This window comes from Pseudomonas sp. SJZ079 (genome assembly GCF_007993865.1).
GTDB lineage: Bacteria > Pseudomonadota > Gammaproteobacteria > Pseudomonadales > Pseudomonadaceae > Aquipseudomonas.
In genome coordinates this window covers 1-55,134 of the sequence record NZ_VIUH01000018.1, presented here as the reverse complement: position 1 = coordinate 55,134, position 55,134 = coordinate 1, and the positions used below count along the sequence as shown (strand labels likewise).

Annotated in this window: 58 protein-coding genes and 1 other RNA gene (1 of these 59 only partly in view); 18 read left to right on the top strand and 41 right to left on the bottom strand. The window is 60.9% G+C overall.

From position 1 onward, the window contains the following. The 17 genes from ftsZ to rsmI form a co-directional block, all read right to left on the bottom strand. On the bottom strand, positions 1-1,029 hold the 5' portion of the coding sequence (gene ftsZ, locus FBY03_RS16145; protein ID WP_147173385.1) for a cell division protein FtsZ. 165 nt of this gene lie to the left of the window's left edge; only the first 1,029 of its 1,194 coding nucleotides appear in the window; it begins with the start codon at positions 1,027-1,029; its stop codon lies off the left edge, out of view. A 53-nt stretch (positions 1,030-1,082) separates the two neighbouring features. Further along, positions 1,083-2,330: a cell division protein FtsA gene (gene ftsA / locus FBY03_RS16140; RefSeq protein ID WP_147173384.1), complete on the bottom strand. Its 1,248-nt coding sequence runs from the start codon at positions 2,328-2,330 to the stop codon at positions 1,083-1,085. Between the two features lie 20 nt (positions 2,331-2,350). Then, positions 2,351-3,208, bottom strand: coding sequence for a cell division protein FtsQ/DivIB (locus FBY03_RS16135; protein WP_147173383.1), 858 nt, complete (start codon positions 3,206-3,208; stop codon positions 2,351-2,353). A gap of 3 nt (positions 3,209-3,211) precedes the next feature. Then, positions 3,212-4,162, bottom strand: a complete 951-nt coding sequence (locus FBY03_RS16130) for a D-alanine--D-alanine ligase (RefSeq protein ID WP_147173382.1) — start codon at positions 4,160-4,162, stop codon at positions 3,212-3,214. Next, positions 4,159-5,568, bottom strand: coding sequence for a UDP-N-acetylmuramate--L-alanine ligase (gene murC / locus FBY03_RS16125; protein WP_178090677.1), 1,410 nt, complete (start codon positions 5,566-5,568; stop codon positions 4,159-4,161). Before murC ends, FBY03_RS16130 begins: the two co-directional genes overlap by 4 nt. A gap of 28 nt (positions 5,569-5,596) precedes the next feature. Next, positions 5,597-6,667, bottom strand: coding sequence for an undecaprenyldiphospho-muramoylpentapeptide beta-N-acetylglucosaminyltransferase (murG, locus tag FBY03_RS16120; RefSeq protein ID WP_147173380.1), 1,071 nt, complete (start codon positions 6,665-6,667; stop codon positions 5,597-5,599). Beyond that, on the bottom strand, positions 6,657-7,883 hold the full coding sequence (gene ftsW, locus FBY03_RS16115) for a putative lipid II flippase FtsW (RefSeq protein ID WP_147173379.1): 1,227 nt from the start codon (positions 7,881-7,883) through the stop codon (positions 6,657-6,659). The genes murG and ftsW overlap by 11 nt, the downstream gene beginning before the upstream one ends. Then, a complete protein-coding gene (gene murD / locus FBY03_RS16110; RefSeq protein ID WP_147173378.1) occupies positions 7,883-9,229 on the bottom strand; it encodes a UDP-N-acetylmuramoyl-L-alanine--D-glutamate ligase in 1,347 nt (448 codons plus the stop codon). Before murD ends, ftsW begins: the two co-directional genes overlap by 1 nt. 7 nt (positions 9,230-9,236) lie before the next feature. Next, on the bottom strand, positions 9,237-10,319 hold the full coding sequence (gene mraY, locus FBY03_RS16105; protein ID WP_147173377.1) for a phospho-N-acetylmuramoyl-pentapeptide-transferase: 1,083 nt from the start codon (positions 10,317-10,319) through the stop codon (positions 9,237-9,239). Continuing rightward, the gene (gene murF, locus FBY03_RS16100) at positions 10,320-11,699 is read right to left on the bottom strand and encodes a UDP-N-acetylmuramoyl-tripeptide--D-alanyl-D-alanine ligase (RefSeq protein WP_147173376.1); all 1,380 of its coding nucleotides are present in this window, start codon (positions 11,697-11,699) and stop codon (positions 10,320-10,322) included. Further along, on the bottom strand, positions 11,692-13,155 hold the full coding sequence (locus FBY03_RS16095) for a UDP-N-acetylmuramoyl-L-alanyl-D-glutamate--2,6-diaminopimelate ligase (protein ID WP_147173375.1): 1,464 nt from the start codon (positions 13,153-13,155) through the stop codon (positions 11,692-11,694). The genes murF and FBY03_RS16095 overlap by 8 nt, the downstream gene beginning before the upstream one ends. Then, positions 13,155-14,885: a penicillin-binding protein 2 gene (locus FBY03_RS16090; protein WP_178090675.1), complete on the bottom strand. Its 1,731-nt coding sequence runs from the start codon at positions 14,883-14,885 to the stop codon at positions 13,155-13,157. Before FBY03_RS16090 ends, FBY03_RS16095 begins: the two co-directional genes overlap by 1 nt. After that, entirely contained in the window at positions 14,885-15,178 is a 294-nt protein-coding gene (gene ftsL / locus FBY03_RS16085) for a cell division protein FtsL (RefSeq protein WP_147173373.1), read from the bottom strand. The genes FBY03_RS16090 and ftsL overlap by 1 nt, the downstream gene beginning before the upstream one ends. After that, complete coding sequence (gene rsmH, locus FBY03_RS16080) at positions 15,175-16,116, bottom strand: 16S rRNA (cytosine(1402)-N(4))-methyltransferase RsmH (protein WP_178090672.1); 942 nt, start codon at positions 16,114-16,116, stop codon at positions 15,175-15,177. The genes ftsL and rsmH overlap by 4 nt, the downstream gene beginning before the upstream one ends. Positions 16,117-16,118: 2 nt before the next feature. After that, the gene (gene mraZ / locus FBY03_RS16075; RefSeq protein ID WP_025166845.1) at positions 16,119-16,574 is read right to left on the bottom strand and encodes a division/cell wall cluster transcriptional repressor MraZ; all 456 of its coding nucleotides are present in this window, start codon (positions 16,572-16,574) and stop codon (positions 16,119-16,121) included. Positions 16,575-16,883: 309 nt separating this feature from the next. Beyond that, positions 16,884-17,242, bottom strand: an RNA gene (gene rnpB / locus FBY03_RS16070) — RNase P RNA component class A. A gap of 40 nt (positions 17,243-17,282) precedes the next feature. Beyond that, positions 17,283-18,188: a 16S rRNA (cytidine(1402)-2'-O)-methyltransferase gene (gene rsmI, locus FBY03_RS16065; RefSeq protein WP_147173371.1), complete on the bottom strand. Its 906-nt coding sequence runs from the start codon at positions 18,186-18,188 to the stop codon at positions 17,283-17,285. Positions 18,189-18,278: 90 nt separating this feature from the next. On the opposite strand from rsmI, the gene FBY03_RS16060 reads away from it, so the two are divergent. From FBY03_RS16060 to FBY03_RS16045, 4 genes are read left to right on the top strand one after another with little or no spacing between them, the layout of a single operon-like run. Beyond that, a complete protein-coding gene (locus FBY03_RS16060; protein ID WP_147173370.1) occupies positions 18,279-20,090 on the top strand; it encodes a penicillin-binding protein activator in 1,812 nt (603 codons plus the stop codon). Beyond that, complete coding sequence (locus FBY03_RS16055; protein WP_371920786.1) at positions 20,090-20,461, top strand: YraN family protein; 372 nt, start codon at positions 20,090-20,092, stop codon at positions 20,459-20,461. Before FBY03_RS16060 ends, FBY03_RS16055 begins: the two co-directional genes overlap by 1 nt. Positions 20,462-20,491: 30 nt before the next feature. After that, complete coding sequence (locus FBY03_RS16050) at positions 20,492-21,085, top strand: phosphoheptose isomerase (protein WP_147173368.1); 594 nt, start codon at positions 20,492-20,494, stop codon at positions 21,083-21,085. Then, positions 21,082-21,615 carry a BON domain-containing protein gene (locus tag FBY03_RS16045; protein ID WP_147173367.1) on the top strand — a complete coding sequence of 178 codons (534 nt, stop codon included), beginning with the start codon at positions 21,082-21,084 and terminating at the stop codon, positions 21,613-21,615. The genes FBY03_RS16050 and FBY03_RS16045 overlap by 4 nt, the downstream gene beginning before the upstream one ends. Before the next feature lie 51 nt (positions 21,616-21,666). Here FBY03_RS16045 and FBY03_RS16040 read toward each other — a convergent pair whose 3' ends face one another. The 7 genes from FBY03_RS16040 to rplM all read right to left on the bottom strand — a co-directional run bounded on the left by FBY03_RS16040 (position 21,667) and on the right by rplM (position 26,479). Further along, entirely contained in the window at positions 21,667-22,080 is a 414-nt protein-coding gene (locus FBY03_RS16040; protein WP_147173366.1) for a ClpXP protease specificity-enhancing factor, read from the bottom strand. A 17-nt stretch (positions 22,081-22,097) separates the two neighbouring features. Next, entirely contained in the window at positions 22,098-22,715 is a 618-nt protein-coding gene (locus FBY03_RS16035; RefSeq protein WP_147173365.1) for a glutathione S-transferase N-terminal domain-containing protein, read from the bottom strand. Between the two features lie 90 nt (positions 22,716-22,805). Beyond that, on the bottom strand, positions 22,806-23,585 hold the full coding sequence (locus FBY03_RS16030; RefSeq protein ID WP_147173364.1) for a cytochrome c1: 780 nt from the start codon (positions 23,583-23,585) through the stop codon (positions 22,806-22,808). Then, positions 23,585-24,796: a cytochrome bc complex cytochrome b subunit gene (locus FBY03_RS16025; protein WP_147173363.1), complete on the bottom strand. Its 1,212-nt coding sequence runs from the start codon at positions 24,794-24,796 to the stop codon at positions 23,585-23,587. The genes FBY03_RS16030 and FBY03_RS16025 overlap by 1 nt, the downstream gene beginning before the upstream one ends. Further along, positions 24,796-25,389 (bottom strand): ubiquinol-cytochrome c reductase iron-sulfur subunit, encoded by a 594-nt coding sequence (petA, locus tag FBY03_RS16020; RefSeq protein ID WP_147173362.1) that lies wholly within the window; start codon positions 25,387-25,389, stop codon positions 24,796-24,798. Before petA ends, FBY03_RS16025 begins: the two co-directional genes overlap by 1 nt. 254 nt (positions 25,390-25,643) lie before the next feature. Further along, on the bottom strand, positions 25,644-26,036 hold the full coding sequence (gene rpsI / locus FBY03_RS16015) for a 30S ribosomal protein S9 (RefSeq protein WP_090502866.1): 393 nt from the start codon (positions 26,034-26,036) through the stop codon (positions 25,644-25,646). Positions 26,037-26,050: 14 nt separating this feature from the next. Beyond that, entirely contained in the window at positions 26,051-26,479 is a 429-nt protein-coding gene (rplM, locus tag FBY03_RS16010; RefSeq protein ID WP_025166857.1) for a 50S ribosomal protein L13, read from the bottom strand. Between the two features lie 247 nt (positions 26,480-26,726). On the opposite strand from rplM, the gene FBY03_RS16005 reads away from it, so the two are divergent. Next, the gene (locus FBY03_RS16005; RefSeq protein ID WP_147173361.1) at positions 26,727-27,764 is read left to right on the top strand and encodes an NADP(H)-dependent aldo-keto reductase; all 1,038 of its coding nucleotides are present in this window, start codon (positions 26,727-26,729) and stop codon (positions 27,762-27,764) included. 94 nt (positions 27,765-27,858) lie between these two features. On the opposite strand, the gene FBY03_RS16000 is transcribed toward FBY03_RS16005, so the two are convergent. Further along, positions 27,859-28,995: an acyl-CoA dehydrogenase family protein gene (locus FBY03_RS16000; protein ID WP_147173360.1), complete on the bottom strand. Its 1,137-nt coding sequence runs from the start codon at positions 28,993-28,995 to the stop codon at positions 27,859-27,861. A gap of 295 nt (positions 28,996-29,290) precedes the next feature. On the opposite strand from FBY03_RS16000, the gene FBY03_RS15995 reads away from it, so the two are divergent. Next, a complete protein-coding gene (locus FBY03_RS15995) occupies positions 29,291-30,196 on the top strand; it encodes a GlxA family transcriptional regulator (RefSeq protein ID WP_178090674.1) in 906 nt (301 codons plus the stop codon). A 52-nt stretch (positions 30,197-30,248) separates the two neighbouring features. On the opposite strand, the gene zapE is transcribed toward FBY03_RS15995, so the two are convergent. From zapE to FBY03_RS15980, 3 genes are all read right to left on the bottom strand, one after another. Continuing rightward, positions 30,249-31,343 (bottom strand): cell division protein ZapE, encoded by a 1,095-nt coding sequence (zapE, locus tag FBY03_RS15990; RefSeq protein WP_147173358.1) that lies wholly within the window; start codon positions 31,341-31,343, stop codon positions 30,249-30,251. A 134-nt stretch (positions 31,344-31,477) separates the two neighbouring features. Next, positions 31,478-32,839: a tryptophan--tRNA ligase gene (locus FBY03_RS15985; protein ID WP_147173357.1), complete on the bottom strand. Its 1,362-nt coding sequence runs from the start codon at positions 32,837-32,839 to the stop codon at positions 31,478-31,480. A gap of 46 nt (positions 32,840-32,885) precedes the next feature. Continuing rightward, positions 32,886-33,515: an alpha/beta hydrolase gene (locus tag FBY03_RS15980; RefSeq protein WP_147173356.1), complete on the bottom strand. Its 630-nt coding sequence runs from the start codon at positions 33,513-33,515 to the stop codon at positions 32,886-32,888. 140 nt (positions 33,516-33,655) lie between these two features. Between FBY03_RS15980 and FBY03_RS15975 the strand changes: the two genes are divergently transcribed. Beyond that, on the top strand, positions 33,656-34,096 hold the full coding sequence (locus FBY03_RS15975) for a YhcB family protein (RefSeq protein WP_025166864.1): 441 nt from the start codon (positions 33,656-33,658) through the stop codon (positions 34,094-34,096). Positions 34,097-34,338: 242 nt separating this feature from the next. Here FBY03_RS15975 and cysN read toward each other — a convergent pair whose 3' ends face one another. From cysN to FBY03_RS15960, 3 genes are all read right to left on the bottom strand, one after another. After that, the gene (gene cysN / locus FBY03_RS15970; protein WP_147173355.1) at positions 34,339-36,240 is read right to left on the bottom strand and encodes a sulfate adenylyltransferase subunit CysN; all 1,902 of its coding nucleotides are present in this window, start codon (positions 36,238-36,240) and stop codon (positions 34,339-34,341) included. A 1-nt stretch (position 36,241) separates the two neighbouring features. Then, entirely contained in the window at positions 36,242-37,159 is a 918-nt protein-coding gene (gene cysD, locus FBY03_RS15965) for a sulfate adenylyltransferase subunit CysD (RefSeq protein WP_147173354.1), read from the bottom strand. A gap of 195 nt (positions 37,160-37,354) precedes the next feature. Continuing rightward, positions 37,355-38,113 (bottom strand): Nif3-like dinuclear metal center hexameric protein, encoded by a 759-nt coding sequence (locus FBY03_RS15960; RefSeq protein ID WP_147173353.1) that lies wholly within the window; start codon positions 38,111-38,113, stop codon positions 37,355-37,357. Positions 38,114-38,222: 109 nt separating this feature from the next. Between FBY03_RS15960 and algW the strand changes: the two genes are divergently transcribed. Beyond that, positions 38,223-39,365 (top strand): Do family serine endopeptidase AlgW, encoded by a 1,143-nt coding sequence (gene algW, locus FBY03_RS15955; RefSeq protein WP_147173352.1) that lies wholly within the window; start codon positions 38,223-38,225, stop codon positions 39,363-39,365. A gap of 18 nt (positions 39,366-39,383) precedes the next feature. On the opposite strand, the gene hisC is transcribed toward algW, so the two are convergent. From hisC to FBY03_RS15905, 10 genes are all read right to left on the bottom strand, one after another. After that, positions 39,384-40,436 (bottom strand): histidinol-phosphate transaminase, encoded by a 1,053-nt coding sequence (hisC, locus tag FBY03_RS15950; RefSeq protein ID WP_147173351.1) that lies wholly within the window; start codon positions 40,434-40,436, stop codon positions 39,384-39,386. Between the two features lie 95 nt (positions 40,437-40,531). Next, the gene (gene hisD / locus FBY03_RS15945; RefSeq protein ID WP_147173350.1) at positions 40,532-41,842 is read right to left on the bottom strand and encodes a histidinol dehydrogenase; all 1,311 of its coding nucleotides are present in this window, start codon (positions 41,840-41,842) and stop codon (positions 40,532-40,534) included. 123 nt (positions 41,843-41,965) lie between these two features. Continuing rightward, entirely contained in the window at positions 41,966-42,601 is a 636-nt protein-coding gene (hisG, locus tag FBY03_RS15940; RefSeq protein ID WP_147173349.1) for an ATP phosphoribosyltransferase, read from the bottom strand. Positions 42,602-42,701: 100 nt separating this feature from the next. Then, on the bottom strand, positions 42,702-43,967 hold the full coding sequence (gene murA / locus FBY03_RS15935) for a UDP-N-acetylglucosamine 1-carboxyvinyltransferase (RefSeq protein WP_147173348.1): 1,266 nt from the start codon (positions 43,965-43,967) through the stop codon (positions 42,702-42,704). Positions 43,968-43,989: 22 nt separating this feature from the next. Further along, positions 43,990-44,229, bottom strand: coding sequence for a BolA family protein (locus FBY03_RS15930; RefSeq protein WP_025166875.1), 240 nt, complete (start codon positions 44,227-44,229; stop codon positions 43,990-43,992). A 135-nt stretch (positions 44,230-44,364) separates the two neighbouring features. Continuing rightward, a complete protein-coding gene (locus FBY03_RS15925; RefSeq protein WP_147173347.1) occupies positions 44,365-44,673 on the bottom strand; it encodes a lipid asymmetry maintenance protein MlaB in 309 nt (102 codons plus the stop codon). Next, positions 44,670-45,302 carry a phospholipid-binding protein MlaC gene (locus FBY03_RS15920; RefSeq protein ID WP_147173346.1) on the bottom strand — a complete coding sequence of 211 codons (633 nt, stop codon included), beginning with the start codon at positions 45,300-45,302 and terminating at the stop codon, positions 44,670-44,672. Before FBY03_RS15920 ends, FBY03_RS15925 begins: the two co-directional genes overlap by 4 nt. A gap of 14 nt (positions 45,303-45,316) precedes the next feature. Then, positions 45,317-45,787: an outer membrane lipid asymmetry maintenance protein MlaD gene (gene mlaD / locus FBY03_RS15915; RefSeq protein ID WP_147173345.1), complete on the bottom strand. Its 471-nt coding sequence runs from the start codon at positions 45,785-45,787 to the stop codon at positions 45,317-45,319. Continuing rightward, positions 45,787-46,584, bottom strand: a complete 798-nt coding sequence (gene mlaE / locus FBY03_RS15910) for a lipid asymmetry maintenance ABC transporter permease subunit MlaE (protein WP_147173344.1) — start codon at positions 46,582-46,584, stop codon at positions 45,787-45,789. The genes mlaD and mlaE overlap by 1 nt, the downstream gene beginning before the upstream one ends. Continuing rightward, positions 46,584-47,393 carry an ATP-binding cassette domain-containing protein gene (locus FBY03_RS15905; RefSeq protein WP_147173343.1) on the bottom strand — a complete coding sequence of 270 codons (810 nt, stop codon included), beginning with the start codon at positions 47,391-47,393 and terminating at the stop codon, positions 46,584-46,586. The genes mlaE and FBY03_RS15905 overlap by 1 nt, the downstream gene beginning before the upstream one ends. A 249-nt stretch (positions 47,394-47,642) precedes the next feature. Here FBY03_RS15905 and FBY03_RS15900 point away from each other — a divergent pair, with 249 nt between their 5' ends. From FBY03_RS15900 to FBY03_RS15855, 10 genes are all read left to right on the top strand, one after another. Then, complete coding sequence (locus tag FBY03_RS15900) at positions 47,643-48,617, top strand: KpsF/GutQ family sugar-phosphate isomerase (protein WP_147173342.1); 975 nt, start codon at positions 47,643-47,645, stop codon at positions 48,615-48,617. Further along, entirely contained in the window at positions 48,617-49,141 is a 525-nt protein-coding gene (locus FBY03_RS15895) for an HAD family hydrolase (RefSeq protein ID WP_147173341.1), read from the top strand. Before FBY03_RS15900 ends, FBY03_RS15895 begins: the two co-directional genes overlap by 1 nt. 8 nt (positions 49,142-49,149) lie before the next feature. After that, positions 49,150-49,719 (top strand): LPS export ABC transporter periplasmic protein LptC, encoded by a 570-nt coding sequence (gene lptC / locus FBY03_RS15890; RefSeq protein ID WP_147173340.1) that lies wholly within the window; start codon positions 49,150-49,152, stop codon positions 49,717-49,719. After that, a complete protein-coding gene (gene lptA, locus FBY03_RS15885) occupies positions 49,706-50,248 on the top strand; it encodes a lipopolysaccharide transport periplasmic protein LptA (protein ID WP_147173339.1) in 543 nt (180 codons plus the stop codon). The genes lptC and lptA overlap by 14 nt, the downstream gene beginning before the upstream one ends. Before the next feature lie 2 nt (positions 50,249-50,250). Beyond that, positions 50,251-50,976, top strand: a complete 726-nt coding sequence (gene lptB, locus FBY03_RS15880; RefSeq protein WP_147173338.1) for an LPS export ABC transporter ATP-binding protein — start codon at positions 50,251-50,253, stop codon at positions 50,974-50,976. A 134-nt stretch (positions 50,977-51,110) separates the two neighbouring features. Next, positions 51,111-52,619 (top strand): RNA polymerase factor sigma-54, encoded by a 1,509-nt coding sequence (locus tag FBY03_RS15875; RefSeq protein ID WP_147173337.1) that lies wholly within the window; start codon positions 51,111-51,113, stop codon positions 52,617-52,619. A gap of 195 nt (positions 52,620-52,814) precedes the next feature. After that, positions 52,815-53,123, top strand: coding sequence for a ribosome hibernation-promoting factor, HPF/YfiA family (gene hpf / locus FBY03_RS15870; RefSeq protein WP_147173336.1), 309 nt, complete (start codon positions 52,815-52,817; stop codon positions 53,121-53,123). Positions 53,124-53,138: 15 nt separating this feature from the next. Then, a complete protein-coding gene (ptsN, locus tag FBY03_RS15865) occupies positions 53,139-53,603 on the top strand; it encodes a PTS IIA-like nitrogen regulatory protein PtsN (protein WP_147173335.1) in 465 nt (154 codons plus the stop codon). Positions 53,604-53,840: 237 nt separating this feature from the next. After that, positions 53,841-54,698, top strand: coding sequence for an RNase adapter RapZ (rapZ, locus tag FBY03_RS15860; RefSeq protein ID WP_147173334.1), 858 nt, complete (start codon positions 53,841-53,843; stop codon positions 54,696-54,698). A 12-nt stretch (positions 54,699-54,710) separates the two neighbouring features. Then, a complete protein-coding gene (locus FBY03_RS15855) occupies positions 54,711-54,983 on the top strand; it encodes an HPr family phosphocarrier protein (RefSeq protein ID WP_025166890.1) in 273 nt (90 codons plus the stop codon). Positions 54,984-55,134: the final 151 nt, after the last annotated feature.

Sequence of the window (55,134 nt, the reverse complement as noted above, 5' to 3'; positions counted from 1 at the left end):
TGGAGCAGCCGAGGCCGACGAAGCAGCCGTGACCTGCATGGTGTTATCGACCACTTTGACCGGCTTTTCAATGCGCGCGCCCAGACCAGTGGCAACCACGGTCACGTGCAACTCTTCACGCATATCCGGATCGATCACGGTTCCCACTTTGACCGTGGCGTGCTCGGAGGCGAACTGCTCGATGATGCTACCCACGTCGGAGTATTCACCCAGGGACAGGTCAGGACCGGCGGTGATGTTCACCAGGATGCCGCGCGCGCCTTGCAGGTTGACGTCTTCCAGCAACGGGTTGCGAATTGCCGCTTCGGTGGCTTCACGGGCGCGATTCGGACCGCTGGCGCAGCCGGTACCCATCATCGCCATACCCATTTCGCTCATCACGGTTTTCACGTCGGCGAAGTCGACGTTGATCATCCCTGGACGCTTGATGATGTCGGAGATACCGCGGACGGCACCGGCCAGCACATCGTCGGCCTTGGCGAAAGCCGACAGCAAGCTGGCGTCTTTACCGAGGATGGTCAGCAGTTTTTCGTTAGGGATAGTGATCAACGAATCGACGCTTTCCGACAGCGCACGAATGCCCTCGTCGGCGATTTGCATGCGCTTACGACCTTCGAACGGGAACGGACGGGTCACCACCGCAACGGTGAGAATACCCATTTCCTTGGCCACCTGGGCGATCACCGGCGCGGCACCGGTACCGGTCCCCCCACCCATGCCCGTGGTGATGAAGACCATATCGCAGCCCTGCAATACTTCGGCGATACGCTCGCGGTCCTCCATGGCGGCCTGACGACCGACTTCCGGGTTGGCACCGGCACCCAGCCCCTTGGTCACACCAGGGCCGAGTTGCAGCACGGTGCGCGCACCGATGTTTTTCAGTGCCTGCGCATCGGTGTTGGCGCAGATGAACTCGACGCCTTCGATGTTGCTGGAAGCCATGTGATTGACGGCGTTACCGCCGCCACCACCGACACCTATGACCTTGATAACCGCACTAAGCGGAGCGCTGTCTACGAGTTCGAACATTTTCCCTCTCCTTCCTTTCTAGTTGTAACGCCTACTGCACACGCCGTTTAACATCAGAAATTGCCCTGTACCCAGCGTTTCAGGCGCTCGAATACCGGTGTAATGGGTTCATCGTTGTAACTGCCGATGCCAGACATGGAGACGCCGTCGGCCTGCTTTTGCAGCCCGTACAGCAACAGGCCCACGCCTGTGGAATAGATAGGGTTGCGCACCACATCGGCCAGCCCCTTGACGCTGTGGGGGAAACCGAGACGCACTGGCATGTGAAAGATTTCCTCTGCCAGTTCGACAGCGCCTTCCATCTTCGCGGTACCGCCGGTGAGCACGATCCCGGCCGGGATCAGGTCCTCATAGCCGCTGCGCCGCAGCTCAGCCTGAATCAGGGTGAACAGCTCGTCGTAGCGCGGCTCGACCACTTCGGCTAGCGATTGCCGGGACAGGTCACGCGGCGGACGGTCGCCGACGCTGGGCACCTTGATGGTCTCGCCGGCACCGGCCAGCTTGGCCAGGGCGCAGGCGTAGCGAATCTTGATCTCTTCGGCATACTGGGTCGGCGTTCGCAGCGCCATGGCAATGTCGTTGGTGACCTGATCGCCCGCAATCGGAATCACCGCGGTGTGGCGAATCGCCCCCTCGGTAAAGATGCAGATGTCGGTGGTGCCGCCGCCGATGTCGACCAGGCACACGCCCAGTTCTTTCTCATCTTCGGTGAGCACCGCGTAGGCCGACGCCAGCTGCTCGAGGATGATGTCGTCGATCTCCAGACCACAGCGACGCACGCACTTCTCGACGTTCTGCGCCGCGTTCACCGCGCAGGTCACCACATGCACTTTGGCTTCCAGACGCACGCCGGACATGCCCAGCGGCTCGCGCACGCCTTCCTGGTTATCAATCACGTAGTCCTGCGGCAGGGTGTGCAAGACCCGCTGATCCGCCGGAATAGCCACCGCCTGAGCGGCATCCAGTACGCGCTCCAGGTCGGCCGGACTGACTTCGCGGTCACGAATGGCGACGATACCGTGCGAGTTCAGGCTGCGGATGTGGTTGCCCGCCAAGCCGACAAAGGCCGAATGGATGCGGCAACCGGCCATCAACTGCGCCTCTTCCACGGCGCGCTGAATCGACTGCACGGTGGATTCGATATTCACCACCACGCCCTTCTTCAGGCCGCGTGACGGATGGGTGCCGATGCCGACGATTTCCAACTGACCATCGGCCGTCACCTCGCCCACCAGCGCCACCACCTTGGAGGTGCCAATGTCGAGACCGACGATCATCTTGCCGCTCTGCACGTTTGCCATGTCTCTCGCCTTCTCCTGATTCACTGCACGACGACGCTATCGGCCGCCGTAGGCGCAACCGGCTCGCGCCACGCCACGGCCAGGCCGTTGGCGTAGCGCAGATCGATCCGCGCGATATTCGTTTGTTGCGCTTTCAGCACCTTGTCGTAGATGGCGATGAAGCGGCGCATCTTCTCCACCAGATGATCGCGCCCCAACAACAGCTCGATGCCCTGACCGGTAGAGAGAAACCAGCTGCCGCGCTCACGCAGTTCCAGGCGTGCCACGGAGAACCCTAACGGCCGGAGCATCTGGCTCAGCACCTGGTATTGCTGCATCACCTGCTGTTGTGCGCGTTTTGGGCCATACAACTGCGGCAAGTGTTCGTAATGCGCCAGCTCTCTCGGCGCGAACGCCTGGCCCTGGTTGTTCAGTAATGCCTCATCGCCCCAGCGGGCGATCGGCAGTTGCTCCTCCAGGTGCACCAAAACCTGATCCGGCCACACCCGGCGCACGTTGGCCGTGGCGATCCAAGGCATTTGCTCCAGCTCACCGCGCATGCCCTGCAGGTCGACACTGAAAAAACTCGCCGTGACGAAAGGCGCAATACGCTGTTGCACGGCCTGCTGACTGATGTAGCTGAGGTCGCCCTCGACGCTGATCTTGGTGATTGGCCGGTCGGCGTAAGGCAGCAGACGCTGCGCCAACTCATAAGCGCCAACGCCCAGCACGACCAACAGCAATGGCCAGGTAATGCGTTTTAGCAGGTCGAAATTCGGCCTGGGCAAGCGCACGCCGATTGGTTCCTTGGCCACCATGCGGCTGGCGCCGCGCGGCACAGGTTTGCCGCGCAACGGCGTGCGCGCAGAACCTGGCTGATGACGAAGGATGGCGCCCATGGCTTAACCCCGAGCCTCGAGACTGTCGGCGAGGATCGCCAACACCAGTTGTTGAAAGTCCAGGCCGGCAGCCGCTGCGGCCATCGGCACCAGGCTGTGGTCGGTCATGCCCGGCACGGTGTTGACCTCCAGCAGCCAGAACTGCCCCTGGTCATCCTGCATCACGTCGACCCGCGCCCAGCCCTGGCTGCCCACGGCCTCACAGGCGCGCGCGGACAGGGTCTTCAGCTCCTCTTCCTTGGCAGCGTCGAGGCCGCAGGGAATGCGGTACTGGGTGTCATTGGCCAGGTACTTGGCGTCGTAGTCGTAGAAACTGTGCGGCGTGCCCAGGGCGATCGGCGGCAGCACCTGGCCACGCAGGGTGGCGATGGTGAACTCGGGGCCGTGAATCCATTGCTCGACCAGCACCTGCGCATCGTACTGGCCGGCGTTTTGCCAGGCGGCGATCAACGCCTCGACATCGGCTACCTTGGCCATGCCGATGCTTGAGCCTTCATGCGCGGGTTTGACGATCAGCGGGAAGCCCAGCTCGGCCGCAGCGGCACGGCAATCCTCGGCACTGGCCAATACCGCATGACGCGGTGTCGGCAGGCCCAGACTCTGCCAGACCTGCTTGGTGCGCAATTTGTCCATGGCCAAGGCAGACGCCAGAATGCCGCTGCCGGTATAGGGAATCCCGGCGCACTCCAGCAGCCCTTGCATGCTGCCGTCTTCACCACCGCGGCCATGCAGGACGATAAAGGCGCGGTCGATTTTTTCGTCGAGCAGGCGCTGCAGGAAATCATCGCCGACATCGATACCGAAGGCATCCACGCCAGCGCCTTGCAGGGCTTGCAGCACGGCATTGCCGGACTTCAGCGAGACCTCGCGCTCGGCGCTCTTGCCGCCGAACAGCACCGCCACGCGGCCGAAGGCCGTGACCGGAACCTTGGATTGCAAACTATCGGCACTCATTTCGACTCACCTGTGACCGCAGCGAATAAGGGACTCTGCAACAGCTGGGGCGCGAGGCCGCCAATATCTCCGGCGCCCTGGCAGAGCAGGATGTCGCCGGCCCGCAGCAGCGGCTTGATCAGCGGTGCCAGTTCGACACCTCGCTCGATGTAAATCGGGTCGAGCTGGCCGCGCTGGCGAATGCTGTGGCACAGCTGCCGACTGTCCGCCCCGGGAATCGGCTCTTCGCCGGCCGGATAGACCTCCATCAGCAGCAGCACATTGGTTTCCCCCAGCACCTGGACGAAGTCGTCGTAGAGGTCGCGGGTACGGCTGAAACGATGCGGCTGGTACACCATCACCAGGCGCCGCTCCGGCCAACCACCGCGTACGGCCTTGATCACCGCGGCGACTTCGCGCGGGTGGTGACCGTAGTCGTCGACCAGCATCACGCTGCCGCCGTCCACCGGCAGTTCGCCGTAGACTTGAAAACGTCGACCCACGCCCTGAAAGCCGGACAAGCCCTGAACAATGGCCTCATCGCTGATGCCTTCGTCGGTGGCGATGGCGATGGTCGCCAGGGCGTTCAGTACGTTGTGGTTGCCCGGCATGTTGACCGATACGTCGAGCGGCTCGCGGTCGCGGCGCAACACGGTGAAATGGGTCAGCATGCCCTGCTGGCGCACGTTGATCGCCCGTACATCCGCGCCTTCGTCGAACCCGTACGTCATGATCGGGCGCGCTACCTGCGGCAGAATCTCGCGCACCACCGGATCGTCCACGCAGACCACCGCCAGGCCGTAGAACGGCAGGTTATGCAGGAACTCGACGAAGGTTTTCTTCAACCGGTTGAAGTCACCCTCGTAGGTGCTCATGTGGTCCATGTCGATATTGGTGACGACCGCGACCATGGGCTGCAGATGCAGGAAACTGGCGTCGCTCTCGTCGGCCTCGGCAATCAGGTAGCGGCTGGTGCCGAGCTGAGCATTGGTGCCGGCGGCATTCAGACGACCGCCAATCACGAAGGTCGGGTCCAGGCCACCGGCGGCGAACACCGAGGCCAGCAGGCTGGTGGTGGTGGTCTTGCCGTGAGTGCCGGCCACCGCGATGCCGTGGCGATAGCGCATCAGTTCGGCGAGCATCTCGGCCCGCGGCACCACGGGAATGCGCCGTTCAAGTGCGCTCGCCACTTCCGGATTGGAGGTGTTTACCGCACTGGAAACCACCAACACGTCGGCATTTTCAGCGTTCTCGGCACGGTGACCGATAAAAATCTCTGCACCGAACCTCTGCAGACGCTCAGTCACCGCCGAGCCCTTCAGGTCGGAGCCGGACACCTGGTAGCCGAGATTCAGCAATACCTCGGCGATGCCGCACATACCGGCGCCGCCAATACCGACGAAGTGGATGCGCCGAATCCGGCGCATTTCCGGCTGCGGGAATGCTTTCTGGCTCTCAACCACGGGCCACCTCCAGGCAAATCTCGACCACATTGCGGGTGGCATCGGGCTTGGCCAGACGCCGCGCTGTGCTGGCCATTTCGTTCAATCGTTCGACGTGCATCAAAACCTCGGTCAACTGTGCGGCCAGCGTGGCGGCGTCAGTGGTGCCTTGCGGCAGAAGGACAGCGGCGCCCTCGCTGGCGAGATAGCCTGCGTTTTGCGTCTGGTGATCGTCGATCGCGTGGGGCAACGGCACCAGGAAGGACGGCAACCCGGCGGCGGCCAGCTCGCTGACGGTCAAGGCACCGGCGCGGCACACCACCAGATCGGCCCAGGCATAGGCACGCGCCATATCCTTGATAAAGGGCACGACCTGCGCTTCGACGCCCACCGCGCGATAACGTTCGCCGGTAATTGCGTCGTGCTGCTTGCCCGCCTGATGAAACACCTCGGGGCGCAATTCGGCCGGCAGCCCAGCCAGGGCTTCTGGCAGCAATTTATTCAGCGGCTCGGCTCCCAGGCTACCGCCCAGCACCAACAGGCGCGGCCGGCGATTGAGCAGCGAATCGCGCGGAGTTTCCAGGAACAGTTCCTCGCGCACCGGATTGCCGGTGGTACGGCGTTTAGCCGATGCGCGGAAGGTGTTCGGGAAAGCTTCGCAGACGCGGCTGGCGAACGGCACCAGGCTGCGGTTGGCGGTACCGGCCACGGCGTTCTGTTCGTGAATGATCAACGGCGCGCCAGACAACCTGGCGGCCAAGCCGCCGGGACCGGTGACATAGCCGCCCATGCCGAGCACGCATATCGGTTGCAGTTCACGCACCACTCTGCGCGCCTGAAACAACGCTTTGAGCAACTGCAACGGAGCCTTGAGCAGGGACAACTTACCTTTACCGCGCAGACCACTGACGTCGATCAGATGCAACGGCAAACCGGCGGCTGGCACCAATTCGTTCTCGATCCCCCGCGGCGTACCCAACCAATGCACACGGTAGCCGCGCGCCTGGAACTCGCGAGCACAGGCCAGCGCCGGGAATACATGACCGCCGGTGCCACCGGCCATGATCAGCACATTACCGGGCATGCTTCACCTCCACGGCGTCATGCCCCTCAAGGAAATCCGCTTCTTTGAAGTCAGTATCCTCGCTGCCCAGCTGGGTGCGGCGCTCCCACTCGATACGCAGTAGCAGCGCCAGGCTGACGCAGCAGATCACCAGAGAACTGCCGCCGTAACTGAGGAACGGCAGGGTCAAACCTTTGGTCGGCAGCAGGCCGACATTTACCCCAATATTGATCAGCACCTGGCCAATCCACAGAAAGGCCAGACCGTAGGCGACGTAAGCGGAGAACAGCTGCTTGGCCTTCTCCGCCCATAAACCGATGTACAGGGCACGCACGCTGACGAAGACGAACAGGGCGACGGTGGTCAGTGCCCCGACCATGCCCAGCTCTTCGGCGAGCACGGAGAAGACGAAGTCGGTGTGCGCTTCCGGCAGGTAGAACTGCTTCTGCACGCTGTTGCCCAGGCCCACCCCGAACCATTCGCCGCGACCGAAGGCGATCAACGCCTGACTCAGCTGATAGCCGGCACCGAACTGGTCGGCCCAGGGGTCGACGAAATTGGTCAGGCGCTGCATACGGTAGGACTGCCCCGTCATCACCAGGGCACCGGCGGCCAATACGCCGGCAGCCAGCGGGATGAAGCGCCACAGGTTGACCCCGCCGAGGAACAGCATGGCGATCGAGGCGCCGACCAGCACCACGGTCGCACCGAAGTCCGGTTCGGCCAGCAGCAGGCCGGCGATGGGCGCGAGCACCGCCAGAGGCTTGAGAAATCCGATCAGTTTCTCGCGCACCTCGGTTTGCCGACGCACCAGGTAGCCCGCCAAAAACAACACGGTGAACAGCTTGGCCAACTCGGAAGGCTGCACGTTGAACATGCCGAAGCCGATCCAGCGATTCGCACCATTGACCTCACGGCCGATCCCCGGCAACAGCACCATGATCAGCAGAACGACGGCAATCAGTAACAGAGTCCCGCCAAAACGCTGCCAGAAGGCCATCGGCACCAGCAGGGTCACCACGCCAGCAGTCAGCCCCAACGCCAGGTAAATCAGATGGCGGAGCATGTGGTAGAGCGGGTTACCGGTCAGCGCCGCGGCGACTTCGGTGGACGCCGAGGTGATCATCACCAGGCCCAACCCCAGCAGCGCCAGGCAGCCTGCCAGCAATGGGAAGTCGAGATCGATACCGCGACGGGTATGCAGGGGCGACGGAGCGGCGAGCAGACGCGCGATCATCAGTTCAGTCCCTCCACGGCAAGGGCGAACAGGCGGCCACGCTCTTCGAAATTCTTGAACATGTCGAGGCTGGCGCAGGCCGGCGACAACAGCACGGCATCACCCGCCTGCGCCAGTCCGGCACAACGCTGCACGGCCTCCTGCAGACTGCTGACCCGGACCAGCGGCGCGGCACCGTCAAGCACCGCAGCCAAACGCTCGGCATCGCGGCCGAGCAACACCACAGCGCGGCAGAACTTGGCCACCGGTCCGCGCAGCGCCGAGAAATCCGCGCCCTTGCCATCGCCGCCGGCGATCAGCACCAGCTTGCCGGCGATATCCGCGCCAAGGCCGTCGATGGCGGCCAGCGCGGCGCCGACATTAGTCGCCTTGGAGTCGTCGTAGTAGCTCACGCCATTGCGCTCGCCGACCCACTGGCAGCGGTGCGGCAGGCCGGTGAAGGTTTTCAGGGTTTCCAACATCGGCGCGAACGGCAGGCCTGCGGCATGGCCCAGGGCCAGGGCCGCGAGGGCGTTGGACTGGTTGTGCGCGCCGCGAATTTTCAGCTCGCGCACCGGCAACAGCGCCTCGAACTGGAAGGCCAGGCACTTCTCGCCGTGCTCCTCGAGCAAGCCGAAGCGCTTGAAGTCCGGCTTGCCCAGGCCAAAGCTCCAGCACGGCAGCTGATCGGCGACCAAAGGCCGCGACAAGGCGTCATCGCGGTTCACCACCACCTGCTTGGCGCCACGGAAGATCCGGTGCTTGGCCAGGTGATAAGCCGGCAGCCCGTTGTAGCGATCCATGTGGTCTTCGCTGATGTTCAGGCAGGTCGCTACTTCGGCATTCAGCTGATCGGTGGTTTCCAGCTGGAAGCTGGACAGCTCCAACACGTACAACTCGACATCATCGGCCAGCAGGTCGAGCGCCGGCGTGCCCAGGTTGCCGCCCACGGCGACCTTCTTGCCGGCGGCTGCCGCCATCTCACCGACCAGGGTGGTGACCGTGCTCTTGGCGTTGGAACCGGTGATGGCGATTATCGGCGCCTTGGCATAACGGGCGAACAGATCGATGTCGCCCGACAGCTTCACGCCGCGCTTGGCGGCTTCCTGCAGTGCCGGCGTGGCGAGTGGCAGGCCGGGGCTGACCAGCAGCTCGCTGGCACGACAGAGGAACTCCACGTCCAGCTCGCCGCAACGCACTTCCACCTGCGGGAACTGTTCGCGCAAGGCGCTCAGCTCCGGCGGGTTCGCTCGCGTATCGGCCACGGCGAAGCGCACGCCCTGACGCGCCAGGAAGCGCACCAGGGACATGCCGCTCTTGCCGAGGCCGACAACGATGCGGAAGTGGTCAGAAGCGATCAGGCTCATACAGTCCTCAGCGCAGTTTAAGGGTGGCCAAACCGACCAGCACCAGGATCACCGTGATGATCCAGAAGCGCACGATCACGCGCGGCTCAGGCCAGCCTTTCAGTTCGAAATGGTGGTGAATAGGCGCCATGCGGAAGACCCGCTTGCCGGTCAACTTGAAGGACGCGACCTGGATGATCACCGACAGGGTTTCCATGACGAACACCCCACCCATGATGAACAGCACTACTTCCTGACGGACGATCACCGCGATGGTGCCCAGCGCGGCGCCCAGCGCCAGCGCGCCGACGTCGCCCATGAAGACTTGCGCCGGGTAGGTGTTGAACCACAGAAAACCGAGGCCGGCCCCCACCAGTGCGGCGCAGAACACGATCAGCTCACCGGCACCCGGCAAATAGGGGATCAACAGGTAATCGGCGAAATTCACGTTGCCCGACAAGTAGCAGAAGATCCCCAGCGCGCCGCCGACCATCACGGTGGGCAGAATCGCCAGGCCATCCAGACCATCGGTCAGGTTCACCGCATTGCTCGAGCCGACGATGACAAAGTAGGTCAGCACCACGAAGCCCGCGCCCAGTGGAATGCTCACGTCCTTGAGCAGCGGCAGGATCAGGGTGGTTTCCAGCGGGCTCTGTGCGGTCAAATAAAGGAACAAGGCCGCACCCAGGCCGAACACCGACTGCCAGAAATACTTCCAGCGACTCGGCAGCCCCCGTGAATCCTTCTCGATCACCTTGCGGTAGTCATCGACCCAGCCGATGGCGCCGAACAGCAGGGTGACGGCCAGCACCACCCATACATAGCGGTTGCTCAAGTCGGCCCAGAGCAGTGTGCTGATGGCGATGGCCGAGAGAATCAGTGCACCGCCCATGGTCGGCGTGCCCTTCTTCGACAGGTGCGACTGCGGGCCATCGTTGCGCACCGACTGGCCAATCTGGCGGACCTGCAAGGTGCGGATCATCCACGGCCCCAGCCACAGCGACAACGCCAGCGCCGTCAACACGCCGAGGATGCCGCGCAGTGTCAGGTACTGGAACACGGCGAAACCCTTGTGGAACTGTTGCAGGTACTCCGCCAGCAGCAGCAGCATTTAGTGACTCTCCCCGGATGTGCCACACAGCGCCGCGACGACTTTTTCCATCGCGGCGCTGCGTGAACCTTTAATTAGAATGGTGGTGTCGCCCTGCTCGGCGCGAAGCGCTTCGATCAGGCTGGCTTGTTCGGCGAAATGCCGGCCATTTACTGCAAATTCTTCGACCGCATAAGTCATCAGCGGACCAACCGCGTAAAGTGCATCGACTTTACCCAGCGCATAACGCCCGACATCACGATGGCCTTGCTCGGCCCATGCCCCCAACTCGCCCATATCGCCGAGCACCAGAACGGTGCGACCGGAAAAGCCGGCGAGTATATCAATGGCCGCGCAAATCGAGGCGGGGTTGGCGTTGTAGCTGTCATCGATGACTCGCACGCCATTCGTCGCCAGCTGCGCTACACCGCGGCCTTTGACCGGCTGCAGGTTTTCCAGCCCGGTCTTGATATCGACCAACGGCACTGCCAGGGCATGTGCCGCGGCGGCTGCCGCCACGGCATTGGCAACGTTGTGCCGGCCCAGCAGGTTGAGCTGAATACGCGCCTGACCTTCGGCGCAATGCAGGCTGAAGGCCGAGCAACCGCGTACATCGCACGCCAGATCGAGGGCATGGAAGTCGGCCTCGGGGTTGCATAGGGCAAAGCTCAATACTTGCCGCCCCTTGGCGCGCAGCTTCCAGGCGGCGAACGCCGGGTCATCCAGGTTCAGCACTGCGACACCGTCGGCTGTCAGGCCTTCGAGAATCTCACCTTTGGCCTCGACGATTTTTTCCGGGCCGCCAAACTCGCCGACGTGCGCCGTGCCGGCATTGGTGATGATTGCCACATCGGGCCGAGCCAGCCCCACGGTGTAACGGATTTCACCAACTCGCGAGGCACCCAGCTCGATCACGGCAGCGCGGTGCGCAGGCGCCAGTTCCAGCAGCGTCAAGGGTGCGCCAAGGTCGTTATTCAAATTGCCACGGGTCGCCAATACCTCGCCGCCCTGGCCGACGCATGCCGCACGCAGAATACTGGCGAGCATTTCCTTGACCGTCGTCTTACCGCTGGAGCCGGTGACCGCCGCCAATGGTCCGCCATAGGCCTGACGATTCAGCGCGGCTAGCTGACCGAGCGCCCGACGGGTATCACCCACCAGCAACTGCGGCAGCGGGGCATTCGCCACTTCACGCTCGACCAGGGCAGCCACCGCGCCTTGGGCGGCAACATCGGTCAGATAATCGTGGCCATCGAAACGCGGGCCGCTCAGGGCGATAAACAACTGACCCGGATGAATCGCCCGGCTATCGGTGCTGACCGCATTGAAGGTGCAATCTTCGCCAATCAGCTGGGCATTCAGCGGCAGTGCCACTTCGCTCAAACGCAGGGCCTTAAGCATGTGCGACCTCCCATGCCACCAGGGCTTTGCCGGCTTCATCCAGGTCGGAGAAGGGCTGCCGTTCGCCATTGATTTCCTGGTAGTCCTCGTGCCCCTTACCGGCCAGCACCAGGACATCGTCCACCCCAGCCTCGGCGATCAGCTGGGCGATGGCCTGGCCCCGGCCATGCATGAAGCACACATGGTCCGGCGCACTGAACCCCGCGCGGATATCGCTGAAAATCTGTTCCGGGGCCTCGCTGCGCGGGTTGTCGTCGGTCACCAGTACGCCATCGGCCAAGCGCTCGACCACCGCAGCCATCAACGGACGCTTGCCGCGATCACGGTCGCCGCCACAGCCGAACAGGCACAACAGGCGCCCCCGAACGTGTGGACGCAGGGCCTGCAGAATCTGTTCCAGGGCATCTGGGGTGTGCGCGTAGTCGACCACCACCAGCGGTTGCTTGATCCCGCCCAAGCGCTGCATGCGCCCGACCGGCCCCTGCAGACGCGGCAGCACCTTGAGAATTTCATCGAGCGGGTAATCCATGCCGAGCAACGCACCGACCACGGCCAGCAGATTGCTCAGGTTGAAGCGCCCGAGCAAGGAACTGCGCAGGCTGCCTTCGCCGCGCGGGGTGACCAGCCTGGCGCGCACTCCCTGATCGTCGAACTGGGCTTCACGGCAATGCAGATAGGCACTGGAGTCCTCCAGGCTATAGCTGATCAGGCGCGATTCCAGCTGATCCTCGGCCAGTTTGCGCCCGGCGGCATCGTCTATATTCAGTACCCGGCAGCGCAGACCTGGGCGGCGGAACAGCATGAACTTGGCTTCGGCATAGGCCTCCATCGAACCGTGATAGTCCAGATGGTCGCGCGACAGGTTGGTGAACACCGCCACATCGAACGCCAGCGCCGCCACGCGGCCCTGATGCAGTCCGTGGGAAGAGACCTCCATGGCCACCGCACGGGCGCCGGCCTTTTTCAAATCGGCCAGTGTCGCCTGTACGCCGATCGGGTCCGGCGTGGTGTGCCGGCCAAGCGCAAGGGCGTTATAAAAACCGTTACCCAGGGTACCGACGATGCCGCAGCGCTGACCGAGCAGATCCAGCGCCTGGGCCAGCAACTGGCTGACGCTGGTTTTACCGTTGGTGCCCGTGATGCCAACCAGATGCAGTCCGCGGCTCGGTTCGCCATAGAAACGCCCGGCAATCGCCGACAGCTGCCCGGCCAGGCCCTTGATCGCCACCAGCTCGGCGTTGCCGGACACAATGCTCGGTGCACCTTCGGCCTCATAGGCCACCGCGGCGGCACCCCGCGCGATTGCGTCGGCGATATGCAGGCGACCGTCCTGCTGGCCGCCCGGCACGGCGAGGAACAAATCGCCCGGACGTACTTTACGGCTATCCAGGGTCAACTCACGGATCAGCCCGGCGCTGGCAGCTTCAGGCAATAATTGATTGAGGGGCATGGGCATCAGATACGCCCTCCTTTATCTGCGTTCACTGCAGTCACCTGCGGCTCGACGAGCGGTGGCAGGTTGTCTGGCGCGATATTCATCAGACGCAGCGCCCCAGCCATGACCTTGCCAAATACCGGCGCCGAAACCAGGCCGCCGTAGTAGCCACTCTTGCTCGGTTCGTCGATTACCACGGCAATCGCGATGCGCGGGTTAGCCGCCGGCGCGAAACCAGCGAACAGCGAGCGGTAGGCATTTTCTCGGTAACCTTTGCTGCCCACACTCACCTTGCGCGCGGTCCCGCTCTTGCCGGCAACGTGGTAACCCGGTACCTGGGCGCGAAACACGCCACCCGGCGCCTCGATGACCTGTTGCAGCATGCCTTGCAGCGTCTTGGCGACATCTTCTGGAATCACTTGCACACCATCGTCCAAGCGGTCCACCCGAGTCAGCGATAACGGCACCATGCGCCCACTGTTGGCCAACACGGCGTAGGCATGCGCCAGCTGAACGGCGGTCACTGACAGGCCGTAGCCATAGGACAGCGTCGCGGTTTCCGCCTGATGCCAGTTGCGATGATTGGGCAGATTGCCGACCCGCTCGCCAGGAAAGCCCAGCCCGGTGTCCTGCCCCAGACCGACCTGCTGCATCACGGTGTAGATCGCCTCGCCACCGATATCGAAGGCGATCTTGCTCATGCCGACGTTGCTCGATTTGATCAAAATGCCGGTGAGGTCCAGCGGACCATTGGCACGCGAGACATCGCGAATGGTGTAGCGACCGATTCTCAGCGAGCCGGGATAGACATCGACCGTGTCGCTCGGCTTCCAACGCCCGCTTTGCAGCGCGGCACTCATCGAGAAGGGCTTCATGGTCGAGCCAGGCTCGAACACGTCGATCAATGCCCGGTTGCGCATGGCCGCCGGTTGCAGATTGCGGCGATTGTTCGGGTTGTAGGTCGGCTGGTTGACCATGGCCAGCACTTCGCCACTCTTCACGTCGAGCATCACCAGGCTGCCGGCCTTGGCGCCAAATTCGATCAGCGCGTTGCGCAACTCGCGATGCGCCAGGTACTGCAGACGCAGGTCGACGGACAACGCCAAGGCCTTGCCAGGTTTGGCGTTCTGCGCGACCTGGACATCCTTGATCAGGCTGCCACGACGATCCTTGAGCACTTGACGCTTGCCCGGCACGCCGGCCAACCATTCGTCGAAGGCCAGCTCCATGCCCTCGCGGCCACGGTCGTCGATATCGGTAAAGCCGATCACGTGAGCGGCCACTTCGCCCGCTGGGTAGAAACGCCGGAACTCCTCGATGGCGTAGACGCCTGGCACCTTCAGGTCGAGCACCTGCTGGCCCCGCTCAGGCGTCAGGCCGCGCACCAGATACATGAACTCGCGCTCGCGATTTTGCTCCAAACGTGCCGCCAGGACCTTAGCGTCCTGGCCCAGGGCTTTGGCTAGCGCGCCCAATTGTTCGCGAGCCTTGTACAACTCTTTGCCATTCGCCCACAACGTAGTCACCGGGGTGCTCACGGCCAATGGCTCGCCATTGCGATCGGTGATCAGACCACGGTGCGCGGGAATGGGAATATGCCGCACGCTGCGCGCATCGCCGTGGGCCTGCAGGAAGTCACGGTCGACCACCTGTAAATCGACGATACGCCAGGCAATCGCCCCGACCATCAATGCCAGGAGTAATAGCACCAAGCGGAAACGCCAGGGATAGAGGGCGCCTTCGAGCTTGATCATGGCGCCACCATGCGCACTTCGGCGGCGTCGGGAATGCGCATGCTCAGCTGTTCGCGGGCCAGGGCTTCGATTCGATTATGCGCGGTCCAGGTGCTCTGCTCGAGAATCAAACGACCCCATTCGGCCTGCGCCTTGTCGCGGACGCTCAACTCGGCATACAAATCGTTGAGCAACTGGCGATTCCAGTGGGCACTATAAGAAACCGCCAGGGCCGAACCGAGCACGATAAGAAACAGCACCAGCATCAGCAGGCTGCCGCGCGGAATAGGCGAGGCAAATACCGCGCTCATCGCACTTTCTCCGCCACACGCATGACCGCACTGCGCGAGCGTGGGTTGGCCTTCAACTCAGCCTCAGAAGCGAACTGCGGCTTGCCGATCAGTTTCAGACGCGGCTGAAATGCTTCTGGAATGATGGGCAGATCACGCGGCAACTTATCCGCTTCACCCTTGGCATGCTTGCGCATGAAGAGCTTGACGATGCGGTCCTCCAGCGAATGAAAGCTGATCACCACCAGCCGTCCACCAACCTCAAGCGCCTCCAGCGCGGCGTCGAGGCCATGTTCCAGATCGCCCAATTCGTTATTGATATAAATCCGCAGACCCTGAAAAGCACGAGTCGCAGGATTCTTGCCTTTCTCCCAAGCAGGGTTGGCAACCGTCAGCACTTGCGCCAAGTCGGCGGTGCGCTCGAACGGTCGCTCGGCACGACGCTGGACCACGGCGCGCGCCATGCGTTTGGCGAACCGCTCCTCACCGTACTCTTTGAAAACCCGGGCAATTTCATCTTCACCGGCGCTGGCAATCCACTGCGCAGCGCTGACGCCACGGCTCGGGTCCATACGCATGTCCAGCGGACCATCGTTGAGAAAACTGAAACCACGCTCGGCATCGTCCAACTGCGGCGAGGAAACCCCCAGATCGAGGAGGATTCCGCTCACCTTGCCAGCCAGGCCGCGGACAGCGGTTTCTTGATCAAGTTCCGCAAAACTACGCTGCACAACGACAAAGCGGCCGTCTTCGGCCGCCAGCGCATTCCCTGTTGCAATCGCCAGGGGATCTTTATCGAACCCCAATAAATGGCCGTCAGGCCCCAGCCTTTCGAGGATCAGCCGACTGTGCCCACCCCGCCCAAAGGTACCATCCAGATAGCAGCCATCCGCCCGCACGCAAAGCCCATCTACGGCCTCTTCGAGCAACACGGTTATATGGCGAAAGCTATTAGTCATAGTCACAGGATCAGGTCACGTAAGTCGTCGGACAGCGCACCCGGCTGTTTGATGGCGGCCAAATCGGCATCGGCCACCGCATTCCAGGTGTCTTCATCCCACAGTTGAAATTTATTGAGCTGACCCACCAGCATCGCGCGCTTATCCAGCTTGGCGTACTCGCGCAAACGCGGCGGTACCAGAAAACGACCGCTGGCATCCAGTTCCAGATCGACGGCATTGCCGATCAGCAATCGCTGTAAGCGGCGGTTTTCCTCACGGAAGGACGCCAGCTCACGCAATTTGCTCTCGATCAGTTCCCACTCGGCCAACGGATAGACACAAAGGCAGGGGTCGATCGCGTCGATGGTAACGATGAGCTGACCCGCACAACGCGACACGAGCTCGTCCCGATACCGACTTGGCATCGCGAGTCGCCCTTTGGCGTCGAGACTGATGGCGTTAGCTCCACGAAACACGGCTGCGCTTCCCCTTTAATTAGCTATCCATGCCCTAAAAAACCCACTTCATGCCACTTTTTACCACCTGCGCACACTATAGGAACGCGTATACCCCACCGTCAAGGCGCGCCATGGGGGAAAAACCCTTATAGAACGGCGATTTAGCAAACTAAGGCGGGGTAAAAACGCAGGGTGACGAGAAGTGCACCAGCTAAAATTCAGGTACAACAGCAGCCTGAACTTCAGACTTAAAGTAATTTATTAAGAGTAAGATTTTTTCGGTCTTAAAAAGGCGGGATTAAAGGTGAAGCGAAGGGTAGAAAAAAGGTGGAGAGTCGATCTGTAAGCCGGGTTCTGTCGAGGACAGTCATTCCTCTACGACGTACATCACTGCACGCCTTTAGCAACCTACCCGGTTCCAGCGCGGGCCACGCCAATGGAACCCTATTTGGTCTTGCTCCGAGTGGGGTTTGCCTAGCCACGGACTGTTACCAGCCGTGCGGTGCGCTCTTACCGCACCTTTTCACCCTTACCGGCGCCGAAACGCTTAGGCGGTTATTTTCTGCGGCACTTTCCGTAGGCTCACGCCCCCCAGGCGTTACCTGGCACTCTGCCCTATGGAGCCCGGACTTTCCTCCCCCACATTTCGCAGAACGAAACGCGGCAGCGACTGTCCGATCGACTCTCCGCCGCCAAGGGTAGCGACACCGGCCCTAGAGAACAAGCTCAAACGCTCTTCTGCTGCTGCAAAGCCACCTGATAGAGCAGATTCTTGCGCACTCCGGTGATCTCGGCCGCCAAGGCCGCCGCACGCTTGAGCGGCATTTCCTCGAGCAACAGATTGAGCACGCGCAGCGCCTCAACACTCACCGCCGCCTCGCCCTCAGGCGCCTGCCAACCGGCTACCAACACCACGCACTCGCCACGCTGCTGATTGCTATCGCCGGCCACCCACGCGCACAACTCCACCAATGGCAAGCCCTTCAGCGTCTCGAAGGCCTTGGTCAGCTCACGCGCGAGCACTGCCGGGCGCTCACCCCCGAAGACTTCCCGCATATCTTCCAGCGACTCGAGAATACGATGCGGCGCCTCGTAGAAAATCAGCGTGCGCGATTCTTCTTTCACCTGCTCCAGTCGCGCACGGCGCGCCGCCGTCTTGGCCGGCAAAAAACCCTCGAAAATAAACCGATCGGATGGCAACCCCGCGGCCGACAAGGCCGCGATCAAGGCACAGGCACCCGGCACCGGCACCACGGCGATTCCCGCCGCACGCGCCTGACGCACCAAATGATAGCCAGGGTCGGAAATCAACGGCGTGCCCGCATCGGAAATCAGCGCCAGGTCTTCGCCAGCTTGCAGGCGGGCGAGAAAGCGCCCCCCTTGATCACGTTCGTTGTGCTCATGGCACGCCACCAGCGGCGTGCCGATGCCGAAATGCTGCATCAGGCGCGCGGAATGACGCGTATCCTCAGCCGCAATCACCGCCACGTCATTGAGAACCTTGAGCGCCCGGGCACTCAGATCATCCAGATTGCCAATCGGCGTAGCGACCACAAAAAGGCGGCCCGGGGCGGGTGTAGGCGCAGCGGGAGCAGTCACAGCACATGCCTCTTCAATCACGAAAGCGCGCATTGTAGCCCGTTTCACACCATCGACATCGCGCCGCCGCCCGCGCTTGGTTACAATTCGACGTTCATTTGATCAAGTATCAGGATCGCTTAGATGATCGCCTGCCTGCGCCTCCTCTCCACCCTCTGCCTGGTCGGTCTGCTGGCCGCCTGCGCCAGCTCACCGTCCTCCACTCTCGGTGAACTGCCGCGCACACCTCAAGCCAGCGTCGAGCAACTGCTGCAACAGGCCGGCGACAGCCAGTCCGAACAAGCGACCTTGCTGCGCTTGTCCGCCGCCGATCTGGCCTACCAGCAGAAAAACCTGGGGCGCGCCATTCAGATCCTCGAGCAGGTGCAACTGGACAAGCTGAAACCCGCCCAGCAGATATACGCCAGCACCTTGAGTGCAGAGCTGGCACTGGCCCGTAACAAACCCAAAGCCGCCTTGCGTGCACTTAGCCATCCCAGTCTAGAACGTTTAGGCGAGCTGCCTATCGAGCAGCAAATCCGCACCCAGTTGACCCGCGCCAAGGCGCTGCAAGAAGACGGACAAACCCTGGCTGCCGCCCGCGAACGTATGTTCATCGCCCCCCTGCTCACAGCTGGGGCAGCCAAGCGCAACCACGAAACCATCTGGACACTGGTCAGCGGCCTGCCACCCGAGGCGTCGCACACCGAGAGCGATGCCGACCTGGCTGGCTGGCTGAGCCTGGCGCGCGCCTCACGGAGCGCAGGCACCCTGAAACAACAACAAACCGCCATCGACAACTGGCGCATGCAACACCCCGAGCACCCAGCCGCACGGCAATTACCGCAAGCGCTAAGCGAACTCCTCGCCCTCTCCAGCCAACCCCTGAGCGAAATTGCCCTGCTGTTGCCGCAAGAAGGCCAACTCGCCTCCGTAGCACGCGCCCTGCGTGATGGCTTTCTTGCCGCGCACTACCAGGCGCAACAGGCCGGACAGAACCCGCCTAACATTCAATTCTACGACAGCTCGCGCCTCAGCTCGCTTGATGATTTCTACCGCCAGGCCCAGCAAGCCGGTGTGCAGCTGGTCATCGGCCCACTGGAAAAACCACTGGTCAAGCAGCTCAGCGCGCGTGAACAGCTACCGATCACCACCTTGGCTTTAAACTACAGCGAAGCCGGTCAGGAAGGTCCCGCCCAACTGTTCCAGTTCGGCCTCGCTGCCGAAGATGAAGCCCGCGAAGTCGCTCGCCGCGCCTGGGCCGATGGTATGCGCCGAGCCGTTGCCCTGGTGCCTCGCGGGGAATGGGGCGACCGTGTGCTCGCCGCCTTCCGCCAGAGCTGGCAGAGCGCTGGCGGCACCCTGATCGCCGCCGAACACGTCTCCGAACCCGTGGAACTGGCGCAACAAATCGCCAACCTGTTCCAGCTGCGCGAAAGCGAAGCCCGCGCCAAAAGCCTGCAAAGCACCCTGGGCACAGCCGTGGACGCGCAACCTGCGCGGCGCCAGGATGTCGACTTCATCTTCCTCGCCGCCACTCCGCAACAAGCCCAACAGATCAAACCCACTCTGGCGTTCCAATACGCCGGCGACGTGCCAGTCTATGCGACGTCGCACCTGTTCACTGGCAACCACAGCCAGGCACAGTACAAAGACCTCAACGGTATCCGCTTCTGTGAAACGCCTTGGCTGCTCGGGGTCGACGACCCGCTGCGCCAGCAGGCCACCAGCCAATGGCCGCAGGCCGGGGGCAGCCTTGGCCGCCTGTACGCCATGGGTGCCGACGCTTACCGCCTGGCGCCGCGCCTCGATCAACTCAAAGCCCTGCCCAACACCCAGATCGACGGGCTGTCCGGCAAGCTCAGCCTGAGCCCGACGCAACGCGTGGAACGCCAACTGCCCTGGGCCGAGTTCCGCGACGGCCAAGTGCAGCGCCTGCCCGACACCCCCAATTGATCGACCACAGCAGCAGCCAAAGCAGCGGCAAGGCGGCGGAAGCCCTGGCCCGCCGGCACTTGGAGCAACAGGGACTGCGCCTCCTGGCGCAGAACTGGCACTGCCGCCGCGGCGAGCTCGATCTGGTCATGCTCGACACGGATACAGTAGTATTCGTTGAGGTTCGCTACCGGCGGCATACCGCCTGGGGTGGCGCTATCGAGAGCGTTGACGCGCGAAAGCGCGAGAAACTGACAATGGCCGCCATGCACTTCCTGCACCAGGAATCACGCTGGGCTAAGCACCCATGCCGCTTTGACGTGATTGCCATCAACAACCAAGGCAGCGCTCCCCCGCAACTGAACTGGATTCAAAACGCCTTTGATACCTGAGCAGACACAACACTGAAGGTTATATCGCCAATGGAAATGCAAGCCCGTATTCGCCAGCTGTTCCAAGCCAGCATCGAAACCAAGCAACAGGCTATGGAAGTGCTCGTGCCATTCATCGCCCAGGGCAGCCAGGCTATGGTTCAGGCACTGCTCAGCGAAGGCAAGATCCTCTCCTGCGGTAACGGCGGTTCGGCCGGCGATGCCCAGCATTTCTCATCCGAACTGCTCAACCGTTTCGAGCGCGAACGCCCTAGCCTTCCAGCTATCGCCCTGACCACCGACAGCTCGACCATCACCTCTATCGCCAATGATTACAGCTACAACGAGGTGTTTTCCAAGCAAATCCGCGCCCTCGGCCAACCCGGCGACGTGCTCCTGGCCATTTCCACCAGCGGCAACTCGGCCAATGTGATCCAGGCCATCCAAGCGGCCCATGATCGCGAAATGACCGTGGTTGCCCTTACCGGTCGCGACGGCGGCGGCATGGCCTCGCTGCTACTGCCCGAGGATGTCGAGATCCGCGTGCCCTCGAAAGTCACCGCACGCATCCAGGAAGTCCATCTGCTGGCTATTCATTGCTTGTGCGACCTGATCGACAGCCAACTATTTGGGAGTGAAGAATGACCCGTACACCTCTGATACTTGCCACCCTGGCACTCAGCCTGCTCCTTTCCGGCTGCGGCAGCCGCAGCATTGGCAACAAGATTGATGATCAGTTCATCGACCCCGAAGTCAGCGCTAATATTTCGCGAGCGCATGCCGACCTGACCAGCCCCTCCTCGCATATCGTGGTCACCAGCTACAACGGTGTGGTTCTGCTCGCAGGACAAACCCCACGCAGCGAGCTGAAAGTCGCCGCCGAGCAGGCCGCGCGCAAGGTACAGGGCGTCAGCAAAGTGCATAACGAGTTGCAGGTGCTGCAGCCAACCTCGGTGCTCGCACGCAGCAACGACTCCCTGCTAACCGCCAAGGTCAAGGCGCAAATGCTCGCCGACAGCAGCGTACCGGGATCACGCATCAAGGTGGTCACCGAGAACGGCATCGTTTACCTGCTCGGCCTGGTCACGCACCTGGAAGCTAACCACGCCACCAGCCTGGTGCAGAGCGTCTCTGGCGTGCAGAAGATCGTCAAGCTGTTCCAGTACACCGACTAAGCTCAGTCAACGGACATACAAAAAAGGCGACCCGAGGGTCGCCTTTTTTGTTTACTTCACCACTTTAAGACTGGGCCGACCACTCGGTCGCGGCGGCTCGCCGTCTGGCGGGCCTTGATCATCCGGACCTTCGTCCTCCTCGTCATCCGGCACCGGCGGCTCCAAGTCGAAGACCATGCCCTGGCCATTCTCCCGCGCATAGATCGCCAACACCGCCGCAGCCGGCACATACAGACTGTGCGCCACACCGCCAAAACGCCCTTCGAAGCTTACTGCTTCGTTGTCCATGTGCAGATGACGCACTGCACCTGGCGATACGTTAAGAACGATCTGCCCATCACTGGCGAAGCCTGGTGGCACTTGCACCCCTGCAAACTCGGCATTGACCAACAGGTGCGGGGTGCAATCGTTATCGACGATCCACTCATACAGGGCTCGAACCAGATAGGGACGACTAGAGTTCATCGAAGCCTCCTATGGCGTTAACGCATATCTCGTTCAACGGTGGACAGACTGGCTTGAAAAGCCTCGCGAGCAAACTGACGCTCCATATAATCAAGCAACGGCTTAGCCGGCTTCGGCAACTCGATACCCAGCACCGGCAGACGCCAGAGAATCGGCAACAAGCAACAATCTACCAGACTCAACTCTTCACTGAGGAAGAACGGCTTGTCGACGAACAACGGCGAAACCCCTGTCAGACTCTCGCGCAACTCCTTGCGGGCCTGCACGCGTGCCGGCTCTTTGCTGCGCGAATCCAGGATCAAATCCACCAAGGCGCACCAGTCTCGCTGAATACGATGAATCAGTAAGCGGCTATTGGCTCGCGCCACCGGGTACACCGGCAACAGCGGCGGATGCGGGTAGCGCTCATCCAGGTATTCCATCACCACAGTCGACTCATACAACGCCAGGTCACGATCGACCAGGGTCGGCAGACTGGCGTAGGGATTGACTTCCAGCAGACTCGGCGGGCAACGGCCCGGCTCCACAGTGATGATTTCGGCGCTGACACCCTTCTCGGCGAGCACAATACGTACACGGTGGGAATAGTGGTCAGCGGGGTCGGAGTAACAGGCCAACCGATTGGTCACGCCCATGGCGGTCCTCCTCGCTTATTTAGGTTATGTGAAGCAGAAAAACCTGCGCGCCCAAAGGGGCGCGCAGGTCAACAAAGGAGAAGCAACAGTTTAGTGCACGTCCTTCCAGTATTCGCGCTTGAGCAGGTAAGCAAATACAAAGAAGAAAGCCAGATAGAGCAGAACGTAGGTACCGATACGCTGACTTTTCAACGCCACCGGGTTAGCCGAGTACGCCAGGAAGGTCACTAGATTCTTGATCTTCTCGTCGAACGCCTCCTCACTCAGCGCGCCGGTTTTCGGCTCGATAGTCAACTGATCGCAACCCTCGTGGGTAATCGGCGTACCGGTCAACGGGTCGAATTGCTTCTTACCGTCCTCCACCACCTGCACCTGCTTACAGCCGATGTACTGACGGCCTTGCAGCCCTGCCAACACGTTTGGCATACCGACGTTGGGGAACACCTTGTTATTGGCCCCCAACGGACGGGTCGGGTCTTCATAGAAGGTGCGCAGATAGGTGTACAGCCAATCGGTACCCCGCACGCGAGCCACCAAGGTCAGATCTGGCGGCGCAGCGCCGAACCAGGCCTTGGCATCTTCAGGGCGCAAACCAATCTTCATGTGGTCGCCAATCTTGGCGCCACTGAAGACCAGATTCTCAAGCATCAACTCGTGCGGAATACCCAAGTCATCGGCAACTCGCTCGTAGCGCTGGAACTTCGCACTGTGGCAACCCATGCAGTAGTTGGCGAAAGTCCTCGCGCCATCCTGCATGGCGGCCTTATCGGTCAAGTCGATATCTACTTTGTCCAGCTCATGACTGCCAGCGGAACCCAGAGCCAAGGCCGGTATAGCAGCGATAACCAGTGCAGCAAATAGCTTCTTCATCAGCCCGTCACCCTTTCCGGAACCGGTTTAGTCTTCTCCATCCTGGTGTAGAACGGCATCAGGATGAAGTAGGCGAAATACAGCGCGGTACAGACTTGCGACAACAGGGTGCGGCCCGGCGTCGGAGCCAATACGCCCAGCACACCGAGGATCACGAAGGACACGCAGAACAGTACCAGCCAGATCTTGCTCAGCCAGCCCTTGTAACGCATCGACTTGACCGGACTGCGATCCAGCCATGGCAACACGAACAGCACGGCAATGGCAGCACCCATGGCGATGACCCCGAGGAGCTTGTCCGGCACCGCGCGGAGAATCGCGTAGAACGGGGTGAAGTACCACACCGGTGCAATATGCTCAGGGGTCTTGAACGGGTTGGCCTGCTCGAAGTTCGGCTTCTCCAGGAAGTAACCACCCATCTCCGGAAAGAAGAACACGATGAAGCAGAAGATGAACAGGAACACTACGACGCCGACGAGATCCTTGACGCTGTAGTACGGATGGAACGCGATACCGTCTAGCGGTATACCGTTCTCATCTTTCTTCTTCTTGATGTCGACACCGTCCGGGTTGTTCGAACCAACTTCGTGCAGCGCCAGGATATGCAGCACCACCAGACCGAGAATCACGATCGGCAGCGCGACCACATGCAGCGCGAAGAAGCGGTTCAGGGTGATCCCGGAAATCAGGTAGTCGCCCCGGATCCACTGAGTCAGGTCGCCGCCGATCACCGGAATGGCACCGAACAGCGAGATGATCACCTGGGCACCCCAGTAGGACATCTGCCCCCACGGCAGCAGATAGCCCATAAAGGCTTCCGCCATCAGCAGCAGATAGATCAGCATGCCGAAGATCCACACCAGCTCACGTGGCTTCTGATAAGACCCGTAGAGCAGACCGCGGAACATGTGCAGGTAAACCACGATAAAGAACGCCGAGGCGCCAGTGGAGTGCAGGTAACGCAGAATCCAGCCGTGCTCCACGTCACGCATGATGTACTCGACCGAAGCAAACGCCTCTTCGGCCGACGGCGTGAAACTCATGGTCAGCCAAACACCGGTGACGATCTGGTTAACCAGCACCAAGAGTGCCAGGGAGCCAAAAAAGTAGAAGAAGTTGAAGTTCTTCGGCGCGTAATACTTGCTTAGATGATCTTCCCACATCTTGGTCGCCGGGAAGCGTGCATCCACCCATTCCATGAACTTACTCATCAAGCTTGCTCCTGATCCTGACCGATGACGATCACATCATCCGACTCGTACATGTGCGGCGGCACCGGCAGGTTCAGGGGCGCAGGCTGGGCTTTGTATACGCGGCCAGCGAGGTCATAACGCGAACCATGGCACGGGCAGAAGTACCCACCCACCCACTCAGCGCCAAGATCGGCTGGAGCCACCTCCGGACGGAACGCCGGCGAGCAGCCCAAGTGGGTGCAGATACCGACTAGAAGCAGGACTTCCGGCTTGATCGAACGGGTTTTCGGGTCGACATAAGTCGGCTGATCCGATGCCTGGGAATCAAAGTCCGCCAATTGCGCTTCGTGTTTGGTCAGGTTACCGAGAATTTCTTCGGTACGGCGCACAATGAACACCGGCTGCCCCCGCCATTCAGCAATCATCTGCTGGCCGGGCTCGACCTTGCTGACATTTACCTTCACCGCTGCACCGGCCGCCTTGGCCTTGGCACTTGGGAACCATGACCCCACGAACGGGACCGCGGCCCCCACCGCTCCTGCAGCACCCACCACGGAGGTGGCCGCCACCAAGAAGCGACGCCGGCCTGCATTCACGCCGTCATTGCTCATTCAGTCGTCTCCCATCAGCTTTGCGGCCTGTTATTCAGGCCTCTACTAAATAAATTTCGGGTCACGCAAAAAATTCGCCAAATGGTAAAGAAAAGCCCCTTACCTGACAAGGTAATTACCCCACCCAAAGCGGCTCAACACCTTGCCAGACGCGGCATCTAAGGCTGCGGCATGTTGTCACAGACCAGGCGAACGCGCATAAAAAACGCCCAGCTCCGGAAGGAAACTGGGCGCTTTTGAACGCAGGAAGCGAATTAACGCTTGGAGTACTGCGGACGCTTACGCGCTTTACGCAGACCAACCTTCTTACGTTCAACTTCACGAGCATCGCGAGTCACGAAGCCTGCTTTACGCAGAGCCGGGCGCAGCGATTCGTCGTAGTCCATCAGGGCACGAGTGATACCGTGGCGGATAGCGCCAGCCTGACCACTCACACCACCACCGAGAACGGTGACGTAGATGTCGAATTTCTCGGTCATCTCAACCAGTTCCAGCGGCTGACGAACTACCATGCGGGCAGTTTCGCGACCGAAGAAGCCGTCGAGGGTACGATTATTGATGGAGATCTTGCCAGTACCAGCACGCAGAAAAACGCGAGCGGTTGCAGTCTTGCGACGGCCAGTGCCGTAATTTTGAGTCGCCGACATAATGAACTATTCCGTTAAAACTTCAGTTCTTGGGGCTGCTGAGCAGTATGAGGGTGTGCAGTGCCCGCATAGACTTTCAGCTTACGATACATGTCGCGACCCAGCGGGTTCTTAGGCAGCATGCCCTTGACCGCGGTCTCGATCACGCGCTCAGGAGCTTTGGCGATCAGCTTTTCAAAGTTGATCGACTTGATCCCGCCCGGAAAACCGGAGTGTGAGTAGTAGATCTTGTCGGTGGTCTTAGCACCAGTAACGCGGATCTGCTCAGCATTGATCACGACGATGTAGTCACCGGTATCAACGTGCGGAGTGTACTCCGGCTTGTGCTTGCCACGCAGACGGCTCGCGATCTCGGTGGCCAGACGACCCAGGGTCTGACCAGCAGCGTCGACGACGAACCAGTCGCGCTTAACTGTTTCCGGTTTAGCAGTAAAAGTCTTCATTCTTTATAGCCTCAGGGGCCGCCCTGATAAATTAGACGGCGGATCTTACTGAATAGTGCGTACTTTGACAAGTCAAAGGCAGCCGGATACAGACGCTATCGGGGGCTCGGGTCAGCGCGTCCGTCACACGGCAAGATTCTTCGGCAGGCGGCGCATCACTTCCACTGCAGAAAGAGGTGCGCAATTATGCCGATTGCGAAAATAAATACAACCTGATTGTATGGCTGTTTTGCCGGAGGAACTCGAAATGGATCACCGCCAACTAGGCCGAACGGATTTGCGCGTCAGCAGCCTGTGCCTCGGCACCATGACCTGGGGCGAGCAAAATACCGCCAGCGACGCCTTCGCCCAGATCGAGCGCAGCAAGGCGGCCGGGGTGAATTTTATCGACACCGCAGAGATGTACCCCGTCCCGCCGCGCGCCGAGACCTACAGCAAGACCGAGCAGATCATCGGCAACTACTTCAAACAACACGGTGATCGCTCCGACTGGATCCTCGCCAGCAAAATTGCCGGCCCAGGCAATGGCATCAATTACATCAGAGACGGCCAGCTCAAGCATAACCGCAAGCACATAACCGCAGCCCTGGACGCCAGCCTCCAGCGCCTACAGACCGACTGGATCGATCTCTACCAGCTGCACTGGCCGGAGCGCCCGACCAATTTCTTCGGCCAACTCGGCTATCGCCACCAGGACAGCGAGTTCACGCCATTGGAAGAGACCCTTGAGGCACTCGACGAACAGGTCACAGCAGGCAAGATTCGCCATATAGGCCTGTCCAACGATACGCCCTGGGGCACCATGAAGCTCCTGCAGCTGGCGGAAAGCCGCGGCTGGCCACGTGCGGTATCGATCCAGAATCCGTACAACCTGCTCAACCGCAGCTTCGAAGTTGGCCTTGCAGAAGTTGCCATGCGCGAACAATGCGGGCTCCTGGCTTATTCGCCAATGGCCTTCGGCATGCTTTCCGGAAAATACGAGGGCGGCGCCCGCCCGGCTAACGCCCGAATCAGCCTGTTCAGCCGCTTTTCCCGCTACACCAATCCTCAATCCACAGCGGCCTGTTCGCGCTATGTGGCCCTGGCCCACGAACATGGCCTGAATCCGGCACAGATGGCCCTGGCCTTTGTCACTGCGCAGCCGTTCGTGACCAGCAACATCATCGGCGCGACAACCCTGGAACAATTGGATGTAAACCTAGCCAGCATCGAGCTGAAGCTGAGCGATGAGGTACTGGCAGGCATCGAGGCGATCCACAGAGCGCAACCCAACCCGGCCCCCTGAGAATCTCAGGCGCTCGTTCAGCCATGCAAAAGCCCGGCATCAGCGATACCGGGCTTTTTTTCAGCAGCAGCGTTATTCGCGAATACGCTCGCAGCTACAACGAACGCGCGATGATCTCCTTCATGATTTCGTTGGTGCCCGCGTAGATGCGCTGGACACGGGCGTCGGCCCAGGCGCGCGCGATCGGGTATTCCCACATGAAACCGTAGCCACCGTGCAACTGCACGCACTCATCCAGCACCTTGCACTGCAGATCAGTGCCCCAGTACTTGAGCATGGCCGCAGTCGGCACATCCAACTTGCCCTGCAAGTGCAGCTCCAGACAGCGATCGACAAACACCCGACCCACCTGAATCTCCGTGGCCATCTCAGCCAGTTTGAAACGGGTGTTCTGGAAGTCGGCAATGGCCTTGCCGAAGGCCTTGCGCTCACGGGTGTAATCCAGGGTCCACTGCAGCGCCGCCTCAGCCGAAGCCAGCGCGCCAACCCCCACAGTCAGGCGCTCCTGCGGCAATTCCTGCATCAGGTAGGCGAAGCCCATGCCAGCCTGCCCGAGCAGGTTCTCCTTGGGCACACGCACATCCTGAAAGAACAGCTCGGAGGTGTCCTGAGCCTTCATCCCAACCTTCTCCAGGCGCTTGCCTCTTGAAAAACCAGGAGAGTCGGCCTCAACCAGAAACAGGCTGGTGCCCTTGGCGCCGGCCTTCGGGTCGGTCTTGGCGACGACGATCACCAGGTCGGCCAGATAGCCGTTGGTAATGAAGGTCTTCGAGCCATTGATCACGTACTCGTCGCCGTCCAGCACGGCCGTGGTTTTCACACCCTGCAAGTCGGAGCCCGCGCCCGGCTCGGTCATGGCAATAGCCGTGACCATCTCGCCCGAGACCAGCTTGGGCAGGTACTTGAGTTTCAACGCCTCGGAGCCGTAATGCAGGATGTAAGGCGCAACGATGTCGGAGTGCAGAGAGAAGCCAATCCCGGTCAACCCCAAACGGCCGACCTCTTCGATCACCACGGCGCTGTAGAGGAAGTCCACGGCCATGCCGCCATACTCTTCGGGAATGTGCGAACAGAGCATCCCGGCCTCGCCTGCCTTGTTCCACAACTTACGATCGATATGGCCATCCTTCTCCCACTGCTGGTGGAATGGCACCGCCTCCTGTTCGAGAAACTTGCGCACACTGTCGCGAAAGAGTTCATGGTCGGAGCTGAAAATAGTTCTTGGAATCATCCTGGCACCTAAGAAAGCGGGCTGAGAGCCGCATTGATAAGCCACGACTGTAGGGCAGTAGCCCCCTCGATCACACTGGACACATACGCCAAAAAATAAGACGATCCAGCCGTCTCGTGACCACTTTACCCCTAAGCGACCTCGAGCCACCTCAGAGGTAATAGGGCTCAGCCTTTAACCCATAAGAACAATAACGATGACTATTGCGCAGCCCACACCACTCAAACGCGTCAGCATTCTCGCCACCGAGGGTGTATTCGCCTCGACCCTGATGCAGGCCAAAGACTTCTTTCACATGGCCAGCCTGCGCTACGGCAAGCAACAGGGCCTCGGCCTGACGCCGACCTTCGACATTCGCCTGGTCAGCCCGGACGGGCAAGCCGTGCGCAGCTTCAGCGGCGTACTGATGCCGGTCGACGGCCCTCTGGATAACGCCGACCTGATCATTTTGCCGGCCTTCTGGGATGATTTCGATGCCCTCTGCCAGCGCCACCCACAGATACTCAGCTGGCTCAGAGAGCGCCATGCATCCGGCAGCGTGATCTGCGGCGAAGCCACCGGCGTGTTCTGGATGGCGCAGGCCGGGTTACTCGATGGCAAGGAAGCGACCACCTACTGGCGCTTCTTCAACGAATTCACCGAGCGCTTCCCCAAGGTATTGCTGAATCAGGAAAAACACCTGTCGGATGCCGACAACCTGTACTGCGCCGGCGGCGTCACCTCGGCCTGCGACCTGTATATCTACCTGATCGAACGCTTTTGCGGCGCCAGCGTGGCGCAGGGCGTCGCTCGCGATATCCTCTATGAAGTGCAGCGCAGTTACACCCCCGGGCGCATCGGGTTTGGCGGGCAGAAGCTGCACCACGACCTGACCATCCTGCAAATTCAGCAATGGCTGGAGGATCACTTCGCCGACAAGTTCCGCTTCGAGGACGTTGCCCGCGAACACGGCATGAGCATCCGCAACTTTATGCGACGCTTCCAGGCCGCTACCGGCGACAAGCCCCTGCACTACCTGCAGCGGTTACGCATCGAAACCGCCAAGGGGCTGCTCAGCGCCACTCGCAAGAGCATCAAGACCATCAGCTACGAAGTCGGCTATGACGATGCCAGCTTCTTCGCCCGCCTGTTCCGCCAGCACACCGAACTGTCACCCAACCAGTACCGCCGCCAGTTTCACCACCAGGACAGCCCCGCCTGATTGCACCCAACAAGAAGGCTGCCCATCGGCAGCCTTATCAGTGCATCGCGGATCAGGGCTTGTGCGCCCGCGAGAGAAATTCATGGGACTGCATTTCCAGCAGCCGGCTCAGGGTACGCTGGAACTCGAAGGTCAGGCGCCCACCGGTGTAGAGATCTTTCAACTCCACTTCGGCGGAGATGATCAGCTTGACGTTGCGGTCGTAGAATTCATCCACCAGATTGATAAAACGCCGCGCCATGTCCTCCTTGGCCACGCTCATCTGCTCGACATTGGAGATCAATACGGCGTGGAAGATCTTGCCCAGTTCAATGTAGTCGTTCTGGCTGCGCGGGCCATCGCACAGCTCGCGAAACTCGAACCAGGCCACGTCATCGCCGACCTTGCGCGCGGTGATGGCGCGATTTTCGATCATCAATGCCTCGTTTTCCTGCACCGCGCAGTGCTCGGGTAACAGGCTAGTGAAGCTCTTCTGCAGGCTTTCTTCGGCCGCCACATCCAACGGCCAGTGGAACAACTCGGCCTGCTCCAGGGCACGCAGACGGTAGTCCACACCGCTGTCGACGTTGACGATCTCGGTGTGCTGCTTCAGCAGGGCGATGGCCGGCAGGAAGCGCGCACGCTGCAAGCCATCCTTGTACAGACCGTCCGGCACTATGTTGGAAGTCGCCACCAGACTGACACCGTTCTTGAACAGTTCCTCCAGCAGCATGGCGAGAATCATCGCGTCGGTAATGTCGGAGACGAAAAATTCGTCGAAGCAAATCACCCGCGCCTCATCGGCGAAACGCCGACCGATGATGGTCAGCGGATTCTTCTCGCCCTTGAGCGTGCGCATTTCCTCATGAACCCGCTTCATGAATCGATGGAAGTGGGTGCGCATCTTCTGCTCGAACGGCAGGGCATCGAAAAAAGTATCGACCAGATAGGTCTTGCCGCGGCCGACACCTCCCCAGAAGTACAGGCCTTTTACCGGCCCCTGGGGTTTCTTGCCAAACAGCTTGCCGAACAGCCCGGACTTGCTCTGCCCATCAGCCACCAGCTCGTCGTACAGACGCTGCAAATGACGCACTGCCGTTTCCTGAGCAGCGTCATGGAAGAAGTCGGGGCGTTCGAGGTCGGCCTGATAGCGCTCTAGCGGTGTCATATTCGTTAGCCAGGCAAGTAAAAACGGGGCCGACACTTTAGCGACGCCCCCCTGAATTGGCAATCTGTCGCCAGTGTTAACTGTGGCGAATTCTGCCGCGCAGTCGGCCTAGAGCCTCGACTATCGCTCTGACCCTAGGCTCCCGCCAACCCGGCGATGATATCGCGCAGACGCAACATGGCGGCGTCCAGCTCCTCTGGATCGGCATAGGCCGGGCTGTCGGCCAGACACTCGCCATCCAGCCAGAGAGTGAACTGATCGCCCTCGTCCTCACGCAATTCCAGAGCATCAGCGCCCTGAGCGATCAGCCGCTGACTGACAACGCCGACCGTCTTGGGGTCGCTGAAGGGGCGCGAGAGCAACAGCTGCTCGCCGTCGGCAGCCAGGAAGCGGAAGCGGAAGCTGCCATCGGGCTCGCGAAAACTGACGAAGCGCGCGCTCTTGGCCGCCTTTTTCTTGCCCTCGCCAGCCACCTTGACCTGTTCGCGAAACGAGCGCAGGCCGACCGCCTCGCGCAGCTCACCGAGGAACGGAGTGGCTACCCTGCGCGCCTTGGCCGCGCCAGCCAGGAGAATGTCCTCAAGCTCGGCCGGCTGGCCGATCAGGGCCTGATAGCGCTCGCGCGCCTCGCCCAGCTCAGCATCGAGCAATTCAAATAGGCGCTGCTTGGCCTCGCCCCAGGCCAGACCAGCCAACAGGTCGGCCCGAAACTCGGCCTGCTGCACGGAGCTGGCAAACGCCTGATAGAGGGTAAACAAGTGCGAGCTGTCCGGGTCTTTCGCCTCGCCCGGCAGCTTTGAATCGGTGACGATGCGGGCAATCGCGCTCTTAAGCTGCTTGGCACTGCCAAACAGTGGGATGGTGTTGTCGTAGCTTTTCGACATCTTGCGCCCGTCCAGCCCTGGCAGGGTCGCCACTTCTGCTTCGATCACCGCTTCAGGCAGGGTGAACAACTCGTTGCCCTGGCCGAACAAATGATTGAAGCGCTGCGCGATGTCGCGGGCCATCTCCACGTGCTGGATCTGATCCCGGCCGACCGGCACCTTGTGCGCGTTGAACATCAGGATGTCCGCCGCCATCAGCACCGGGTAGCTGAACAGCCCCATGGTCACGCCGGCATCCGGGTCTTCGCCGGCTTCGACATTTTTGTCCACCGAGGCCTTGTAGGCATGCGCACGATTGAGCAGGCCCTTGCCAGCCACGCAGGTGAGCAGCCAGCACAACTCGGGAATTTCCGGGATGTCGGACTGACGATAGAAGGTCGCCCTGCTGACATCCAGGCCGCAAGCCAACCAGGTCGCGGCAATTTCCAGGCGCGAGCGCTGGATGCGCACCGGATCATCGCACTTGATCAGCGCATGGTAGTCGGCGAGAAAGTAGAAGGACTCCACGTTGGCGTCGCGACTGGCGACGATGGCCGGGCGAATCGCGCCCGCATAGTTGCCGAGATGCGGCGTGCCGGTGGTGGTGATGCCGGTAAGGATACGAGTGGTCATGGCGTTCGCTTGTCAGGTTAGGCGCGGGTCAGACTGCAACCAGGAATCAAAGACGCGGCAAAACCATTGTCTTTAAATCGGTGAGCTTGCCGTGAAAAAAGTGCCCACATTCTGCCACTTTCAGCAGCTCATGGGGACGCTCCTGCGCCGCCGACCAGTCATAAACCGCCTGCGGGCTGATCACCTCATCGTCTTCCGGCTGAATCAGGGTCAGCGGACACCGCTGCGGCAGCGGCGTGTCTACCGCGAGCCGCGTGACCGCCGGGGCGACCATAAACAGCTGCACCAATTCAACACCCTGGTTTTCCAGGCGCCCGCCCAGGCTGGCGGCGACAAAGCCGCCAAAGGAGAAACCCATCAGGGTCAATGGCAAGTGCGGGTACTGGGTGCGCAACCAGCGGGCCACGGCCTCGGCATCATCGACCTCGCCGCTTGCCATGTCATGGGTTCCGGCACTGGCGCCGACGCCACGGTAATTGAAACGCAACGTGGCCAGACCGGCATCGCGCGCGGTGCGCTGCAGGGTCGAAACGACCTTGTTGAGCATGCTGCCGCCCTGCACCGGATTGGGGTGGCAGATCAGCGCAACGCCCCGCGCATCGGGCACTTCGAGAAACAGGGCTTGCAACTGGCCACAAGGGCCATCGATCAATGTGGGGGTTTCGCGGTTGAGCAACGGTGAACTCCGTGACCTCGAACTGGGTCGACTCGTCTAGCTGACAGCCTGCGCCAGACTGATTTTGGCATTGCATTGCGGTATACAGCGCAGGTTCCAGCCGTTAACGTAAAGCAAAGCCGTTTAGAGAGGAAGGACTCGTGGAACAGACGCTCACAGCCTGGTTGCTACCGGCCCTCACCCTGGTCGCCGGTGTCGCCATTGGCTTCTTGATTGCCCGCCTTGCGCCCAATGCAGCCCCCGGCCGCACACAGCGCCAGCTGGACGACATGCAGGCCCGTTTCGACGCTTACCAGAGCGAGGTGGTAACCCATTTCAACACCACCGCCAATCTGGTGAAGAAACTCACCCAGAACTACCAGGATGTGCAGGAGCACTTATCCGAAGGCGCCAATCGCTTAGCGCTTGACGAACTGACGCGGCAACGCTTGCTCGCCGCCTTGCATGCCGACGAAGGCAGCGTAAAACGCGAACGTATAAGCACGCCGAAGAACGATGAAATGCCCAAGGACTATGCCCCTAAAAGCGCCGATGTACCGGGTATGCTCGACGAAAACTACGGCTTGAAGAGCAAGCGCTGAGTGGATTGATCGGCCAGTCGCAGCGACAACGACCGGCTACTGTCCAGCCAACAAAAAAGCCCCGCACATGGTTCATGTGCGGGGCTTTTTTGTTGGCTGGCGATCCATGGAGCCGTTCGAGCAGCTGTCATGCCTGCCGAGCGAACTGGAACCGGCAGGAATGCACTTTAGCTGACTAAATATGCATGCCGGGCCGGCTTTCAAGCTCCCACGATCAAGCGCCTCCAGCTAGACAACCGCGCTTAAATCGCACCGCGCTGACGCAACAATGCCAGGACCTGCTTGACGCCTTCTTCCAGCGAAACACTCTGGGTGTCGATCAACAGATCGGCATCCAGCGGCACATCATAGGGGAAGGACTCACCGGGAATATTGTCGCCAGCAGCCGCATACAAGCCTTGCGGATCACGCGCGCGGCATTCTTGCGGCGATGCCTGCACATACACGGTGATCAGACGCTCGGCGCCGATCAGCGACTTGGCCTGCTCGCGGCCTTCGGCATCCGGCGCGACGAACGCCGCCAGGGTCAGCAAGCCTGCCTCGTTGAACTGACGCGCCACATGCGCGGCACGCCGCCAGTTCTCGGTGCGCCCGGCACGGTCTTGCGGCAAGCCTTTATTCAGGTCTTGACGCAGGTTCTGACCGTCCAGCACATAGACCGCACGGCCCATATCGAACAACTTGCGTTCCACGGCATAGGCCAGGGTGCTCTTGCCGGCACCGGACAGACCGCTGAACAACACGGTCGCCGGCTGCTGACCCAGGCGCGCCGCACGCTCCTCAACAGACACATGGGCCAGCTTGCCATGATGACCGCTGACATTTTGCGCCCCCACCGGCTCGGCGATGATCATGCCGGCGCCGACTGTGCCATTGGTCAGTCGATCCACGACGATAAAGGCACCGGTGGTACGGTTATGCGCGTAGCCGTCGAGCGCTATTGGCGCGTCGAGCGCGATCTTGACCTGCCCAATTTCATTCAGCTGCAAGCTGCTCGCCGGCCCCTGCTCCAGGGTGTTTACATCGACCCGGTGGGCGATGCTGGCGATGGAGCCCGGAACATAGCTGGTAGCGCGTTTGATCGAGTATTTTTTGCCCGGCAGCATCGGTTCTTCGGCCATCCACACCAACATGGCGTCGAAGCTATCGGTCACTTGCGGACGGTTGTCGGCATGCACCAACAGATCGCCGCGCGACACATCGATCTCGTCTTCCAGCGTCAGGGTCACGGCCTGGCCCGGGCCCGCGTGTTCCAACTCGCCATCGAAGGTCACGATCGACTTGACCTTGCTGCCCTTACCGGACGGCAGGACCACCACTTCGTCGCCCTTATGCACGATACCGCTGGCCAGGGTGCCGGCGAAGCCGCGGAAATTCAGGTTGGGGCGGTTGACGTACTGCACCGGGAAACGCAGGTCGGTGAAGTTACGATCACCGGCGACCTCTACGGTTTCCAGAATTTCCATCAGCGACTGGCCGTCATACCAAGGCGACCGCTCGCTCTTGTTGACCACGTTGTCGCCTTTGAGCGCCGACATGGGCACGAAATGCAGGGAGCTCGGCTGCAGCGCGATACCTTCGGCGAACTTCAGGTAATCGGCCTTGATCTGCTCGAATACGCCCTGATCGAAGCCTTTCAGGTCCATCTTGTTGATCGCCACGACGATGTGCTTGATGCCCAGCAGGGAGGCGATGAAGCTGTGACGCTTGGTCTGGGTCTGCACGCCGTAACGGGCGTCGATCAGAATGATCGCCAGGTCGCAGGTCGAAGCACCGGTGGCCATGTTACGGGTGTACTGCTCATGGCCCGGGGTATCGGCGATGATGAACTTGCGCTTGGCGGTACTGAAGTAGCGGTAGGCCACGTCGATGGTGATGCCCTGCTCGCGCTCGGCCTGCAGGCCATCGACCAGCAGCGCCAGGTCGATGTCATCACCGGTGGTGCCGACTTTTTTCGAATCGCGGGTAATGGCTTCCAGGTGATCTTCGTAGATCATCTTCGAGTCGTGCAGCAAACGCCCAATCAGGGTGCTCTTGCCGTCATCGACGTTGCCACAGGTAAGGAAACGCAACAGTTCCTTGCGCTCGTGCTGCGCCAGGTAGGCCTGAATGTCTTCGCTGATCAGATCGGATTGGTGCGACATGTTAAAAATACCCCTGACGTTTCTTGTCTTCCATCGAGCCGGCACCGTCGTGGTCGATCACCCGACCTTGGCGCTCGGAGGTCCGGGTCAGCAGCATTTCCTGGATGATATCGGTCAAGCTGGTCGCCTCGGACTCCACCGCACCGGTCAGCGGGTAGCAGCCCAGGGTACGGAAGCGCACTTTCTTCTTGACGATGCGCGCCTTGTCCTCATCGCTCAGGTGCTCGAGGATGCGCTCGTCATCGATCATGATCAGCGTGCCATTCTTCTCGATCACTTCCCGCTCGGCCGCGAAGTACAACGGCACGATTGGAATGCCTTCCAGATAGATGTATTGCCAGATGTCCAGTTCGGTCCAGTTCGACAGCGGGAACACGCGAATCGACTCGCCCTTGTTGACCTTGCCGTTGTAGACGTTCCACAGCTCGGGACGCTGGTTTTTTGGGTCCCAGCGGTGCTTGCTATCACGGAACGAGTACACCCGTTCCTTGGCGCGGGACTTTTCCTCGTCACGCCGCGCGCCACCAAAGGCCGCATCGAAACCATACTTGTCCAAGGCCTGCTTGAGGCCTTCGGTCTTCATGATATCGGTGTGCTTGGCGCTGCCGTGGGTGAAGGGGTTGATGCCCTGCGCCACGCCGTCCGGATTGACGTGGGTGATCAGGTCCAGTCCCAGCTCCTCGACCATCTTGTCGCGGAACGCATACATCTCCTGAAACTTCCAGCGGGTATCGACATGCATAACCGGGAACGGCAGCTTGCCGGGGAAGAACGCCTTGCGTGCTAAATGCAGCATCACGGCGGAATCTTTACCGATGGAATAGAGCATCACCGGGTTGTCGAATTCGGCGGCCACTTCACGAATGATGTGGATACTTTCCGCCTCTAGTTGTTTCAGGTGGGTCAATTTATCGAGCATGGCTACTCACGGATTGCTTTCTATTAGGGCCGAGGGCCGTGGACGTGGGCGCACTCTAGCACAGCGTCATCGTCTATTCAGGGCGCTGGTTAGATCGAAAAAATCTAGGTTTATACCCAGCGTTTCAGGCTACTACTCAGTTCAAGACTGGCGAAAAGCCCAGCAGCAAAGTCGGCCATGGCACTCAACATCCGGTTAAATCGGATTGGCGCAGTCGATAAACAGGTGTTCGATGGCAAAGCGTCGCGCCAGGTAATCGCCCAGTGCCTGCACGCCATACCGCTCAGTGGCATGATGCCCGGCGGCAATAAAACTAATGCCGTTTTCCCGCGCGCTATGGAAGGTCTGTTCGGACGCTTCGCCAGTCAGGTACAAATCGACACCCGCGGCTATTGCCTGGTCGATGTAGCCCTGACCACCACCGGTACACCAGCCGATGCGCCGAATCATCTGCGGGCCTTCGACCAGCAACGGCTCGCGCCCGAGTACCTGCTGCACGCGACGGGCAAAGTCACGCGGACTCACGGGCTCATTCAAGGAACCGATCAAGCCAACGGTACGTGGGTTGCCGGGCTCCAACGGGCCTTCGATGGTGATATCGAGTTGGCGCGCCAGCTGCACGTTATTGCCGACTTCCGGGTGCACATCGAGAGGCAGGTGATAGGCCAGCAGGCTGATGTCGTTGACCAGCAGAGTCTTCAGTCGACGTTGTTTCATGCCCGTGACGCAGGGGTTCTCGCCCTTCCAAAAATAACCATGATGCACCAGCAGCACATCGGCCTCGGCTGCCAGCGCGGCATCGAGCAACGCTTGGCTGGCCGTAACGCCGCTGACGATACGCCGCACCTGGGGGCGGCCTTCGACTTGTAAACCATTCGGGCAGTAATCGCTGATACGCTCTGCATCCAAATAGCGCTGCGTTTCCTCGACTAGGGTCGTCAGGGCAATGGCCATGTAGATTCCTCAACTCTGTGGCAAGCCGCTGCTTTATTGGCACACGGCCCTCTATAATGGCGCACCTTAAGGCCCTCGCGTGGCCCTCGCAACCCTCAGGATTCCATAGATGCTCAAGGCCCTGCGCTTTCTCGGCTGGCCCCTACTGGCCGGCGTACTGCTGGCTCTGCTGATCATTCAGCGCTACCCCCAATGGGTCGGCCTGCCGCAACAGGACGTGCAGATACGCCAGGCGCCCAGCAATAAGCGCAATCAGCAAGGCCCAGTATCCTACGCCGACGCGGTGAGCCTCGCCTCACCGGCGGTGGTCAACCTCTACACCACCAAGCTGGTCAACAAGCCCGCCCACCCGCTATTCGAAGACCCGCAGTTCCGCCGTTTCTTCGGCGACAACCTGCCCAAGCAACGGCGCATGGAATCCAGCCTCGGCTCCGCAGTCCTGATGAGCCCGGAAGGCTACCTGCTGACCAACAATCACGTGACCGCGGGCGCCGACCAGATCGTCGTGGCCTTGAGGGACGGTCGCGAAACCCTGGCACGGGTGATCGGCAGCGACCCGGAAACCGACCTGGCAGTCCTGAAAATCGACCTCGAGGACCTGCCCTCGATCACCCTGGGCCGCTCGGAGAATATCAAGATCGGCGACGTCACCCTGGCCATCGGCAATCCCTTCGGCGTCGGCCAGACCGTGACCATGGGCATCATCAGCGCGACTGGACGCAACCAGCTGGGCCTCAACACCTACGAAGACTTCATCCAGACCGATGCGGCGATCAACCCCGGCAACTCCGGCGGCGCGCTGGTCGATGCCCTCGGCAATCTGGTCGGCATCAACACCGCGATTTTCTCCAAGTCCGGCGGCTCGCAGGGCATCGGCTTCGCAATTCCGGTGAAGCTGGCGCTGGAAGTGATGCAGGCGATCATCGAGCACGGCCAGGTGATTCGTGGCTGGCTGGGCATCGAAGTGCAACCCTTGACCCCGGAGCTGGCCGAGTCGTTCGGCTTGGCGGGTCGCCCCGGTATCGTCGTCGCCGGGATTTATCGCGACGGGCCGGCGCAGCGTGCGGGCCTGCAACCGGGCGACCTGATCCTCAGCATCGACGGTGAAGCGGCCAGCGACGGCCGCCGCTCGATGAACCAAGTCGCCCGTACCAAGCCCGGCGATAAAATACACATCGAAGTCATACGCAATGCCGAGCTGATGCGCCTAACTGCCGAGGTCGGTGTGCGTCCCCCGGCAAACGGCAATTAATCCACAGAGGACCGCGCGTTACAGACTCTGCAGCGCCGCCAACAGCGCCTGATTCTGCTCTGGCGTGCCGATGGTGATGCGCAGAAACTGAGCAATCCGCGCCTGCTTGAAGTGACGCACTATCACCCCCTGCTCGCGTAACTGCGCCGCCAGCTGCGCCGCATCGTGCTGTGCATGGCGGGCGAAGACGAAGTTGGCGGCCGACGGCAGCACCTCGAAGCCCAGCTGCTGCAGCCCGGCCACGACCGCCTCACGACTGTCGATCACCGCTTGACAGGTCGTGGCGAAATACGCGCGATCCTCGAACGCCGCCGCCGCGCCGACGATGGCCAGACGATCCAGCGGGTAGGAATTGAAACTGTTCTTGATCCGCTCCAACGCCTCGATCAGGTCGGCATGCCCGACCGCCAGGCCGACCCGCAGGCCCGCCAGGGAGCGCGACTTGGACAGGGTCTGGGTCACCAGCAGGTTGGGGTATTGATCCACCAGGCCGATCGCCGTCTCACCGCCGAAGTCGATATAGGCCTCATCGACCAATACCACCGTCTCGGGATTGGCCTGTAGCAGACGCTCTATGGCCTCAAGCGCCAGCAGACAACCGGTCGGCGCATTGGGGTTGGGGAATATGATGCCGCCATTCGGCCGCGCGTAATCCTCGACGCGAATCTGCAACTGTTCATCCAGCTCGATCGCCTCGAAGGGGATGCCGTAGAGCCCACAGTAGACCGGGTAAAAACTGTAGGTCACATCGGGAAACAGCAGCGGCTGGCCATGCTGGAACAGGCCGTGGAAGGCATGCGCCAACACCTCGTCGGAACCGTTACCGACGAAGACCTGATTGGCCTGTACGCCGTAGTAGTCGGCCACCGCCTGCTTCAGCCGGTCGGCGTTAGGGTCAGGATACAGCCGTAGGTTGTCGCTCAGCTCGGCCTGCATGGCTGCGATGGCCTTGGGGGATGGGCCATAGGGGTTTTCGTTGGTGTTCAGCTTGACCAGCTTCGCCAACTTCGGCTGCTCACCTGGTACATAGGGCACCAGCGCTTTGACGAAGGGGCTCCAGAATTTGCTCATTGCCCTTCTCTCCTCGAATTTATTGCGGTCTGCTAGGTGTAGGAGCCGGCTTGTTGGCGATGTAGTTGCCTGCACGATCGCCAGCAAACTGGCGCCTAGGGCTTGATTCGATACTCGGCGCTACGCGCGTGAGCCGTCAGCGATTCGCCGCGGGCCAGTACCGAGGCGGTCTTGCCCAGTTCGGACGCCCCGTCTGCCGAGCAATAAATGATCGACGAGCGCTTCTGGAAGTCGTACACGCCCAACGGCGAGGAGAAGCGTGCAGTGCCCGAAGTCGGCAGCACGTGGTTCGGCCCGGCGCAGTAGTCGCCGAGTGCTTCGGCGGTATAGCGACCCATGAAGATCGCGCCGGCATGGCGGATCTGCGACAGGTACTGCTCTGGGTCCGCCACCGACAGCTCCAGGTGCTCCGGCGCGATGCGATTGGCCACTTCGATGGCCTGAGCCATATCCGCCACATGAATCAGCGCGCCACGGCTTTCGAGGGACGCGCGCACGATCTCGGCACGTTCCAGAGTGGGCAGCAGCTTGGCGATGCTCGCAGCGACCCGGTCGAGGAAGTCTGCATCCGGGCTGAGCAGAATGGACTGGGCATCTTCGTCATGCTCGGCCTGGGAGAACAGGTCCATGGCGATCCAGTCCGGATCGGTCTGGCCATCACAGACCACCAGGATTTCCGAGGGTCCGGCGATCATGTCGATACCGACCTTGCCGAATACGTGGCGCTTGGCGGTGGCCACATAGATGTTGCCCGGCCCGACTATCTTGTCCACCGGGGGCACGCTCTCGGTGCCATAGGCCAGCGCGGCCACGGCCTGAGCGCCACCGATGGTGAAGACCCGGTCGACCCCGGCGATGCAGGCGGCGGCCAGCACCAGCTCGTTGATTTCGCCGCGCGGGGTCGGCACCACCATCACCACTTCCGGCACACCGGCCACCTTGGCCGGGATGGCGTTCATCAACACCGAGGAGGGATAGGAGGCCTTGCCGCCCGGCACGTAGAGGCCGGCACGATCCAGCGGGGTGACCTGCTGGCCGAGGACCGTGCCGTCGGCTTCGGTATAGCGCCAGGAGTCCTGTTTCTGCTTCTCGTGATAGCGGCGCACGCGCTCGGCTGCCGTTTCCAGCGCCGCGCGCTGAGCCGGAGTGATGCGGGTCAGCGCCAGCTCCAGGCGCTCGCGCGGCAGGATCAGGTCGGCCATGCTGGCGACCTCGAGCCCATCGAAACGCTGGGTGTACTCGACCAAGGCAGCATCGCCGCGACTGCGCACGGCGTCGATAATCTCCAGCACACGCTGGTTGACGCCGTCGTCCGACACGCTTTCCCAGCTCAGCAGATGATCCAGATGACGGGCAAAGTCCTGGTCAGCGGCATTGAGTCGACGGATAGCGATAGGACTGGTCATAGCGGGCCTCATGATTGGCAATTGCTCGGGCGTCGCTAGGCTACCAAGCCCACCGTATGGACGCCCGAGAAAAGTGGCTATGACACGGATAGGCGGATGCGGCAAGGCGCCGCACTGAGGGTATTAGCTGGGGTGTCGCGCCTCAACGGCTTCACGCAGCGTGTCGATCAGCGCCTGAATGCGCGCGTGCTGCATCTTCATCGAGGCCTTGTTGACGATCAGCCGCGAGCTGACGTGGGCAATCAACTCCTGGGCTTCCAGGCCATTGGCGCGCAGGGTGTTGCCGGTATCCACTACATCAATGATCTTATCGGCCAAACCCACCAGCGGCGCCAGCTCCATCGAGCCGTACAGCTTGATCACATCGACCTGACGGCCCTGTTCAGCGTAGTAACGCTTGGCCACGTTGACGAACTTGGTGGCCACCCGCAGGCGCCCGCTCGGCTCCAGCGCACCGATCGCACCGGCGGTCATCAGCTTGCACTTGGCGATCTGCAAATCCAGCGGCTCATACAAACCCTGGCCGCCGTACTCCATCAGCACGTCCTTGCCCGCCACGCCGAGGTCGGCCGCACCATGCTCGACATACGTCGGCACATCGGTCGCGCGAACGATCAACAGGCGCACATCCTCCAGCGTGGTGGGGATGATCAGCTTGCGGCTTTTATCCGGATTCTCGGTTGGCTCGATACCGGCCGCAGCGAGCAACGGCAGGGTGTCATCGAGAATGCGGCCTTTGGACAGGGCAATCGTGAGCATGGTTAAAACATATCCTTAGAAACGGCTTGAAAACATCGCGAGCGCAGGTGAAGCGGCTGGCAACGCCGCCTCACCCAACGCAGCAGTTTTAAACTGCCTCTCAGCCCGGTACGCGACGGATCTTGGCACCCAACAACTGCAGTTTTTCCTCGATGCATTCGTAACCACGGTCAATGTGGTAAATGCGGTCGATCAGCGTATCGCCGTCGGCGACCAGCGCCGCGATGACCAAGCTGGCCGAGGCGCGCAGGTCGGTGGCCATCACCGGAGCCCCCTTCAGGCGCTCAGCACCACTGACGATCGCGGTATTGCCCTCTACCATGATCTGCGCACCCATGCGGGTCATCTCATAGACGTGCATAAAGCGGTTCTCGAACACGGTCTCGATCACCGTACCGGTGCCCTCGGCAATTGCATTGAGCGCAACAAACTGCGCCTGCATATCGGTCGGGAAGGCCGGATAGGGAGCGGTACGCAAGTTGACCGCCTTCGGCCGCTTGCCCTTCATGTCCAGCTCGATCCAGTCGTTGCCACAGGTGATTTCCGCACCGGCTTCCTGCAACTTGGACAGGACCGCCTCAAGCGTGGTCGGGTCGGCGTCTTTGACCTTCACTCGACCGCCTGTCGCAGCAGCTGCCACCAGGTAGGTGCCGGTTTCGATACGATCGGGCATCACACTGAAACGTGCGCCGCCGAGACGCTCGACGCCATCGATGATGATAGTGTCGGTACCGGCACCCTGGATCTTCGCGCCCATGGCAATCAGGCAATTGGCCAAGTCGACCACTTCCGGCTCGCGGGCGGCGTTTTCCAGCACGCTGCGACCCTTGGCCAGCGTGGCGGCCATCAAAATGTTTTCGGTGCCGGTCACGCTAACCGTGTCGAAGAAGAAGTGCGCGCCACGCAAACCGCCTTCCGGCGCCTTGGCCTTGATATAGCCGCCTTCCACATCGATCGTCGCGCCCATGGCTTCGAGGCCACGGATATGCAGGTCAACAGGCCGCGAGCCGATGGCACAGCCGCCCGGCAGGGCCACTTCGGCCTCACCAAAACGCGCCACCAGCGGCCCGAGCACCAGGATCGAAGCACGCATGGTTTTCACCAACTCATACGGCGCGACCAGGGTCTTGATCGCCCGCGCATCGACTTCCACACCGAGCTTTTCGTCGATGACCGGCTCAATGCCCATGCGCCCAAACAGCTCGATCATGGTGGTGATGTCGTGCAGGTGCGGCAAATTGCAGATAGTGATCGGCGCATCGCCCAGCAAGGTCGCGGCGAGAATCGGCAGGGCAGAGTTTTTCGCGCCGGAAATGCGAATTTCGCCATCGAGGCGCACACCGCCGGTAATAATCAGTTTGTCCATAGCTATCTCGTCGCCCGCAGGCTTAGGAACGCGCGGCCCAATCGGCACGGCTGAAGAATTTCATGCTCACCGCATGGATGCTGCCATCGGCAATCCAGGGATTAAGGTGGGCGTAGATCTGCTGTTGACGCTTGACCGGGCTCAAGCCCGCCAATTCATCACTCACCAGATTCAGCTGGAAGTTACAGCCTTCGCCTTCTACTTCCACCTGGGTGTTCGGCAGTTTAGCCTCTAGGAGACTCTTTACTTCTAAGGCCTGCATGCTCAACCTCGATCGGTGCATTGATTAACGACAGCAGAGCCTAGGCTCGCGGGTCGAGCATCATACAAAAAAGCCCCGCGCCTGCGAACCCCGCGCGACACTGCGCCGACCGGAGCCCCGACTACAGGGCGGGATTCAATCCTCCAGCGGCAGCACTTCGAGCAGCCCCGAAACACTGGCGATATCGCGCATATCCGCCGGCAGGCCACGCACCGTAAGGCTTTTACCTGCGGCCTTGGCGTCACGCATGAACGCCAGCAGCAGCGACAGCCCCACGCTGCTGGACTTCTCCACAGCAGCGCAATCGATCACACAGGCGGCGGCCTGGCTGGCGCCAATCAGACGCCCGCCCTGCTCACGCGTGGCCGGCCCACTGCGGTAATCGAGTATCCCAGATAGCAAGAACTCGCCAGGCGCTTGCTCGGCAATACGGGCCTGGCTCACGACTTGCCCTTGGCCTGACGCGCCTTAGCCACGGTATTGGCCCAGGTATCGATGACCTTATCCAGGTCATTGCCATTATTCTGCATGGACTGAGAGAACTGATCGCGGAACAATTTGCCAACGTTGATACCGTTGATCACCACGTTACGCAGCTTCCAGCCACCGTCCTGGCTGACCATGGTGTAGGACAGCGGATAAATCGTACCCTTGCCGTCCTTGATTTCCATGTTCACCGCCGTACGCTGTGGGTCCTGCTTACCACTGGCCGGCAGTACGCGAATATCCTGATTGTTGTATTCGAGCAAGGCGTTGCCGTAAAACTGCATCAGGCTGCGCTTGAAGTTTTCCTGGAAACGCTGCATTTGCTCCGGGCTTGCCTGGCGCGAATAACGCACCGTCATCACACCGCGGGAAATCCCCTCGACATCCACCACCGGGCCAAGGATGGTATTCAGCGCCGTGTAGAACGCCGATGGATCGTTGCGGTACTGCTCCTTATTGGCCTTCAAGTCCTCCAGCAAGGTGCTGGTGGTCTGCTGCACCACTTCATGAGCAGTCGGTGCGGCCACTGCAAACAACGGCAGGGCGGCCAGCAATATGAAAAAACTGTTACGCAGTGTCTTGAGCATCGTTACACCCCTCATCAATTGGCCTGATCTTTATTCACTGAGTTGAGCAGGAACTTACCGATCAGGTCTTCCAGCACCAGGGACGACTGGGTGTCGTGAATGGTGCTGCCATCGGCGAGCAACTCTTCATCCCCCCCCACACTGATGCCGATGTACTTCTCACCGAGTAAACCCGCCGTCAGGATCGAAGCGGTCGAATCCAGCGGCAGGTTGTCCACGTTCTTGTCCAGCGCCATGGTGACACGCCCGGTGTAGCTGTCACGATCCAGGTCGATCGCCGTCACCTTGCCGATGGTCACTCCCGCCGTAGTCACCTTGGCCCGTACGGTTAGACCGGCGATGTTGGTAAAGTGCGCATAGACCTTGTAGGTATTGTCGGCGCTGCCGACAGTAAGGCCGCTGACGCGTAGCGCCAGCAGCAGCAAGGCCAAGATTCCGACCAATAAGAACAGGCCGACACCGATTTCCAGGGTGCGGTTTTGCATCAGAAGTCTCCAAACATCAAAGCGGTCAAAATAAAGTCCAACCCCAACACGGCCAGCGAGGCGTAGACCACTGTCCGGGTCGTGGCGCGACTGATGCCTTCCGAAGTTGGCTCACAGTCATAGCCTTGGAATACGGCGATCCAGGTAACGACGAAGGCGAAGACCAGGCTTTTGATCACCCCATTGAGCACGTCTTCGCGGAACGCAACGCTGCTTTGCATATTGGCCCAGAACGAGCCTTCATAAACGCCGAGCCAGTCGACGGCAACCATCGCCCCGCCCCAAATGCCGACCACGCTGAAGATCATCGCCAGCAGCGGCATCGAGATGAAGCCGGCCCACAGCCGCGGCGCGACGATGTACTTGAGCGGATCGACGCCAATCATCGCCAGGCTGGACAGCTGCTCGGTGGACTTCATGTTGCCGATTTCCGCCGTCAGCGCCGAGCCGGCACGCCCGGCGAACAACAAGGCGGTGACCACCGGCCCCAGCTCACGCAGCAGCGTCAGCGCAACCATCTGCCCGACCGCCTGCTCCGACCCGTACTTCGCCAGGATACTAAACCCCTGCAGCGACAAGACCATGCCGATAAACACACCCGAGACCACGATGATCGCCAGGGACATGACCCCCACCGAATACAGCTGCTTGATCAACAGTTGCAGCGAATTGCCCGACGTCCCCCGCCCGAGTAGCGCGCGCAGGAGAAACACGGTGGAGCGTCCCAGCGTGGCGATCACATCGAGACCGGCACGACCGAACAGACGAATCCGCTCGAGCGTAGATGTCTTGCGCATCAGCGCTCCCCCAATAAATCGTCGCGGTAGTTCGCCGCCGGAAAATGGAAAGGCACCGGACCATCTGGCGTGCCTTGCATAAATTGGCGGACGCGCGGGTTCTCCGAGTTCATCAACTCTTCCGGCGTGCCCTGGCCCAGCACCTGGGTGTCACCCACGACATAGAGGTAGTCGGCAATACTGGCGGTTTCCGCCAAGTCGTGGGACACCACGATGCTGGTGATACCCAGGGCATCGTTGAGCAGACGAATCAAGCGCACCAAGACGCCCATGGCGATCGGGTCCTGGCCCACGAAGGGCTCGTCGTACATCAGGATTTGCGGGTCGAGGGCAATCGCCCGGGCCAGCGCAACGCGGCGTTTCATGCCGCCAGACAGCTCATCCGGCATCAAGTCCAGGGCACCGCGCAACCCCACGGCCTGCAGTTTCATCAGGACGATGTCACGAATCATTTCATCAGGCAGCTGGGTGTGCACACGCAACGGGAAGGCGACGTTCTCGAACACATCCAGATCGGTGAACAGCGCGCCACTTTGAAACAGCACGCCCATCTGCTTGCGCATATCGAACAGCTCGCCGCGCGAGAGCTTGGGCAGGTTCAGCCCATTGACCCATACCTCGCCCCGGCTCGGTTTGAGTTGCGCACCGATCAGGCGCAGCAGCGTGGTTTTGCCACAGCCTGAAGGCCCCATGATCGCGGTGACCTTACCGCGCGGGATACGAATATCGACATTATTGAAAATAGCCCGGTCGCCCCGCTGAAAGCTCACACCTTTCAGCTCGACTGCGTACTTATTCTCGGCGCTCATCTGGACTCCTTGCGAACAGCCTCCCTGACAGACGTCCCGCCTTGCACTAAAGACACCAGCATGACAGGACGAGCCGAAAATGGCCGCGCACTATAGCACCGCTCGATTAGCCGGCCCAAGCGGCAACGTTCACTGCCAAGCACCGCACAATTTGAGCTCAATCTATCACCCGAACGATTCAAAGGTGAGCACGCGGGTCTTTACCGCTATAATCGCCGCCTTTTCATTCGGCATGCCTCTCTAAACGCTATGAGCCAGTCCCACGAGCTGATCAAGTCCGCGCAACGCACCATCCGCTTGGAAATAGAGGCGGTCGAAGAGTTGTTGCAACGGATCGACACCGACTTCATCCGCGCCTGCGAGCTTATTCTGGCCAGCAAAGGCCGTGTGGTCGTGGTCGGCATGGGCAAATCCGGGCATATCGGCAACAAGATTGCCGCTACCCTGGCCAGCACAGGCACCACGGCATTCTTCGTCCACCCGGCCGAGGCCAGTCATGGCGACATGGGCATGATCACCCGTGACGACGTGGTGCTGGCCCTGTCCAACTCGGGCTCAACGGCGGAAATAGTCACCCTGCTGCCGCTGATCAAGCGCCTCGGCATCACCCTGATCAGCATGACCGGCAACCCCGACTCGCCGCTGGCCAAGGCGGCCGAGGTCAATCTGGACGCCCGCGTATCCCAGGAAGCCTGTCCACTCAACCTGGCGCCGACCTCCTCGACCACCGCCTCACTGGTACTCGGCGACGCCCTGGCCATCGCCTTGCTGGAAGCACGCGGTTTTACCGCCGAAGACTTCGCCTTCTCCCACCCAGGCGGCGCGCTGGGTCGGCGCCTGTTGCTCAAGGTCGAGAACGTGATGCATGCAGGCAAGAACCTGCCCCAGGTGCAGCGTGGTACGTCGCTGCGCGAGGCCCTGCTGGAGATGACCGAGAAAGGCCTGGGCATGACCGTCGTCCTGGAACAGGATGGCCGTCTCGCCGGAATATTCACCGACGGCGACCTGCGTCGCACCCTGGATCGCGGCATCGATGTGCGCCAGGCGAGCATCGATGAGGTGATGACCGTCCACGGCAAGACCGCCCGCGCAGAAATGCTCGCCGCCGAGGCCCTGAAAATCATGGAAGACCATAAGATCAGCGGGCTCGTGGTGGTCGATGACGGCGACCGGCCAGTCGGTGCCCTGAATATGCACGACCTGCTACGCGCTGGAGTGATGTGATGAACCCGGAACTGCAGCAACGCGCACAGGCGATCAAACTGGCGATCTTCGATGTCGATGGCGTGCTTACCGACGGCAAACTGTATTTCCTGGTCGACGGCAGCGAATTCAAGACCTTCAACACCCTCGACGGTCACGGCATCAAGATGCTGATCGCCTCAGGCGTACGCACCGCCATTATCAGCGGCCGCAAGACCCCGGTGGTCGAGCGCCGCGCGCAGAACCTCGGCATTCAGCACCTGTACCAGGGCCGTGAAGACAAATTGGTGGTACTCGATGAGCTTCTTGGCGAACTCGGCCTAAGCTATGAACAGGTCGCCTACCTGGGTGACGACCTGCCGGACCTGCCGGTGATACGCCGGGTTGGCCTGGGCATGGCCGTTGCCAGCGCGGACAGCTTTGTCCGCCAGCATGCCCACGGCGTGACCCAGGCGCGTGGCGGCGAAGGCGCCGCGCGCGAATTCTGCGAGCTGATCATGCGCGCCCAAGGCAGGCTGGACGCTGCTCAAGCCGCCTACCTGTAGAGCCTACTATGCTGCGTAAACTGCTGACCCCTATCCTGTTCGTCATTGCCGCCGCACTCCTGGCCGCGCTTGGCTACTGGAATATCAACCCCGATAGTTTTTCGGAGCGGCCGACCAAACCCGGCAGCGAAAACGCTATCGACTTCTACGTAATCAACGCCAAGACCGTGCAATACCAGGTCGACGGCAAGCTGCACTACGAGATGACCACGGACAAATTGAAGCACGTCAAGGCCACCGACATCACCCTGCTGACCAACCCGAACCTGGACCTGTATCGCGGCAGCGACTTTCCCTGGCACGTGCGCAGCGAGCGTGGCGAAGTGGCGCCAGAGGGCAAGAAAGTCGTACTCATCGACAAAGTGCGCGTCGAGCGCACCGATGCCAAGGGCCGCCCGACCATTCTCACGACCAGTCGCCTGACCGTATTCCCCGAGAAGGAATATGCGGAGACCCGGCAAGCCGTTAGAATCGACGCGGCCAATGGGGTGACCACGGCACAAGGAATGAAAGCGTACTTGAATGACGGCAGGATGCTCCTGCTGTCCAACGTAAGAGGCCAGCATGAGGTTCGTTAAAACCTTCCCCCTTCTCCTCGCTTTAAGTGCTGCGCTCGGAAGCGTCAGCGCTTGGGCGCTGCCATCCGACAGCGCGCAGCCTATTCGCGTGCAAGCCGACAGCGCAGAGCTTGACGACAGGCAAGGCGTTGCGGTTTATCGCGGCGACGTGGTAATTACCCAGGGCACCCTGAAAATCACGGGTAATACCGTGACCATCACGCAAAATGCCCAGGGCGACATCGAAGTCTTCACCGCAGTCGGCAAACCCGCCTACTACGAGCAAAAACCCGCTGCGGACAAACAGATCGTCAAGGCTTACGGGCTGACCATCCAGTATTTCGCAGCCAATGAGCGCATCGTGCTGATCGACCAAGCCAAGGTGATTCAGGAAGGCAACACCTTCGAAGGCGAGAAAATCGTCTATGACACCCAGCGCCAAATCGTCAATGCCGGCCGCGCCACCGGTACCAACGTCACCACGCCACGTCCACGCATCGACATGGTGATCCTGCCGAAGAACAAATCAGCCGAACAGCAGGCAGAGTAGCAATGGCCACTTTGAAAGCCCAACACCTGGCCAAGAGCTACAAAGGTCGCCAAGTCGTCCGCGACGTCAGCCTGAGCATCGACAGCGGGCAAATCGTCGGCCTGCTCGGCCCCAACGGCGCAGGCAAAACCACCTGCTTCTACATGATTGTCGGCCTGGTGCAGGCGGACCAAGGCCGCGTATTGATCGACGATCACGACGTCAGCCATCAACCGATGCATGGCCGGGCACGGGCCGGCATCGGCTACCTGCCGCAGGAAGCATCGATTTTCCGCAAGCTCAGCGTGGCTGACAACATCATGGCCATCCTCGAGACGCGCAAAGACCTCGACCGCCCCGGCCGCCGCAAGGAGCTGGAAAGCCTGCTGCAGGAATTCCATATCAGCCATATCCGCGACAACCTGGGCATGAGCCTGTCGGGAGGCGAACGGCGCCGCGTGGAAATTGCCCGCGCCCTGGCCACCGCACCGAAATTCATTTTGCTCGACGAGCCCTTTGCCGGCGTCGACCCGATTTCGGTCGGCGACATCAAGCAGATCATTCACCACCTCAAAGCCAAGGGTATCGGCGTACTGATCACCGATCACAACGTCCGCGAAACCCTGGACATTTGCGAAACCGCTTACATAGTCAATGACGGTCAATTGATCGCCGAAGGGAATGCCGAAGCCATTCTGGCCAACCAAATGGTCAAAGAAGTCTATCTGGGGCATGAGTTCCGCTTGTAATAACGGCTTTTCTCAACCGAACAGCAGCTAGCGCTAGGCAAATCACTTAAGCTCAGGCATATAATTTGCTTCCTTGTGGCGCTCAAAACGCCCTGTAGTGGATTGCGCACAGACGCCGGTAAATAAGGTCTGCAATGAAACCATCGCTAGTCCTGAAGATGGGCCAGCAGCTGACGATGACCCCGCAGCTGCAACAGGCCATCCGCCTACTCCAACTGTCCACCCTGGATCTGCAACAGGAGATCCAGGAGGCCTTGGAGTCCAACCCGATGCTCGAACGCCAGGAAGACGGCGAAGACTTCGACAATTCGGACCCCATGGCCGACGGCGCCGAAAACGCGACCCCGACCGCTCAGCAGGAACCCGCCCAGGCGGAAACCAGCTACCAGGAAACCGCGCAGACCGTGGACAACCTGGAGGACGGCGAGTGGGGCGAACGCATCCCGAATGAGCTACCGGTCGACACCGCCTGGGAAGATATCTACCAAACCAGCGCCAGCAGCCTGCCGAGCAATGACGACGACGAGTGGGACTTCACCACCCGCACCTCCGCAGGCGAAAGCCTGCAAAGCCACTTGCTCTGGCAACTCAACCTGGCGTCGATGTCCGATAAGGATCGCCTGATCGGCGTCACCCTGATCGACTGCATCAACGCCCAGGGCTACCTGGAGGAGACTCTCGAGGAAGTAGTGGACGCCTTCGACCCTGAGCTGGACATCGAACTGGACGAAGTGGAAGCCGTGCTGCACCGCATTCAACAGTTCGAACCGGCCGGCATCGCCGCGCGGGACTTGCGCGAATGCCTGCTGCTGCAACTGCGTCAACTGCCGGCCAAAACCCCCTGGCTAAGCGAAGCCCAGCGCCTGACAAACGACTACCTCGACTTGCTCGGAAGCCGCGATTTCAGCCAGCTGATGCGCCGCATGAAGCTCAAGGAAGACGAACTGCGGCAGATCGTCGAACTGATCCAAAGCCTCAATCCGCGCCCCGGTTCGCAGATCGAATCGGGCGAGCCGGAATACGTGGTCCCCGACGTCATCGTACGCAAGCACCACGACCGCTGGCTGGTCGAGCTGAATCAGGAGGCCATGCCGCGCCTGCGGGTCAACCCGCAGTATGCCGGCTTCGTGCGCCGCGCCGACGCCAGTGCCGACAACACCTTCATGCGCAACCAACTGCAAGAAGCCCGCTGGTTCATCAAGAGTCTGCAAAGCCGCAACGAAACCCTGATGAAAGTTGCCACGCAGATCGTCGAGCATCAGCGCGGCTTTCTCGACTATGGCGATGAAGCCATGAAACCCCTGGTGCTGCACGACATTGCCGAGGCCGTAGGCATGCATGAGTCGACCATCTCGCGGGTCACCACGCAAAAATTCATGCACACCCCACGCGGCATTTACGAGTTGAAGTACTTCTTCTCCAGCCATGTCAGTACCGCAGAAGGCGGCGAATGCTCGTCGACCGCGATCCGCGCCATCCTGAAGAAACTGGTCGCCGCGGAAAATGTAAAAAAGCCGTTGAGTGACAGCAAGATCGCTGGTTTACTGGAAGCACAGGGCATACAAGTGGCCCGCCGCACTGTCGCGAAATACCGTGAATCCCTCGGCATAGCGCCTTCCAGTGAGCGCAAGCGATTGATGTGAGGCGGCACGAGAGAAAAGACCGACCACACTGCATACAACACCCCTGGATTCGCCTCCATCAAAAGCAGCCATACTGCCCATACGCGAAGAGCGACAGTGCCCGGGCGAGTTCGATGCAACATTCTCAGCATTAAAGTGTTCCGGCGGCAGGCCCGTTAGCCTGCCTCTTACACACGGCAACAAGGAGAAAGCGGTATGCAAGTCAACATCAGTGGACACCAGCTGGATGTGACCGACGCCCTACGCGACTATATCGACGAGAAGCTCAGTCGATTGGAGCGCCACTTCGACAAAATCACTAATGTGCAAGTCACCATGGAGGTCGAGAAGCTCAAGCAGAAGATCGAGGCGACGCTGCACATTGCCGGCGGCGAAGTCGTCGCCAATGCTGTACATGACGACATGTATGCGGCCATCGATTTACTGACCGACAAACTCGACCGACAACTCATCAAGCACAAGGAAAAGCATCTCGACCGCCAGCAGGGTGCAATGGCCCGCTGACAGCGCCTATCTCCTATGATCCGACTTGAAAATATCCTGACCCCCGGCCGTTCCCTGGTGAACGTGCCGGGCGGCAGTAAAAAACGTGTTCTCGAACAGATTGCCAACCTGGTAGCGCGCGAGCTGCCCGACCTGGATGGCCAAGACATTTTCGAGAGTCTGATTGCCCGCGAAAAGCTCGGCTCGACCGGTTTCGGTAATGGCATCGCCATCCCACACTGTCGCCTGCCAGGCTGCACTGCGCCGATCAGCGCTCTGCTACGGCTGAGTACCGCGGTGGATTTCGATGCCATCGACGGCGTACCGGTCGACCTGCTGTTCGTCTTGATGGTGCCGGAGGCCGCCACCGACGAACACTTGGAACTACTCCGTCAGATTGCCAGCATGCTCGACCGCAGCGATGTACGCGAACGCCTACGCCAGGCAGCCAACAGTGACGCCCTGTATCAGGTCGTAGTGGACGTACAGAGCGGTCGCTAGACAGAGACGCTGTCAGGCGGCAAGGCGCGAGGAGAGTGGCTTGGCTACGGCAAATAAACGACGCGTGATGCAGGCCGACGACAGGATCACCCCGAGCCCCAGGGCGGCGTATCAACGTTCGCCCTGCGTCGCGGCAAGCCCAACCCCGAACATAGCCATTGCCTGCGTCACACCTCTAGCCTGGCGAGTTCCGCTGCGGCAACATGATACAACCCGCCATAGTTGCAGAGCCTAATCATGCGCTTGATCATCGTCAGCGGCCGCTCCGGCTCAGGCAAAAGCACCGCCCTCGATGTCCTTGAAGATAACGACTTCTACTGCATCGACAACCTGCCCGCCGGTTTGCTCCCCGAACTGGCCGAGCGCGCCCTGCTGCACACCGAACTGCTGCACCCGCAGGTGGCGGTATCAATCGATGCACGCAACCTGCCGAGCCAGCTCAAACGCTTCCCGGAACTGCTGGATGAAGTACGTGCCCGGCACATCCAGTGTGATGTGATTTACCTGGATGCCGACGAAGAGACCCTGCTCAAACGCTTTTCCGAAACGCGCCGACGCCACCCCCTGACCAATGAAAATCGCTCACTGGCGGAAGCCATTGCCGATGAAAGCCAGTTACTGGGGCCGATCATCGATCTGGCAGACCTGAAGATCGACACCACCCACCTCAACCTGTACCAGTTGCGCGACAGTCTCAAGTTGCGTCTGCTGAATCGGCCGGAACCCGGCACCGCGTTTCTGGTGGAGTCCTTCGGTTTTAAACGTGGCATGCCGGTGGATGCCGACCTGGTCTTCGATGTGCGCTGCCTGCCCAACCCCTATTGGAAACCGGACTTGCGCGACTACTCCGGCCTCAATCAACCGGTGGTGGAGTACCTGTCGGCCCAGGCCGATGTCGAAGAGATGTATCAGGACATCCTCACTTACCTGAAGAAGTGGCTGCCACGCTTCGCTGCCAGCAACCGCGCCTATGTCACGGTGGCGATCGGCTGTACCGGCGGTCACCACCGTTCGGTATACCTGGCCAACCGCCTCGGCGAGACCCTCAAACCCATCCTGAAAAACGTCCAGATTCGCCACCGCGACCTCAGTTAAGGAATTGCCGCGATGCCCACCTGCGAAATCACCATCATCAACAAACTGGGCTTGCACGCACGTGCTGCCGCCAAGTTTGTCGGCGTCGCAGGGCGCTTTCCTTGTCAGGTCAGGGTCGGTCGTGCGCCGGAAAGCCTGGTGGACGGCAAAAGCATCATGGCGGTGATGATGCTCGCCGCCGGCAAGGGCACACCGATTCACCTGCACACCGAAGGCGAACAAGACCACGACGCGCTATCTGCACTGGTGGAGCTGATCAACAACCGCTTCGACGAAGGCGAGTAAACGTTGCCAGGCAAACAAAAGCGGCTACCCGAACCAACGAGTAGCCGCTTTTTTTAGGCTCTGTCCCAAAATTGTGTTGCAAGGACTAAGCTTTAAGGCAGACATCCGCTTGTGAGGTCTGCCCACCATGGATACTCAAGCCTTTCAGCGC

What these genes read in the sequence shown, in the direction of transcription:
- algW (WP_147173352.1), top strand. Translation starts at nt 38,223, where the DNA reads ATGCTCAAGGCCCTGCGCTTTCTCGGCTGGCCCCTACTGGCCGGCGTA.
- FBY03_RS16050 (WP_147173368.1), top strand. Translation starts at nt 20,492, where the DNA reads ATGGAAATGCAAGCCCGTATTCGCCAGCTGTTCCAAGCCAGCATCGAA.
- cysD (WP_147173354.1), bottom strand. Translation starts at nt 37,159, where the DNA reads ATGCTCGATAAATTGACCCACCTGAAACAACTAGAGGCGGAAAGTATC.
- FBY03_RS15900 (WP_147173342.1), top strand. Translation starts at nt 47,643, where the DNA reads ATGAGCCAGTCCCACGAGCTGATCAAGTCCGCGCAACGCACCATCCGC.
- FBY03_RS16045 (WP_147173367.1), top strand. Translation starts at nt 21,082, where the DNA reads ATGACCCGTACACCTCTGATACTTGCCACCCTGGCACTCAGCCTGCTC.
- FBY03_RS15960 (WP_147173353.1), bottom strand. Translation starts at nt 38,113, where the DNA reads ATGGCCATTGCCCTGACGACCCTAGTCGAGGAAACGCAGCGCTATTTG.
- FBY03_RS15895 (WP_147173341.1), top strand. Translation starts at nt 48,617, where the DNA reads ATGAACCCGGAACTGCAGCAACGCGCACAGGCGATCAAACTGGCGATC.
- FBY03_RS15985 (WP_147173357.1), bottom strand. Translation starts at nt 32,839, where the DNA reads ATGACCACTCGTATCCTTACCGGCATCACCACCACCGGCACGCCGCAT.
- hisC (WP_147173351.1), bottom strand. Translation starts at nt 40,436, where the DNA reads ATGAGCAAATTCTGGAGCCCCTTCGTCAAAGCGCTGGTGCCCTATGTA.
- ptsN (WP_147173335.1), top strand. Translation starts at nt 53,139, where the DNA reads ATGATCCGACTTGAAAATATCCTGACCCCCGGCCGTTCCCTGGTGAAC.
- rplM (WP_025166857.1), bottom strand. Translation starts at nt 26,479, where the DNA reads ATGAAGACTTTTACTGCTAAACCGGAAACAGTTAAGCGCGACTGGTTC.
- cysN (WP_147173355.1), bottom strand. Translation starts at nt 36,240, where the DNA reads ATGTCGCACCAATCCGATCTGATCAGCGAAGACATTCAGGCCTACCTG.
- rpsI (WP_090502866.1), bottom strand. Translation starts at nt 26,036, where the DNA reads ATGTCGGCGACTCAAAATTACGGCACTGGCCGTCGCAAGACTGCAACC.
- hpf (WP_147173336.1), top strand. Translation starts at nt 52,815, where the DNA reads ATGCAAGTCAACATCAGTGGACACCAGCTGGATGTGACCGACGCCCTA.
- FBY03_RS16135 (WP_147173383.1), bottom strand. Translation starts at nt 3,208, where the DNA reads ATGGGCGCCATCCTTCGTCATCAGCCAGGTTCTGCGCGCACGCCGTTG.
- murG (WP_147173380.1), bottom strand. Translation starts at nt 6,667, where the DNA reads ATGCCCGGTAATGTGCTGATCATGGCCGGTGGCACCGGCGGTCATGTA.
- mraY (WP_147173377.1), bottom strand. Translation starts at nt 10,319, where the DNA reads ATGCTGCTGCTGCTGGCGGAGTACCTGCAACAGTTCCACAAGGGTTTC.
- lptC (WP_147173340.1), top strand. Translation starts at nt 49,150, where the DNA reads ATGCTGCGTAAACTGCTGACCCCTATCCTGTTCGTCATTGCCGCCGCA.
- rapZ (WP_147173334.1), top strand. Translation starts at nt 53,841, where the DNA reads ATGCGCTTGATCATCGTCAGCGGCCGCTCCGGCTCAGGCAAAAGCACC.
- FBY03_RS16095 (WP_147173375.1), bottom strand. Translation starts at nt 13,155, where the DNA reads ATGCCCATGCCCCTCAATCAATTATTGCCTGAAGCTGCCAGCGCCGGG.
- FBY03_RS15905 (WP_147173343.1), bottom strand. Translation starts at nt 47,393, where the DNA reads ATGAGCGCCGAGAATAAGTACGCAGTCGAGCTGAAAGGTGTGAGCTTT.
- ftsL (WP_147173373.1), bottom strand. Translation starts at nt 15,178, where the DNA reads ATGAGCGCGGTATTTGCCTCGCCTATTCCGCGCGGCAGCCTGCTGATG.
- ftsW (WP_147173379.1), bottom strand. Translation starts at nt 7,883, where the DNA reads ATGATCGCGCGTCTGCTCGCCGCTCCGTCGCCCCTGCATACCCGTCGC.
- ftsA (WP_147173384.1), bottom strand. Translation starts at nt 2,330, where the DNA reads ATGGCAAACGTGCAGAGCGGCAAGATGATCGTCGGTCTCGACATTGGC.
- zapE (WP_147173358.1), bottom strand. Translation starts at nt 31,343, where the DNA reads ATGACACCGCTAGAGCGCTATCAGGCCGACCTCGAACGCCCCGACTTC.
- hisD (WP_147173350.1), bottom strand. Translation starts at nt 41,842, where the DNA reads ATGACCAGTCCTATCGCTATCCGTCGACTCAATGCCGCTGACCAGGAC.
- hisG (WP_147173349.1), bottom strand. Translation starts at nt 42,601, where the DNA reads ATGCTCACGATTGCCCTGTCCAAAGGCCGCATTCTCGATGACACCCTG.
- murD (WP_147173378.1), bottom strand. Translation starts at nt 9,229, where the DNA reads ATGAGCCTGATCGCTTCTGACCACTTCCGCATCGTTGTCGGCCTCGGC.
- mlaD (WP_147173345.1), bottom strand. Translation starts at nt 45,787, where the DNA reads ATGCAAAACCGCACCCTGGAAATCGGTGTCGGCCTGTTCTTATTGGTC.
- petA (WP_147173362.1), bottom strand. Translation starts at nt 25,389, where the DNA reads ATGAGCAATGACGGCGTGAATGCAGGCCGGCGTCGCTTCTTGGTGGCG.
- murA (WP_147173348.1), bottom strand. Translation starts at nt 43,967, where the DNA reads ATGGACAAACTGATTATTACCGGCGGTGTGCGCCTCGATGGCGAAATT.
- FBY03_RS15920 (WP_147173346.1), bottom strand. Translation starts at nt 45,302, where the DNA reads ATGCTCAAGACACTGCGTAACAGTTTTTTCATATTGCTGGCCGCCCTG.
- FBY03_RS16040 (WP_147173366.1), bottom strand. Translation starts at nt 22,080, where the DNA reads ATGAACTCTAGTCGTCCCTATCTGGTTCGAGCCCTGTATGAGTGGATC.
- rsmI (WP_147173371.1), bottom strand. Translation starts at nt 18,188, where the DNA reads ATGCGCGCTTTCGTGATTGAAGAGGCATGTGCTGTGACTGCTCCCGCT.
- rsmH (WP_178090672.1), bottom strand. Translation starts at nt 16,116, where the DNA reads ATGACTAATAGCTTTCGCCATATAACCGTGTTGCTCGAAGAGGCCGTA.
- FBY03_RS16030 (WP_147173364.1), bottom strand. Translation starts at nt 23,585, where the DNA reads ATGAAGAAGCTATTTGCTGCACTGGTTATCGCTGCTATACCGGCCTTG.
- lptB (WP_147173338.1), top strand. Translation starts at nt 50,251, where the DNA reads ATGGCCACTTTGAAAGCCCAACACCTGGCCAAGAGCTACAAAGGTCGC.
- FBY03_RS15855 (WP_025166890.1), top strand. Translation starts at nt 54,711, where the DNA reads ATGCCCACCTGCGAAATCACCATCATCAACAAACTGGGCTTGCACGCA.
- FBY03_RS16005 (WP_147173361.1), top strand. Translation starts at nt 26,727, where the DNA reads ATGGATCACCGCCAACTAGGCCGAACGGATTTGCGCGTCAGCAGCCTG.
- murF (WP_147173376.1), bottom strand. Translation starts at nt 11,699, where the DNA reads ATGCTTAAGGCCCTGCGTTTGAGCGAAGTGGCACTGCCGCTGAATGCC.
- lptA (WP_147173339.1), top strand. Translation starts at nt 49,706, where the DNA reads ATGAGGTTCGTTAAAACCTTCCCCCTTCTCCTCGCTTTAAGTGCTGCG.
- FBY03_RS16130 (WP_147173382.1), bottom strand. Translation starts at nt 4,162, where the DNA reads ATGAGTGCCGATAGTTTGCAATCCAAGGTTCCGGTCACGGCCTTCGGC.
- FBY03_RS16035 (WP_147173365.1), bottom strand. Translation starts at nt 22,715, where the DNA reads ATGGGCGTGACCAATCGGTTGGCCTGTTACTCCGACCCCGCTGACCAC.
- FBY03_RS16000 (WP_147173360.1), bottom strand. Translation starts at nt 28,995, where the DNA reads ATGATTCCAAGAACTATTTTCAGCTCCGACCATGAACTCTTTCGCGAC.
- murC (WP_178090677.1), bottom strand. Translation starts at nt 5,568, where the DNA reads ATGCGCCGGATTCGGCGCATCCACTTCGTCGGTATTGGCGGCGCCGGT.
- FBY03_RS15930 (WP_025166875.1), bottom strand. Translation starts at nt 44,229, where the DNA reads ATGCAGGCCTTAGAAGTAAAGAGTCTCCTAGAGGCTAAACTGCCGAAC.
- mlaE (WP_147173344.1), bottom strand. Translation starts at nt 46,584, where the DNA reads ATGCGCAAGACATCTACGCTCGAGCGGATTCGTCTGTTCGGTCGTGCC.
- FBY03_RS15995 (WP_178090674.1), top strand. Translation starts at nt 29,291, where the DNA reads ATGGCCAGCCTGCGCTACGGCAAGCAACAGGGCCTCGGCCTGACGCCG.
- FBY03_RS16025 (WP_147173363.1), bottom strand. Translation starts at nt 24,796, where the DNA reads ATGAGTAAGTTCATGGAATGGGTGGATGCACGCTTCCCGGCGACCAAG.
- FBY03_RS15875 (WP_147173337.1), top strand. Translation starts at nt 51,111, where the DNA reads ATGAAACCATCGCTAGTCCTGAAGATGGGCCAGCAGCTGACGATGACC.
- FBY03_RS16060 (WP_147173370.1), top strand. Translation starts at nt 18,279, where the DNA reads ATGATCGCCTGCCTGCGCCTCCTCTCCACCCTCTGCCTGGTCGGTCTG.